The organism is Streptococcus sanguinis, from assembly GCF_003943655.1.
GTDB classification, from domain to species: Bacteria; Bacillota; Bacilli; order Lactobacillales; family Streptococcaceae; genus Streptococcus; species Streptococcus sanguinis_F.
Genome location: NZ_RJMM01000001.1, coordinates 1 through 57,671, shown reverse-complemented (window position 1 = coordinate 57,671; position 57,671 = coordinate 1). Strand labels below are relative to the sequence as shown.

The 57,671-nt window shown below is 43.2% G+C and carries 50 protein-coding genes, 1 tRNA gene and 4 pseudogenes (1 of these 55 running past the window's edge); 18 read left to right on the top strand and 37 right to left on the bottom strand.

The annotated features are described in order from the left end of the window. The 9 genes and pseudogenes from D8886_RS00295 to D8886_RS00255 all read right to left on the bottom strand — a co-directional run. Positions 1-221 carry the start of a glycerol dehydrogenase gene (locus D8886_RS00295; protein WP_125433861.1) on the bottom strand. It extends 874 nt beyond the left edge of the window, so the window shows 221 of its 1,095 coding nt (coding positions 1-221); its start codon is at positions 219-221; its stop codon lies beyond the left edge, outside the window. Between the two features lie 42 nt (positions 222-263). Continuing rightward, positions 264-932 (bottom strand): fructose-6-phosphate aldolase, encoded by a 669-nt coding sequence (locus D8886_RS00290; RefSeq protein WP_125433860.1) that lies wholly within the window; start codon positions 930-932, stop codon positions 264-266. Between the two features lie 14 nt (positions 933-946). Continuing rightward, positions 947-3,388, bottom strand: a complete 2,442-nt coding sequence (locus tag D8886_RS00285; protein ID WP_376739368.1) for a glycyl radical protein — start codon at positions 3,386-3,388, stop codon at positions 947-949. Between the two features lie 168 nt (positions 3,389-3,556). Next, the gene (locus D8886_RS00280) at positions 3,557-4,858 is read right to left on the bottom strand and encodes a PTS sugar transporter subunit IIC (RefSeq protein ID WP_125433858.1); all 1,302 of its coding nucleotides are present in this window, start codon (positions 4,856-4,858) and stop codon (positions 3,557-3,559) included. Positions 4,859-4,875: 17 nt separating this feature from the next. After that, positions 4,876-5,187: a PTS sugar transporter subunit IIB gene (locus D8886_RS00275; RefSeq protein ID WP_125433857.1), complete on the bottom strand. Its 312-nt coding sequence runs from the start codon at positions 5,185-5,187 to the stop codon at positions 4,876-4,878. Positions 5,188-5,207: 20 nt separating this feature from the next. Continuing rightward, positions 5,208-5,531 carry a PTS lactose/cellobiose transporter subunit IIA gene (locus D8886_RS00270; RefSeq protein ID WP_002896659.1) on the bottom strand — a complete coding sequence of 108 codons (324 nt, stop codon included), beginning with the start codon at positions 5,529-5,531 and terminating at the stop codon, positions 5,208-5,210. Between the two features lie 333 nt (positions 5,532-5,864). Continuing rightward, positions 5,865-6,355, bottom strand: a pseudogene (locus D8886_RS00265) (hypothetical protein). 101 nt (positions 6,356-6,456) lie between these two features. Continuing rightward, entirely contained in the window at positions 6,457-7,428 is a 972-nt protein-coding gene (locus tag D8886_RS00260) for a sugar-binding transcriptional regulator (protein WP_125433856.1), read from the bottom strand. Between the two features lie 16 nt (positions 7,429-7,444). Further along, positions 7,445-8,188: a DeoR/GlpR family DNA-binding transcription regulator gene (locus tag D8886_RS00255; RefSeq protein WP_124764426.1), complete on the bottom strand. Its 744-nt coding sequence runs from the start codon at positions 8,186-8,188 to the stop codon at positions 7,445-7,447. Between the two features lie 124 nt (positions 8,189-8,312). Here D8886_RS00255 and D8886_RS00250 point away from each other — a divergent pair, with 124 nt between their 5' ends. Next, a complete protein-coding gene (locus D8886_RS00250) occupies positions 8,313-9,089 on the top strand; it encodes a glycyl-radical enzyme activating protein (RefSeq protein ID WP_048772098.1) in 777 nt (258 codons plus the stop codon). Positions 9,090-9,159: 70 nt separating this feature from the next. Here the strand turns inward: D8886_RS00250 and D8886_RS00245 are convergent, their stop codons facing one another. Continuing rightward, complete coding sequence (locus D8886_RS00245; protein ID WP_048772095.1) at positions 9,160-10,029, bottom strand: glycosyltransferase family 2 protein; 870 nt, start codon at positions 10,027-10,029, stop codon at positions 9,160-9,162. 211 nt (positions 10,030-10,240) lie between these two features. Here D8886_RS00245 and D8886_RS00240 point away from each other — a divergent pair, with 211 nt between their 5' ends. After that, a complete protein-coding gene (locus D8886_RS00240) occupies positions 10,241-11,212 on the top strand; it encodes a nuclease-related domain-containing protein (protein ID WP_125433855.1) in 972 nt (323 codons plus the stop codon). A 50-nt stretch (positions 11,213-11,262) separates the two neighbouring features. Here the strand turns inward: D8886_RS00240 and D8886_RS00235 are convergent, their stop codons facing one another. The 6 genes from D8886_RS00235 to D8886_RS00210 all read right to left on the bottom strand — a co-directional run bounded on the left by D8886_RS00235 (position 11,263) and on the right by D8886_RS00210 (position 17,519). After that, positions 11,263-12,672, bottom strand: coding sequence for an LPXTG cell wall anchor domain-containing protein (locus D8886_RS00235; RefSeq protein ID WP_125433854.1), 1,410 nt, complete (start codon positions 12,670-12,672; stop codon positions 11,263-11,265). A 118-nt stretch (positions 12,673-12,790) separates the two neighbouring features. Continuing rightward, complete coding sequence (locus D8886_RS00230; RefSeq protein ID WP_125433853.1) at positions 12,791-13,720, bottom strand: aldo/keto reductase; 930 nt, start codon at positions 13,718-13,720, stop codon at positions 12,791-12,793. A 9-nt stretch (positions 13,721-13,729) separates the two neighbouring features. After that, positions 13,730-15,508, bottom strand: coding sequence for a glycoside hydrolase family 35 protein (locus D8886_RS00225; protein WP_125433852.1), 1,779 nt, complete (start codon positions 15,506-15,508; stop codon positions 13,730-13,732). After that, positions 15,509-16,870: a PTS sugar transporter subunit IIC gene (locus tag D8886_RS00220; RefSeq protein ID WP_049539575.1), complete on the bottom strand. Its 1,362-nt coding sequence runs from the start codon at positions 16,868-16,870 to the stop codon at positions 15,509-15,511. Between the two features lie 5 nt (positions 16,871-16,875). Beyond that, positions 16,876-17,193 (bottom strand): PTS sugar transporter subunit IIA, encoded by a 318-nt coding sequence (locus D8886_RS00215; protein ID WP_002898520.1) that lies wholly within the window; start codon positions 17,191-17,193, stop codon positions 16,876-16,878. A gap of 8 nt (positions 17,194-17,201) precedes the next feature. Next, positions 17,202-17,519, bottom strand: a complete 318-nt coding sequence (locus D8886_RS00210; protein WP_075202640.1) for a PTS sugar transporter subunit IIB — start codon at positions 17,517-17,519, stop codon at positions 17,202-17,204. A gap of 204 nt (positions 17,520-17,723) precedes the next feature. Between D8886_RS00210 and D8886_RS00205 the strand changes: the two genes are divergently transcribed. Further along, entirely contained in the window at positions 17,724-18,920 is a 1,197-nt protein-coding gene (locus tag D8886_RS00205) for an ROK family protein (protein ID WP_048772076.1), read from the top strand. An 86-nt stretch (positions 18,921-19,006) separates the two neighbouring features. Here the strand turns inward: D8886_RS00205 and D8886_RS00200 are convergent, their stop codons facing one another. Together D8886_RS00200 and D8886_RS00195 are read right to left on the bottom strand one after the other, a co-directional pair. After that, entirely contained in the window at positions 19,007-19,903 is an 897-nt protein-coding gene (locus D8886_RS00200; protein ID WP_002926934.1) for a DUF7916 family protein, read from the bottom strand. A 232-nt stretch (positions 19,904-20,135) separates the two neighbouring features. Then, a complete protein-coding gene (locus D8886_RS00195) occupies positions 20,136-22,028 on the bottom strand; it encodes a M13 family metallopeptidase (RefSeq protein WP_125433851.1) in 1,893 nt (630 codons plus the stop codon). Positions 22,029-22,177: 149 nt separating this feature from the next. Between D8886_RS00195 and D8886_RS00190 the strand changes: the two genes are divergently transcribed. The 4 genes from D8886_RS00190 (at position 22,178) to tpx (ending at position 25,339) form a co-directional block, all read left to right on the top strand. Continuing rightward, on the top strand, positions 22,178-22,897 hold the full coding sequence (locus tag D8886_RS00190; RefSeq protein ID WP_312023299.1) for a metal ABC transporter ATP-binding protein: 720 nt from the start codon (positions 22,178-22,180) through the stop codon (positions 22,895-22,897). Position 22,898: 1 nt separating this feature from the next. After that, positions 22,899-23,747 carry a metal ABC transporter permease gene (locus tag D8886_RS00185; protein WP_312023298.1) on the top strand — a complete coding sequence of 283 codons (849 nt, stop codon included), beginning with the start codon at positions 22,899-22,901 and terminating at the stop codon, positions 23,745-23,747. A 19-nt stretch (positions 23,748-23,766) separates the two neighbouring features. Beyond that, entirely contained in the window at positions 23,767-24,696 is a 930-nt protein-coding gene (gene ssaB / locus D8886_RS00180; protein ID WP_125433848.1) for a metal ABC transporter substrate-binding lipoprotein/adhesin SsaB, read from the top strand. A 151-nt stretch (positions 24,697-24,847) separates the two neighbouring features. Beyond that, a complete protein-coding gene (gene tpx / locus D8886_RS00175; protein WP_002896683.1) occupies positions 24,848-25,339 on the top strand; it encodes a thiol peroxidase in 492 nt (163 codons plus the stop codon). 20 nt (positions 25,340-25,359) lie between these two features. Here the strand turns inward: tpx and D8886_RS00170 are convergent, their stop codons facing one another. The 3 genes from D8886_RS00170 to D8886_RS00160 form a co-directional block, all read right to left on the bottom strand. Next, the gene (locus D8886_RS00170) at positions 25,360-26,460 is read right to left on the bottom strand and encodes a DUF3114 domain-containing protein (protein ID WP_125433847.1); all 1,101 of its coding nucleotides are present in this window, start codon (positions 26,458-26,460) and stop codon (positions 25,360-25,362) included. A 287-nt stretch (positions 26,461-26,747) separates the two neighbouring features. Beyond that, positions 26,748-28,988, bottom strand: coding sequence for an SEC10/PgrA surface exclusion domain-containing protein (locus D8886_RS00165; RefSeq protein WP_125433846.1), 2,241 nt, complete (start codon positions 28,986-28,988; stop codon positions 26,748-26,750). 278 nt (positions 28,989-29,266) lie between these two features. Next, entirely contained in the window at positions 29,267-32,149 is a 2,883-nt protein-coding gene (locus tag D8886_RS00160; protein WP_125433845.1) for a GBS Bsp-like repeat-containing protein, read from the bottom strand. A 228-nt stretch (positions 32,150-32,377) separates the two neighbouring features. On the opposite strand from D8886_RS00160, the gene D8886_RS00155 reads away from it, so the two are divergent. From D8886_RS00155 to D8886_RS00145, 3 genes are all read left to right on the top strand, one after another. Further along, positions 32,378-33,025 carry a metal-dependent transcriptional regulator gene (locus D8886_RS00155; protein WP_125433844.1) on the top strand — a complete coding sequence of 216 codons (648 nt, stop codon included), beginning with the start codon at positions 32,378-32,380 and terminating at the stop codon, positions 33,023-33,025. A gap of 104 nt (positions 33,026-33,129) precedes the next feature. Beyond that, positions 33,130-33,591, top strand: a complete 462-nt coding sequence (locus D8886_RS00150; RefSeq protein WP_125382131.1) for a MarR family winged helix-turn-helix transcriptional regulator — start codon at positions 33,130-33,132, stop codon at positions 33,589-33,591. Then, positions 33,584-34,009 carry an EVE domain-containing protein gene (locus D8886_RS00145; protein ID WP_125382133.1) on the top strand — a complete coding sequence of 142 codons (426 nt, stop codon included), beginning with the start codon at positions 33,584-33,586 and terminating at the stop codon, positions 34,007-34,009. The genes D8886_RS00150 and D8886_RS00145 overlap by 8 nt, the downstream gene beginning before the upstream one ends. 112 nt (positions 34,010-34,121) lie before the next feature. Here D8886_RS00145 and D8886_RS00140 read toward each other — a convergent pair whose 3' ends face one another. Further along, positions 34,122-34,736, bottom strand: coding sequence for a CPBP family intramembrane glutamic endopeptidase (locus D8886_RS00140; RefSeq protein ID WP_125433843.1), 615 nt, complete (start codon positions 34,734-34,736; stop codon positions 34,122-34,124). Between the two features lie 499 nt (positions 34,737-35,235). Between D8886_RS00140 and D8886_RS00130 the strand changes: the two genes are divergently transcribed. After that, complete coding sequence (locus D8886_RS00130; protein WP_125433842.1) at positions 35,236-36,033, top strand: DUF4037 domain-containing protein; 798 nt, start codon at positions 35,236-35,238, stop codon at positions 36,031-36,033. Between the two features lie 92 nt (positions 36,034-36,125). On the opposite strand, the gene dtd is transcribed toward D8886_RS00130, so the two are convergent. From dtd to D8886_RS00115, 4 genes are all read right to left on the bottom strand, one after another. Then, positions 36,126-36,569, bottom strand: a complete 444-nt coding sequence (dtd, locus tag D8886_RS00125) for a D-aminoacyl-tRNA deacylase (RefSeq protein WP_002911121.1) — start codon at positions 36,567-36,569, stop codon at positions 36,126-36,128. Between the two features lie 56 nt (positions 36,570-36,625). Then, a complete protein-coding gene (locus tag D8886_RS00120; RefSeq protein WP_002901641.1) occupies positions 36,626-38,845 on the bottom strand; it encodes a RelA/SpoT family protein in 2,220 nt (739 codons plus the stop codon). Positions 38,846-38,929: 84 nt separating this feature from the next. After that, on the bottom strand, positions 38,930-39,064 hold the full coding sequence (locus D8886_RS11745) for a hypothetical protein (RefSeq protein WP_002896703.1): 135 nt from the start codon (positions 39,062-39,064) through the stop codon (positions 38,930-38,932). 259 nt (positions 39,065-39,323) lie between these two features. Beyond that, positions 39,324-39,983 carry a hypothetical protein gene (locus D8886_RS00115; RefSeq protein WP_048772052.1) on the bottom strand — a complete coding sequence of 220 codons (660 nt, stop codon included), beginning with the start codon at positions 39,981-39,983 and terminating at the stop codon, positions 39,324-39,326. Positions 39,984-40,233: 250 nt separating this feature from the next. Between D8886_RS00115 and D8886_RS00110 the strand changes: the two genes are divergently transcribed. Then, complete coding sequence (locus tag D8886_RS00110) at positions 40,234-42,645, top strand: bifunctional 2',3'-cyclic-nucleotide 2'-phosphodiesterase/3'-nucleotidase (RefSeq protein WP_048772050.1); 2,412 nt, start codon at positions 40,234-40,236, stop codon at positions 42,643-42,645. 43 nt (positions 42,646-42,688) lie between these two features. On the opposite strand, the gene D8886_RS00105 is transcribed toward D8886_RS00110, so the two are convergent. The 5 genes from D8886_RS00105 to D8886_RS00085 form a co-directional block, all read right to left on the bottom strand. Then, a complete protein-coding gene (locus D8886_RS00105; protein ID WP_048772047.1) occupies positions 42,689-43,441 on the bottom strand; it encodes a 16S rRNA (uracil(1498)-N(3))-methyltransferase in 753 nt (250 codons plus the stop codon). Continuing rightward, positions 43,442-44,395 carry a 50S ribosomal protein L11 methyltransferase gene (gene prmA / locus D8886_RS00100; RefSeq protein WP_032912652.1) on the bottom strand — a complete coding sequence of 318 codons (954 nt, stop codon included), beginning with the start codon at positions 44,393-44,395 and terminating at the stop codon, positions 43,442-43,444. It lies immediately after the preceding gene. 144 nt (positions 44,396-44,539) lie between these two features. Continuing rightward, complete coding sequence (locus D8886_RS00095; RefSeq protein WP_125433841.1) at positions 44,540-45,010, bottom strand: GNAT family N-acetyltransferase; 471 nt, start codon at positions 45,008-45,010, stop codon at positions 44,540-44,542. Next, a complete protein-coding gene (locus D8886_RS00090; protein ID WP_125342632.1) occupies positions 45,007-45,459 on the bottom strand; it encodes an NUDIX hydrolase in 453 nt (150 codons plus the stop codon). The genes D8886_RS00095 and D8886_RS00090 overlap by 4 nt, the downstream gene beginning before the upstream one ends. Before the next feature lie 9 nt (positions 45,460-45,468). Further along, positions 45,469-45,939, bottom strand: coding sequence for a DUF3013 family protein (locus D8886_RS00085; protein ID WP_125342631.1), 471 nt, complete (start codon positions 45,937-45,939; stop codon positions 45,469-45,471). Between the two features lie 87 nt (positions 45,940-46,026). Here D8886_RS00085 and D8886_RS00080 point away from each other — a divergent pair, with 87 nt between their 5' ends. After that, the gene (locus D8886_RS00080; protein ID WP_125342630.1) at positions 46,027-47,295 is read left to right on the top strand and encodes a replication-associated recombination protein A; all 1,269 of its coding nucleotides are present in this window, start codon (positions 46,027-46,029) and stop codon (positions 47,293-47,295) included. 265 nt (positions 47,296-47,560) lie between these two features. Beyond that, a tRNA-Lys gene (locus D8886_RS00075) sits at positions 47,561-47,633 on the top strand. Between the two features lie 86 nt (positions 47,634-47,719). On the opposite strand, the gene D8886_RS00070 is transcribed toward D8886_RS00075, so the two are convergent. From D8886_RS00070 to D8886_RS11875, 4 genes are read right to left on the bottom strand one after another with little or no spacing between them, the layout of a single operon-like run. Continuing rightward, positions 47,720-48,859 (bottom strand): site-specific integrase, encoded by a 1,140-nt coding sequence (locus D8886_RS00070; protein WP_009659642.1) that lies wholly within the window; start codon positions 48,857-48,859, stop codon positions 47,720-47,722. Between the two features lies 1 nt (position 48,860). Continuing rightward, entirely contained in the window at positions 48,861-49,049 is a 189-nt protein-coding gene (locus D8886_RS00065) for a DUF3173 domain-containing protein (protein ID WP_000369785.1), read from the bottom strand. Between the two features lie 11 nt (positions 49,050-49,060). Continuing rightward, positions 49,061-50,038, bottom strand: coding sequence for a replication initiation protein (locus D8886_RS00060; protein WP_049547830.1), 978 nt, complete (start codon positions 50,036-50,038; stop codon positions 49,061-49,063). Positions 50,039-50,083: 45 nt separating this feature from the next. Then, positions 50,084-50,266: a hypothetical protein gene (locus D8886_RS11875; RefSeq protein ID WP_080558681.1), complete on the bottom strand. Its 183-nt coding sequence runs from the start codon at positions 50,264-50,266 to the stop codon at positions 50,084-50,086. A 207-nt stretch (positions 50,267-50,473) separates the two neighbouring features. On the opposite strand from D8886_RS11875, the gene D8886_RS00050 reads away from it, so the two are divergent. Further along, positions 50,474-50,986 carry a helix-turn-helix domain-containing protein gene (locus D8886_RS00050; protein WP_003013606.1) on the top strand — a complete coding sequence of 171 codons (513 nt, stop codon included), beginning with the start codon at positions 50,474-50,476 and terminating at the stop codon, positions 50,984-50,986. A gap of 221 nt (positions 50,987-51,207) precedes the next feature. Beyond that, positions 51,208-51,549: pseudogene (locus D8886_RS00045) on the top strand (DUF308 domain-containing protein); the annotation flags it as partial. Positions 51,550-51,994: 445 nt separating this feature from the next. On the opposite strand, the pseudogene D8886_RS00030 reads toward D8886_RS00045, so the two are convergent. Beyond that, positions 51,995-52,336 (bottom strand): annotated as a pseudogene (locus D8886_RS00030) (T6SS immunity protein Tdi1 domain-containing protein); the annotation flags it as partial. Between the two features lie 102 nt (positions 52,337-52,438). On the opposite strand from D8886_RS00030, the gene D8886_RS00025 reads away from it, so the two are divergent. Next, positions 52,439-53,281: an aldo/keto reductase gene (locus D8886_RS00025; RefSeq protein WP_125433839.1), complete on the top strand. Its 843-nt coding sequence runs from the start codon at positions 52,439-52,441 to the stop codon at positions 53,279-53,281. 163 nt (positions 53,282-53,444) lie between these two features. After that, a pseudogene (locus tag D8886_RS00020) lies at positions 53,445-54,590 on the top strand (low temperature requirement protein A). A gap of 856 nt (positions 54,591-55,446) precedes the next feature. Here the strand turns inward: D8886_RS00020 and D8886_RS00005 are convergent. Continuing rightward, entirely contained in the window at positions 55,447-57,303 is a 1,857-nt protein-coding gene (locus tag D8886_RS00005) for a Cna B-type domain-containing protein (protein WP_125433838.1), read from the bottom strand. Positions 57,304-57,671: the final 368 nt, after the last annotated feature.

Sequence of the window (57,671 nt, the reverse complement as noted above, 5' to 3'; positions counted from 1 at the left end):
CGATCAATTTCAGCGTCAGAAGCTTCTCCGTTAAAAGCGACATGCAGCACATGAAAACCATAACGAGTAAGGTAGTCATTGAACTTTTCCCCAACAATCTGGTAAACCACATCATCACAAAGCAAGACTGGATGGCTGCCTAACTGAAGAATCTGTTTTGCATTTTCAAACAGGGCATTTTCTCCCTGAATATAACGAGACGGGCTTGCAAAAATTCTCATAGAACACCTCTTTCTTTTTTATAGATAGAGCATTATATATGTTTAAATGTATTCCTGATTGTGAATTGCTGACCAGTCAGCAGCAAAGTCATCTACTGCCTTAGCGATAGACGGCATGGCAAAGGCTGCTGCAAAGACATCAGGTCCTGCTGTAATGGCTTGGGCCCCATCAGCAAAAGCACGATTGATTTGGCCAACATTCTTAAAGGACGCTGCCAATATTTTGCTGGCGGAATGTTCCCGCTCAATCGCTTGAGCCAGCTGGCTAATTACAGCATCTGAATCAATATTGAGATTTTCCATGCGGTTATAGTAAGGAGCAAGATAGTCAGCCCCCGCTTCAATAGCTAATAGACCTTGAAAGGTTGTATAAATGGCTGTCGCTGTAATCTTGTAGCCCTCTGCTTTGAGAGTTTTGATAGCTGCCAGCCCAGCCGGTGTAACCGGAACTTTAATGTAGACAGCATCGCCGCATTCTTTTCGAATTTCAGCAGCATCTTTCAAGATTCCCTCATAATCCTTGGCAACAACCTGCACATGGATAGATGGACCTTCTCCTATGATTTCCCGAACAGCGCGAATCCGTTCAAAGAAATCTATTTTCCCTTCTTTTTTTGCGATGGTCGGATTGGAAGTCACTCCCGCCAAGGGGAGAACTTCCGACCATTTTTTTATCTCCTCTAAATTTAAGGTATCAAGCATGAATTCCATAAATTGGACCTCTTTTACAATGTGTGCTCCGTACGTCCGATAATATCATCTTGTGTCGCCTTGGAAAGCACATTGAAGAAAGCAGAGTAGCCTGCAACGCGAACAATCAAATCGCGGTGTTTTTCAGGATGCTTCTGAGCATCAATCAAGGTTTCCCGAGAAACGACATTGTATTGGATATGATAGCCATGCAGACGGTTAAAGAATGTACGAAGCAAGGCAATAAGTTTCACTTTATCTTCTTCCTTAGACAGGGTCTGAGGATTGACTTTTTGATTGAGCAGAACGCCTCCTACGATTTCGTCTGTCGGCAATTTAGAAACAGATTTTAATACAGAGGTCGGGCCGTTCTTGTCCATATTGTGGGATGGAGAGCAGCCTTCAGCGAGCGGTGTTCCGGCATTGCGGCCATCTGGTGTCGCCAAAGTACCGCGACCTTGACCTACATTGGCTGAAATAGAAGATGTTCCAGAGTAGCGGATACCGCCAATTGGACCACGGCCATAACGGGTATTTGGATACTTAGCGATTTCATCCACATAAATATCATAAGCATCTGTCACTAGCTTATCTGCGTAATCATCATCATTACCATATTTCGGTGCATCATGAATCAGCATCTCTTGAATTTCTTTACCACGCTCACCTGCATAGTCTGTTTCAAGTGCATGCCAGAGTTCAGCCGGAGTCAGCCTGCCTTCTTCAAAGACCAGCTTTTTGATAGCCGCCAGTGAGTCTGATAGATTGGCAATACCGACTTGAAGACCGGAAATATAGTCATAGACTGCTCCGCCTTCTTTCAAATGCTTACCGCGTCCGATACAGTCATCTGTCAAAGCTGAGCAGAGAATATCCGGAACTTCTCTTTCAAGAGATAGGTCAATAGAATTTTCCACGATGACACTCATGCGGGTCAAATAGCGCAAGGTCTTGTCCCAAGCCGTTTGCAGCTCAGCAAAGCTCTTCATATCTTTAAAATGACCGAAGCTTGGTGCAAAGCGCTTGCCAGATGCTGGATCAATTCCATCGTTCATAGTAATCAGGAGTACCTTAGGGAAGTTCATGTAGCTCATGCCTGTACAACGGTAGCCCCATTTACCAGGCACAGCAGTTTCCACACAGCCGATAGCACTGTAATCGTATGCATCTTCTTCCAAAACGCCTTTGGCGATAAAGGACGGAATGATGATTTCATCATTATTGAAAGCCGGCATACCGAAACCAAGCTTCATGACTTCGATACACTCATTCATAAAGCGAGCATCTAAGCCTGCATGATAACGAACAGTCAGATTCGGCTGAGGAAGATGAGTTTGAGCTACAGATTTCAAGACAAGGTAGGAAAGTGGGTTGACTGCATCTCTCTTATCTCTCGTTTGGCCACCGATTGTCACATTTTGATAAAGGGGACTGCCCGCAGATGAGAATGTGTGGGCCTGACTGCGCACTTTATTAATGGTGATCGTCTTAATCCAGAGATTGGTTAAGCGTTCTACAATGCTAGCCTCTGTCTCACGTCCAGCTTCCAAATCTGCCTTGACATAAGGGTACATGTACTGGTCAAAGCGTCCATAAGAGAGTGAATGTCCGTTAGACTCAATCTGAAGGATACACTGGATAAACCAAACAGACTGAACAGCTTCAGCAAAGGTTGATGCTGGCTCGTACGGCACTTTAGAACAGATTCTAGCGATTTCTAAGAGCTCTTGACGGCGCTTAGGCTCTGCTTTTTCAGCCAGCTGATTTGCCAAGGCCACAAAACGCTCCGCATAAGCTTTCACAGCATCTACTACGATGAAAATGGAATCGTAGAAGTGGTATTTGTCAATACTAGCCGGATCGGTCAAATCCAAGGCTTCCTTAGCTGCACGCGCTTTTTCTTCAAAACCTTTCAGCCCATAGGCCAAGAGTTTTTGATAATTGACCGCCAAGTGGGCGTCCCCAGAGTTCATCTTTCCTTCCATGCCAAAGAAGCCAGTTTCCATATAAACCTGAACTTCCTCTGGAAGTAAAGCTCCAGCTCTCGCACGGAGGTTATTGTTTTCCCAGAAAGGAGCGATGCTGCGGAGCTGCTCTTTGGTTTCCTCTGTGATATAGAAGACGTCTCCATCCCGCTTCTCAAAAAGATCTAGTTCATTGAGTACAAACTCTAAAGTATACTCTGGGAAAATAGGCGCGTCTTTATTAGATGAAGCCTGATTACCGACAATCATCGTTTCATCTTCGATATAAAGCGTCATATTTTCCAAAATCTCTTTGAGCATGTAAGCACGCTTCAACACATTTGGTTTTTCCTTATGCTTATCATAAGCCTTGGTAGCTAGGACAGCACGCTCTGCATCAATATAGGGCTTTTTATTTAAAACATCTTCCCGATACTTATTCATCCGCTCTGTTAAGCTGCCAAAATAGTCTGTTTTTATTGTTGTTTTTTCTACTTCTTTTACTTGGATNATTTGGCTACGACCTTTCTTATGAAATTTAATTTATTTCTTTCGTAACTATTGTAACATGCAAAATTCTAGAATTCAATCATTTATAGGCGATTACAGAATTAAAGATTTTTTGCACATTTGTGCCATCTGAGCCAAGAAACTTTTGTGTTTTTATCCATCAAAGTCAGATTATTTTTCATTTTTCAATTCGTTATTGTAGGCAATCTTATCCTGAAACTTCACAAATGGGAAATAGACAAAGGCGGACATGGCTAAGATGACAATTTGAATGACTGCCCCTTGCCAGCCAGCGACCATAAAGCCAGAAATGATAGCCGGCGTACTCCAAGGCAAAGTCACACCTGCGAATGGTTGCATAAAGCCGACCGCAATCGCCATGTAGACAATCAAAGCGGCTAGAACCGGTACCAAAACAAAGGGCAGAAACATGACCGGATTCATCACAATCGGAAAACCAAAGACAACTGGCTCATTGACATTAAAGATTGCCGGGAAAGCAGCAACTTTCCCCAGAGCCTTATACTGTTTGGACTTGGCAGCAAAGAGCATGGCCACGACCACTCCGAAAGTAATACCGGAGCCCGACAAGATAAGAAAACTATCCAAAAATTGCTGGGTCACAATATGAGCGCCTTGACTAACAGACAACTTATCTGCAGCAAGCAGGGCCTTATTAGCATCCAGATTTGACAGCAGCAAAGCTGTTACGACACCATTGACAACAGACTGGCCGTGGACGCCAAACCACCATAAGAAAGAAATAAAGAAAGCAATACCGATAGCTCCATACAGAGAGCCCGTCAGACCTTGCAGAGGCACCTGAATAACATCGTAAATCATCTCAATAAAGGTACCGCCACCAGTCGCTATCTTGGCAATAATATAAACAAGCATTGACAGCAAGAAAATAACGAAAGCAGGAATCATGGCTTCAAACTGCTTGGCAATCGCTTGAGGAACCTGCTCTGGCATTTTGATGACAATATGCTTTTGAATGAAAATCGTATAGATACTGCCAACTGCCAGACCAATGAGAATGGCCCCAATGATTCCTTGACCGCCAAACCAGACCTTGGCAATCGCATCTGCAATCGCCTCACCCTTTTCTGGTATATAAGAGGATTTCAAAAGGATAAAGAAGGAAGAAAGAGACAGCACTCCTGCCGGCAGAGGCTCTACACCGCTGTTCTTGGCATAAGAATAGCCGATTGAAAAACAAGAAATCAGCCCCATAATGGCAAAGGTTCCTGAATAAACCTGCATAAACGGTTCTGTCCAGTCCGCCCCAAACACACCAGCAATGGCTTGATTTAGACCTTCAAATGGTAATTGCCCTACAATCAAGAATAGACTTCCCACAACTGTAAGAGGCAAAATTGCCAACATACCGTCTTTTAAGGCGATAATCCCGCGCATATTGACAAACTTCATAATCGGCGCAATGATTTTTTGAGTATCCACTTTAGACATAACGAAGCTCCTTGATTTTAATGTTTATCCAACAAACTCAAAGCGAGGTTTAACACTTTTTCGCCATCTAGCATACCGTAATCAGCCATCGGAATAACTGCAANCGGAGTATGGCAGCTGTCGCAAATAGCTGTAGATTTGTCCAGAGTATAAGCTACCTGCGGGCCCAATAAAGCGACATCCAGATCCGCTGCATAATCAGCCAACTTAGCCTGAGAGTAGGCTTCAATCTCAGCTTCCAGCCCTTTTTCAGCTGCAGCTATTTTCATATTGTTGACCAACATTCCTGTTGAAAAACCTGCCGCGCAAAACAAACCAATCTTAACCATCTTTTCATCCTCCTGATGATTTATTTTTCCCCTTGTAATTCTCTTCTCAAGTCGATGATTTCTTTGATGAGGTTAATCTCTGTAATGCTAGTCATCAAATGATCTTGAGAATGAACAAACAGTGCTGTAATCTCTGTTTTCGTTCCTCCAGCTTCCTGAGCTAGGAACTTGGTCTGCAAGTTATGGGCCTCTAACAGCGCCTTATCTGCAAGCTCAATCTGCTCATCGCATTCTGAAAACTTACCATCTTTAGCTAGTGATAAAGCTTGATAAATATGCTGCTTAGCATCACCAGCGTCTAAGATAAGACCCATGATAATTTGATCTGCTACAATCATTTCCATATGTTACAACCACTCCTATCTTTATGATTAACAAAAACTTGTTCTTTTGTTTGAAAGTAATTTGTTTTTTGTTTGTAACTAGAATGTATCACCTTTATCTCAGTCCGTCAATATATTATGGAACAAATTAGCTTATTTAATTTTTTTCGCACATTTGTGCAAACGAAAAGACTCCTCCACAAAAAACAACTCCTATACAGCTGTATTCATCTGCGAATCAAAGGCACTCTATTAGATACGAACGATAAGCAGATTCGACACAAAAAAAGAAGCAGCAGCTATTTGCTTCTACTTCCTCATATATGCTATTTTAAGAAACCGAAACTTATCTTTTTAAACGGATTTCTCAATTTCCTTTGCTATTTTACTTTTCCGCAATTTCCTCTGGAAGATGTATTTCAATAAAACAGCAGGATTCAGACTGTAGGATAATTGCAATTTAAAATAATTCACCCACTCGATGACAGCAAAAAACCAAATTGCTAAAGAGATTATGCCTGTGCAAAATTCACTGTAATTAACATAATTATCAGGGCTCCCACACCCAGCAAAATAAGGTCTAAGATCTTTAGTACCTTATAAATCTTGCCTGTATATCTTTCAGCAAATTCTGGATTGGAAATCCTTTTTATCAAAATCCACCAAAAAACAGAGCCCTGTATCAGAATAAAACTCAGTACAAACAAGGAGAAAGAAATAGAAATCAAAGCTCCAGTAGTAAAAATCCATTTTTTGAGCAGGAAAAAATTCATCCAAAATACTAGCACAGCGACTAGCTCTCCTGTGGCTAAATTAGTCAATTTTTGTTTCATCGGCTTTTTCAAATCAACAATCCACCTCCATACATAGCCGCTAATCCACTATTAAAAAATAGAATCCCTAAATTCCGTCTTGAAAATCTCTTGCACCTGAGATTCCACTGACATCAAGAAGTGAGGAAACTCCTATCTCCATCCAGTTCTAGCATTTTTAGAATCGTCGATTCATCTGTGACCAAGTGATTGACATAGCCAGCTCGCAACACCGCTAAGATAGCAGCAGACTTTTGACTGCCATAGGCAAAGGCTAGACTAAGCGGCACTTTTTTCAAATTTTCCAAAGAGATAGCAATCGTTCGATTTTGCAAATGCTGGTAGACCATCTCCCCTTTTTTATTAAAGAAGCGACAGCAGATTTCTCCGACAGCATCCTGACTCTCTAGAGCAAGAAAATCCTCTGAGGTCAGCATGTCCAGCCATTGACGATTGCTCGTGTCAACCTGCCCGCCAATACCAACCACAGCCACATCCAGCTCCTGCCAGCTGCTTTTTAGCTCTTCAAAATATTTAGAAGCTAAAATTCCATTTGTCAGCTGCTCATCTTCCTGAATAATCGTGGAATTTATAAAACGGCAGTCCCCATGGTATTTCCCAGCCATGCTATAGATGAGGGTGTTCACATGGTAGCGTGCATGGATATGACTGGGGCCACCCGCCAAAGGAAAGAAATGAACATTTGTCAAATGCTTGTTGCTGGAGTGCTCTACTAAAAGGCTCAAGCTCTTGCCCCAAGAAAATCCTACTTTATCATTGTCTTTAATCAGGCTGCGCAGCATACCTGCAGCAGCTTGAGCCAACCTCTCTTCCAGGTCTGCTGGAGATTCATCCACTAAATTACTGACAATTTCGATTCCCTTGAGCCCATATTTTTCTTTTACATAGTTTTCCAAATGGAACANGCGGGTATCAAAGTCTTCAATCTCAATCTTTACAATGCCCTCTTTTTTAGCTTCTGCCAGCATTCGGCTAATGGTGGTGCGATAAATCCCTGTCTCAGCCGCAATGTCAGACTGGCTTCTTTCTTCGATATAGTAGAGATAAGCAATTTTTGCCAATAGTTTTTTTCTTTCATTTTTCATCTTATCTCCTTCTCTGCTAGATCAGAGTCAGCTTGATATCGGCAGCTTTCAAGCGCTCAACAGCCTCTTTAGGAATCGCCTTGTCAGTCACCACTTGGGCAATCTGCTTGAAGCCAAATCTCTTAACTATTCCTTTTCTGGTAAACTTACTTGAGTCCGTCAAGACAATCATCCGGTCAGATGCTTCTGACATATACTGCACAACCTCACTCCGCATCAGATCCTTGCCTGTAAAGCCTAGATTTTCATCATAGCCATCTGTTCCGACAAAAGCATGTTCTACGTGGAAAAAGCGGATCATTTCCTTGAGAAGAGGCCCTACTGTCACTTGAGAATCTTTCTGAAATTCTCCGCCCAGTAAGATAATTTTACAAGAATCAGTTTGTTTTATATAATCCGCAATAAAATAAGAATTGGTAATAATCTTGACATTCTTCTTCGTCCGGCAGATTTCCTCAGCTAGCAAGGCACAGGTCGAACCTGATTCGATCATAATGGTTTCATTATCCTGAACGATTTTTGCTGCTTCCTGAGCAATTCGGCGCTTGGTATCATAATGAAAGGAAAGCCTGACATTCAGATCATCGCCGCTATTTAAAACAGCATAGCCATGCTCTCTGCGCAACAGACCTTTGGTTTCCAGCTTATCCAAATCTTTGCGAATCGTTACTTTGGACACTTTTAAGCGGTCAGACAAAGTATTGACATCGATTCGTTCAAATTCAGATACTAATTTAACAATTTCATCTAAACGTTCCATTCTATCACCTCTGCTATTATTGTAACAAAAGACGTCTTAAAAATAAAATAAAAATAACTTTCATTCGTAATTGTTTTTCTTTCTAAAATAAGTTATAATGATTATATCCAAAGGAGGCCTGAGTATGGAAACAACAAAAGGAATTATTTTCAACATCCAACATTTCAGTATTCATGATGGACCAGGGATTCGTACAACGGTTTTCCTCAAGGGCTGTCCTCTACGCTGCCCTTGGTGCTCTAATCCAGAATCACAGCAATTAAAACCCGAACCTATGCTGGATGCTACTATCAAAAAAAGCATCACTATAGGGGAGGAGAGAAGCGTCGAGGAGATTATCAACGAAGTCCTAAAGGACAGAGATTTTTATGAAGAGTCTGGTGGCGGCCTGACCTTATCTGGCGGAGAGATATTCGCCCAGTTTGAATTTGCCAAGGCCATTCTTAAAGCAGCTAAGGAAAAAGGGATTCATACTGCTATCGAAACAACTGCCTTTGTAGAACACGAAAAATTCGTGGATCTCATCCAGTACGTTGATTTTATCTATACAGACCTGAAACATTATAACTCTGTCAGCCACCGCAAGGTGACTGGAGTAAAAAACGAATTAATTGTTCAGAATATCCACTACGCCTTTACTCATCAAAAGACGATTGTTCTCCGCATTCCTGTCATTCCAGATTTTAACGACTCCTTAGAAGATGCAGAGCGGTTTGCGACTTTGTTTAATGAACTATCCATCAATCAAGTCCAGCTGTTGCCTTTCCATCAATTTGGCGAAAATAAATACAAATTACTTGGCCGAAAGTATGCCATGGAAGATGTCAAGGCCTTGCACCCTGAAGACTTATTTGAATACCAAGATGTCTTTTTGAAGCATGACATTAATTGTTATTTTTAGTCTTTAATTTTCAAACACTAAAAAACAAGCTACGCTTTCAGCCCTGCGGTTGAAAGGTGGCTTGTTTTGTTTATTCTCCAAACAGTTGGAGTTTGCTTTCAATTTCCTGATAGACCAGACTAGACTGCATACCGACGGCTGCAGCGCTATCGCGACAATACTGGAGCAGGAAAGTGTAGTATTTGTAGTAGAAGCTCAGGTCATAGCCCAGCTTCCCCAAAATGGCTAGCTGCTCCTCAAAACCTATAATCAAGTCTCGGAACCACTGCTCATTCCAAGTCATGGAGATGCTATTTGGCCGCAAGCGATAGTAATAGAGCGGTTCATTGAGGTAGATAATCTTCTCTGACTGAAGATAAAGCTTATAAGTTGTGAAGGCATCTTCAGCCACTCGGCCGAATGGATAGCGCACTGTATCAAAGAGCTTACGCTTATAGAGCTTGGCCCAGGCGCAGAGAAAAACACCGTCTAGCATGCGCCGTCTAGGGTACTCCTCAATTATCTCTTCTCGCGTATAGAGGGTTTCAAAATGCTCTGTCGAATAGTAGAGGAAGGCTGAATCCTCTGCACGGAAGCTACAGTGGTGACCAATGGCAATATCCGCATCGTACTCCTTGAGCTTTTCATAAAGGCGGGCAACATGTTGCTCAGGCAGCCAGTCATCCGAATCCACAAAAATCAAATAGTCTGCACTAGAGTGCTCAATCCCTGTGTTGCGGGCACCGGACAAGCCTTGATTTTCCTGATGAATAAGACGAATCCTCGCATCCTGGTCAGCCAGCTCTTGGCAAATCTGACCAGAAGCATCTGTTGAACCATCATTGACTAGAATAATTTCCAGATTTTGATAGGTCTGACGACAGACGCTGTTCACACATTCTGCTAAATACTGCTCAACATTGTAAACAGGGATGATAACACTGATTAATTCCTGAGACATGATAACTCCTATTCTTTTCCTGTCTTTTTATTATACATTATTTTTTAGGTTTGTGAGGCGTTTTTGGAAAATAAGTTTTTAAAGGATAGTTTCAGCTTTTTTAGACACATTTTAATATATTGTTCAATTGCTGTGTTTTTACACTTATAAAAATCTTCCGTCCTTTATTTTGTGCTATACTCGAATTAGGGATTTTAAGGGAGATTAGGAAATGTTTGGATTCTTTTTCGTTGCATTTGTGGCTGTCTTTGGCATCGTCTTTTTTATCAGTTATAAGCTACTTGAAGACAGGGAAGATAGGGACTCGGATTGGTCGTCCAGCCAAAGCCCAGAGCCTGACTATTTCCAGCAAACCCAGACTGCCTCTTGGGAACTCAAATATAACAAGGGAAAACAGGGAGAGTACCAGCTTGGTCAGGTCTTGAACCAGCTCTATGGCTATAAAAAGATCTTGTACAATCTCTATATCTTCAAAGAAGATAGCACTACCACTGAGATTGATGCCTTGCTGATTCATCCATCTGGAATTTACATTTTTGAGTCCAAAAACTACAAGGGCTGGATCTTCGGCTCAGAAAATCAGCAATACTGGACTCAGGTTCTTTCCGGAGGCCGCGGAAAATCTTACAAGCATTCTTTTTTCAATCCCATTATTCAAAATAAAGTCCATCTCAAATGGCTCAGCTACTATCTCAACCAATACACGCCAAATCTATATTCCTATATCGTCTTTGGCAATGACTGTCAGCTTAAGAAAATCCATCTAAACAGTGATAGGCATAAGGTTATTCAGACCTGGCAAGTGATAGGGGCAATTGACAGGCAGGCCTGCCAAAGTCAAGCCTACCTGTCGCCCGAGCAGATTGACGACCTCTATCGTATGCTGCTGCCCTTGACCAAGCGAAAGCAGGTCGTCAAAGAGCGCCATATTAACCACATTGCTCAGCAGAAACAGAGAATACAAGCAGAAAAAATCTGCCCTCGCTGCCAGCATGGATTGATGCTCCGTACAGCAGCCAAAGGTTCTAAGACCGGTCAGAAATTTTGGGGCTGCTCCAATTTCCCAAGATGCCGCTTTACTCAAAAATACCAGGAGCCAGTCTGCAGTCCTCACGCTACGCAAGCACCTAATTTTGGACAGCCTGTCGTGCAAAACCTAAATCAAACACAAAGCAACAGCTAGAATCTGCTGTTGCTTTTTTGTAGATTATTTTTCCCTCTAGCTTGCAAAACCTAAGATTTTTTCTTCAAGCCAAGGAAGCTAGCACTCAGCCCTAAGAGTCCGAACCCAAGCAGATTGGTCAATAGACTGCTTTGACTGCCGGTCTTAGGCAGTTGTTTGGAAGAAGCTTGCTCAAGAGTTGGCTGTTGAGACGCTGCTTGAGGGTCCGTCTGGCCGCTTGCTTTGTAGGTCAGATTTTCCACCTGGCTCCCCTTTGGTTCAGGTCTTGCAGGAGTTGGCTGCTGGGCTTGATTTTGGGGAGCCTGCTCCATATCGGCCAGCGGCACGATACTCTTCATAAACTCATCTTGTGAAATGGCCCTTTCTTCGACTGCATCTTGAATACCAGTGAGGCTGACAAAATAGTAACGAGCCCAATCCTTGGTCAGTCGCTGAATACCAGCCAGACCAGCTCCTGGATACCAGAGCGGCTTACTCACTTCTTCAGCAAATTTCCAGTCACCGCCAACTTGAATACCAAGCTTGGCATCTGGATCAGATTTTTCAGAAATACGAGCCTCTACGGAAACTAAAACAGCTCGAATGCTTTGAGGATTCGGAATATCACGGGCTTGATCAGAACCCCAGTGGGCAACCCTATCCTGCTTAGGTAAGACCTCAATAGCTGTTCCCCCGCCAGCCAAGGCTTCCTGCCGTGCATCTCCTACGTTGCTGGACATATTCCCCTTGAATTGAGAAACCCATTGAACCCCTTGAGGGTGATCTACAATTTTCTCCCAGACATTGGAGTCCTTCCGAAGAACGAAAGCCTGCATGTTACGAATATCCGCCCAAGCATTGCTGGCCTTATTGTCCGTCATTTCCATCACAACGCCCCAAGGATCAAATTCATTCATCCATTTGCCACGTTCCTTGTCAAAGACAGCCTGCGCTTCTTCGTCGGTCATCCCTTCGCCTTTATAAGCTAGGTAGTACCAATCAGCTGCGGGGTCATAAGTCGGACGACCGCCTAACACGACGGCTCCCCCATTAAATTGGCCAGGGCCGCCATTAGGACCGCGCTTTTGACGCTCCCCATTTTCTTCAACGACATTTTCCTCCGACCAAACCCAGACATCCCCTTGATTGGCTCCCATCTGAGCAATGGCGCGCTGCTTCTGCTCATCAGACATGACTTGGCTGGCAGGCAACTCGCTAGCAGCTGATTCGACCTGACTTGCAGGAGCTGCTTGGGGTTCAGCCACAGCTGGATTTTCAACCTCAGGACTTGCTTGAGCTGCTGAAGAAGTCGGCGTTTCAGCTACTGCGGCAGGGGCAGGCGCAACATCTTCTGCTTCGACTCTTGACACGCACGTCAAAGCTGCTAAAGACAAGAGGGAGGCACATAGCAGCAAGCCGCTTCCATACTTGGCAGCAGAAGCAGATTTTGCTAGGGCTTGCCAAGAAAACTTATTATTCATATCATTCTCCTTTCATAAGGTGCAGATTCGAGGTTAATCAATGAAGTATGCAGACTGATTCACTGCTCTTAGCCTTCATTGATTCTGAATAACAAATAATCTCCCTGCAAAAACAAGCTTAGGGCAGAGGATTCCCTGCGCTCTTGTATATCTTATACCAGTCAGCCCGAGAGAGCTCAATATCAAAAGCAGCCACCATTGAGCGAATTCTCTGCGGATTCATGGAGCCAACAATTGGCTGCATCTGAGCCGGATGACGCAAAATCCAGGCGAGAACTAAGGCTTCAAAGGAAACTTGATAGTTTGACGCAAAGGCATGCAGAGTTTCTGTAAGCTTAGCATATTTAGGATGCTCCATAAAAAGTCCCTGGTTCAAGTCAACCTGAAATGGTGACCAAGGCTGAATCGTGATATGATGCAATCGACAATAGTCCAGCACACTACCATCCCGGACGATTGCCAAAGGATTGAGCATATTGGCATTGAGCCCAGCATCCAGCATCGGAGTATGGGCAGGACCAAACTGCAGTTGGTTGGCAATCAAGGGCTGCTCCACACTTTTCTGCAGCAGCTCGATCTGATAAGGATTTTGATTGCTGACTCCGAAATGGCGGACCTTCCCAGCTTGGTGTAGCTGTGAGAAAGCCTCAGCCACCTCTTCCGGCTCCACAAGAGCATCTGGCCGGTGCAGGAGGAGCACATCCAGATAGTCTGTCTGCAAACGCGCCAAGCTGGCTTCAACCGAGCTGATGATATAATCCTTAGAAAAGTCAAAATGGTAGTTAGAGTGAACATCCCGCAGTCCGCACTTAGACTGGATGAGAACTCGGTCCCGGGGGATCTTAGCCGTACGAAGAGCCTGTGCAAACTTGGCTTCAGACTGGCCGCCAGCATAAACATCTGAGTGGTCAAAGAAATTAATTCCCACTTCTAACGCTGTTTCAAGAACGGAAACGACCTCTTTAGGATCGTGCTCTGCCAATCGCATGCAGCCCAAAACCAGCTGACTGGCTTCTTTCAGTTCATTCCCGACTGTCATATATTTCATCGCAACACCTCATTTCTTATAGACCGGATGATCAAGCAAGGTCAACTCTTCAATCTTGACATTTTCAGTTTCAAAGACGATAAATTCATTCTTCTCCTTAAGCAAGCCAGACGGCACATAGAGATAGTGAATCGGCCCTTCATTCCAGTAGCGGCCTAGGTTAAAGCCATTGACCGAAATACAACCCTTCCCATACTTAGAGCAGTCGATGAAGGTATCAGCAATATCATCCAACTTCGCTTCAAAGCGATAGAAGGTTGGTGTCTTGACTCTTTCCGGTGGAGCTGAGTAGCAGTCTAGCTTGGCCAGCATTTCCTGGTCAAACTTGAGCGCATAATGCTTCCAGCCCTTTCGGAACTGGTGGTTAATCATGATACCACCCTTGACCCCCTTAGATTGACTAGGTGCGCCTAGCTTGTAACCATAGTTGACCCGCCCCATATTTTCCACCAGCACATCAATCTGAATCCGCTCTGTATCAGCTGAGAAGAGCATCTCATCACCGATTTCTTCCCGATACTGGGTAGCCAGGTGCTCCTGATTGATATAGAAATGACAGCGGTCATGAGTCTCCAATGCCTTGAGCCTTTCCTCATGGTATTGATTTTTGATATCGGAACGGTAGAGGATATAGCCATGATTCTGCCCAATCTGCTCCATAGGCTGCGGATAATCCAGCAGAATTTCCTCAGTGATATCCGCTGCCACATCCAGCAGATTAGCTGTTCCAAGCAGCGGAAAACTGCCATAGGCTTTGGCCTGTCGGCTAATAGGCTCCATCTGCTCAAGCTCTGGAAAGACCTCGTGGGTCACCCGCTGAACAGCGTAGTATTTCTCGGTCGGCTGCCCCCACTCAGTAATAGGAGCATCAAAATCATAGGAGGTAATCTGCGGCAAATCCTTGGTCTTGCGGGCTGAACAGCCGCTGATAAAACCAAAATTGGTCCCACCTCTCAGTAGGAAAAGGTTCATGCTACCTAGCTGCAGCATTTCTTTGACATCCTTGGCCAAATCTTCTGCTTCCCGCCGAACGATTTCCTCACTCCAGCGGCTAAACCAGCCATCCCAGAACTCCGTACACATAAGCGGCCATTTCTTGCCGTAGCGCTCCATGAAAGCTCGCAGATTATCCGTGTTTTCCTTGGGCTGAGAGCCGAAATTCCCCGTCACAAAAATATCATCCTCAATCAAGGTCCCAGACTCCAAAGCCTCTATCCATGTCCCATCAGAGGTAAAGAGGGGAACCGTAACACCACGTACCTTCATCATCTGTGCAATGCTGCGCATGTAGGCCTTGTCCTCGGCATAAGAACCGTATTCATTTTCCACCTGCATCATGAGGATAGGTCCGCCCTGATCACTCTGATAGGGCAGAAGCTTGGGAAAGAGCCAGTCATAGAAATGACTGACCTTTTCCAGAAAAAGCGGATGATTGACCCGCAGGCGCATTGAAGGATATCTCAAGAGCCAAGCCGGCAGGCCGCCAAAGTCAAACTCTGCACAGATGTAAGGTGTCGGACGGACAATGAGATAAAGCCCCATCTCCTCAACCAACTTGAAGTATGCTTCAAAATCTAGCATGCCCTCTGCCTGAAATTGACCTTCCTGAGGCTCATGCAATGCCCAAGGAATATAAGTTTCTACCGTATTAAAGCCTAAAGCTTTAAGATTGTAAAGGGTATCTCGCCACTGGTCTGGATGAAGCCGGAAATACTGAATAGCTCCCGATAAAATCTTAAAAGGTTTGCCATCCAGGTAAAATTCTTCTTTAATTTCAAATTTTGCCATCTATCCAAGCTCCTCCTGTTTATCTGCCATCTTGACAAAGGGCAGATATATAGCGGTCGAAATAGCGATATTAACCAGCGAAAGAATAATAGCCCGCCAGTCGAAGGCTGTCGCAAAGAAACCGTAGAGAATTGGCGGCATTACCCAAGTAACGTTTTGAGTAACCGGCGCAACCAAGCCCATAGAGGTTGCAAAGTAGGCCACGGTCACCATCACCATCGGAGTCAGGACATAAGGAATAAACATAATTGGATTCAAAACGATTGGCAGACCGTACATGACCGGCTCACCGATGTTGAAGACCATTGGGAAAATCCCAAGTTTAGCCACTTCGCGATAGTGCTTGTTCCGAGATTGCCAGAGAATGGCAATGGCAACCCCAATCGCATCAAACCAGACAAAAGCACCAAAAGAATTATCCGTCCACATGTAAGGAATCGCTTGCCCAGCCTGATAAGCTTCTAGATTAGCCAGCATGGTCACACCAAAGAGACTGGCCATAACTGGCGCCAGCACATTACCGCCGTGCAGTCCGAAGAACCAGAAAATCTTATTGAGAAAGACAATGAGCAGCACAGCCCAGAAGCTTTGAGACAAGCTGAGAAGCGGCGCCTGAAGAATCTTGTAAATCCAGTCAATCAAGAGCTCGCCTGTCACCAGATTAAAGAGATAGGTCGCAATTCCCACGACATACATGGCAATCGCAGCCGGAATGATAGACAGGAAGGGCTTCATGATAGCTGGCGGAACAGAATCTGGAAGTTTGATAGTCCAGTTACGATTCATGACCTTACAAAAGATGATAACAGATACAAAACCAATCAGAATGGCAGTAAAGTAACCACGCGCACTGATTTGGTCACCTGGAATGACACTGTTAATCGTCACAGACAGGTTACTGCCGTCAAGTTTTAGCTCTGGAAGTTTTGAAATCGCCTTGCTCAGCCCTGGTGTTTTGCCAGCCAACTCAAAGGTTTTAGTAACTGATCCACCAATGGTAATGATATAGGAAGCAACAGCTACCAGACCGGCAGACACCTTATCAGTATTGTAAATCTTAGCGATATTGACCCCGAAGGTAAAGAGGAACAAGAGGGTAACGATAGGAATACTGCCCTTAAATACCAGCCAGTTAATATCAATCAGCCACTGGAAGGTAGAGGAAATCCAGGTCCAGCCGAACTGTCCTGGCAAGTCAGATAGAAAGGCATTGACCATGAGGGCGAAAGAGCCCGTCATAATCACAGGCATGGTTCCAATAAAGGAATCCCGCAGGGCAACCAGAAATTTTTGGTTGCCGATTTTATTGGCAATAGGCATGAGACGCGCTTGCCATTTATCAACCAAACTACTCATCTGCATTTCTCCTATTCATCAAATTTTTTATGCAAATCAACAATCTCCTTTGCCAAATCAACAAAGGCGATACTGGTCATGAGATGATCCTGCCCATGCACCATAAATAAACTAAGTTCTGTCTTTTCTCCTTGTGCCTCCTTGCTCAGCATTTCAGCCTGAGCGTGATGGGCTTGCAACAGGGCCTTCTGAGCCTGACTCAGTCTCTCCTGAGCTCGGTCAAAGTCCTGCTTTTTAGCTGCTGCAATGGCTTCGATAGCACAAGACTTGGCCTCTCCGCCATACATAATAAGGGTCATAGCGACCTCTAAGGAATCTTTATTCTCCATAAGAGTACCTACTTCATGAGCGACTCTGCCAGATCCAGGACCTTATCCCCCTTCATCATTCCATAGTCCGTCATAGGAATGACATCAACCGGAATGCCTTTTGAAGCTAGTTTATCCTGTAAATTCTCCAGTAGATAGCGGACCTGAGGCCCCAGCAACAGGACATCAACCTTTTTCTCGCTTAGATAGTCTTCAGCTTCTGACACTGGTACCGCAAATATCGTCGCAGCCAAGCCTCGCTCCTCTGCAGCTTTCTGCATTTTATTGACCATGAGACTGGTGCTCATCCCAGCCGCACAGACTAACATAATCTGTTTTGTTTCCATCGGCATCCTCCTTTATGAATCTGACCTAGCCTGAAACAACGCCCAGCATTTATTTTTAATATATAAACAAAAATCCAAAAACAGAATATTTTTCACTATGTTATTAATATTCTATAAATATTATAACTATTTTTCTGTACTATGTCAACGCTTACATTTGAGATTTCTAGCTTTTTTTGATAGTATAGCAGCAGAGGAAACAAGATGACACGAACTAGAAAACAAAACGAGCTAAGGGCAACTGTCCTGGATCAGCTCTATGCCAAACGACCGATTTCTCGGATTGACATTTCAAAAGAAACTCAGATTACACCAGCCACGACTGGCAGTATCATCAATGAACTGATCAAGGAAGGCTTGGTGCTGGAACTGGGCGAGCTCAATGATGAGAGCGTAGGCCGCAAGAAAACCCTGCTGGATATTGCACCTCATAGCCGCTACTATCTGGGTTTTGAGATTTCTGAAAAACAGCTGGCCATGGTCATCGCTGACAATACCGGTGAGATTGTAGAAAGCAATATTCGGACTTATCAGATCGAGGTGACAGGCGGGCCGTCTGACCAGGAAATCATCCGGCTGATTCAAGAGTTTCTGAAAAAGAACAGCAAATACTCCATCTCAGCAATTGCCCTCGGGCTGCCGGGGCATGTGAATCTCTCTGAGAGTGATTTTATCATTTCTAAAAATCCCCACTGGGGACAGATTAACCTGCAGACTATTCAAGAAGCCTTTGACCTTCCTGTCTACTTTGCCAATAAGTCCCACTGTTTGACAATGGCTGAACGCCTCTTTAGCTATCATCCTACAGACAGGAATTTTATCGTCTATCATGTCGCCAGAGGTATTCATTGCTCTTACATGTACAAGGGCAGCATTTACAGTCAGGAGAATTATCTTATCGGGGAGGTGGGGCATACCGTCATCAATCCTGAAGGCGAGCGCTGTCCTTGCGGCAAGCACGGCTGCCTGCAGGTTTATGCCAGCGAAAGCGCTCTGATTGATAAAGCAGCTATCCTGTATCAGGCTTCCCAGACCTCGCTCTTAAAGACCCTTGTAGAGGACGTCAATGACATTGATTTGACAAGTCTGATGACCGCCTATCGCTTAGGAGACTTGGGCAGCATTGAGTTGATTCATACTGCCTGCCGCTATCTGGCCATTTCCATTTCCAACCTCTGCCAGCTTATTGATAGCGAAAGGATTTATCTGGACGGCCAAATATTCTCCTATCCGGTTATTGCCGAACAGGTCCTGGCTCAGTTAGAGCAGGAAGTACCTCTCTTTCCAAAACAAAAACAAGCAGAGATTGTCATTATCCCCTACTCTAAATACAGCATCGCCCGCTCTGCAGTCAGCCTCTGTGTTTATCATGAATTTTTAGATAAAAAAGGAAACCTATAAAGGCCTAGACAAGAATCTCGGTCTTTTTTTACAAAAAAAGAGACAGACTTTCTAGGAGCTTCCCCCTAAAAGTCTGTCTCATTTTACTATCGATTAATCGAACGTGAAATCATGGAAATGGTGTGACGCTGTCCTCTGAGAGCCTTACTCATGGCAAAGATATTTTCAACCGGAGCCAGACAGCCGTAACCAGAATCCCCGATATGCTGGATATCTACACCGCAGATTTTGTTGCGGATAGCCATTTGCTTGACAATATCCTCATCAGCACTCTCCTGGCTGGTACCGATAGCACTCATAACCAGAGCCCCCTTTTGATGGGCCAGTCGGACAATCTGCTTCAAGTCCTGCTCGTCAAAGCCCGGCACACTGCCGACTGCCGGTGCTAGGACAATATCAACACCTGCTTCGATAAATTGAGCGATTGCTTCCAGGTCAGCTACCGGCTCATCCACACCTGAAGCATGCATTTTGCCCGCAATCAATAAACCGGAAAAATTCTCCTTGACCACTCGAATAGTGTCAATAATAGCCTGATTGGTAACACCAGTTCCCGGATTACCCGTCAGACAGATAAAGTCAACGCCCAACTCTTCTGCTCGCTGAATGGTCGCTAGACTAGCCTGACGCCCCTCATTAATGATCAGGCGTTCTCCTGCCATCTGGGCCTGACTATCCACCGGCTCCAGATTGATACCGATAGGACGACCCACCAAGCGATGAAGTTCCTCAACAAAATCTTCCTTGGCGTCCAGACCAGCTACAAAAGGCTGGAAGATATCAATCCCATTCAGCAAAATCAAGTCAGCACCAAAAGACCGAGCAATCTCTGCATTGGTCACATCACCGATATAAGATTCTTTGAAAGCTACGTTTTCAGATAGGATAACGCGGCCCTCACTGGCCTTGATGCTCTGTTTCAGCTCCGGCGCAGTCATACTTAAAATTTCTGAAGCATTTGAACTAATGAATCGTTTTACCATAAGAACATCTCTTTTCTTTATTATTCATTAATAAACACTTTGAAATCTATTCTATTTGGATATTTTGTTTATTTTTTGTTATCAACTACAGTATAGCACAAGCCTAGACAAATGTAAACGCTTTATCTTTTCTTTGATAAAATAGTCTGCTTTCACAAACAAAAGCAGACTATTGAGATGAACTCGATTATTTTTGATTTGAGCAAGATTCGATAAGCGTCTTACCTCGGCATCACCAAATGACTACCCGCTCTTCTGGACTTCGCCACATGCCATCTCCTTCTTGCACATCAAAGGTTGTAAAGAAATCGTCAAAGTTAGGCAGCTGCACATTGGTCCGAAGCTTGGCTGGCGCATGGACATCGACGCTTGCCAAGAGCTTCATATACTCTTCGCGTCCCTTCATTCGCCAGATGCGGGCAAAGTTGGTAAAGAATTCCTCTGCAGAGAAATCAGCTTCTTTCTTTGCTGCTTCTAGGGCTGCTGCAATCCCGCCCAAATCTGCCACGTTTTCTGAAACAGTCAGCTTGCCATTGACCTTAGCACCATAGGAATCCTGTCCTTCGAACTGGTCAATGACCTTTTGAGTCCGCTTGGTAAAGGCTTGGTAGTCGTGCTCTGTCCACCAGTTATTGAGGCTGCCATTTTCATCAAAGGACGCCCCATTGGTATCAAAAGCATGAGAAATCTCATGGGCAATGACCGCTCCGATACCACCGTAATTGGCTGATGAGGATTGGTGCAGATCATAGAAAGGCGCCTGCAGGATAGCCGCTGGAAAGACAATTAGGTTTTTCTGCGGATTATAGTAGGCATTGACCATGTGGGCTGGCATTCCCCATTCCTTGTAATCTACCGGTTGATTCCACTTGCTCCAGCTATAAGCAATATCAATCTGACTTAACTTCTGAGCATTTTCAAAGAGAGTCAGCTTTTCATCGACGACCTTGCGGGAATAGCGTTCAGGCAGCTCGTCAGGATAGCCAATATAAGGCTTGATGACATTGAGTTTGACAATAGCCTTATCCCGAGTTTCTGGTGTTAGCCAGTCATTCTGAGTCAAGCGATTCTTGTAAACTTCAATCATCGTCGCCACTTTCTGCTCCACATCAGCCTTAGCTTCTGGCGAGAACTTCTGACCAGCATACCAAAGACCGACAGCTTGATTGAAGGGACCTTGAGCCAGGTAAAAGGCTGCTTTTTTCTTGTCCTGAGCCTGAGGAGTCCCTGATAGAGCACGATGATAAGCTCCTGCCAAGACACGGATGCCATCCGTTAGATAAGGTGTCGTATTGCGGACCGCAGAGAGAATCAGCAGAGCATGGAGTTTATCCCAGTTAGCAGCTGTATAGATATCCTTAGCCGCCTGCCAAAAACGCTCTTCTGGCACAATGACTTGGTCGGGTTCTTGACCGATTAACTTGGTGAAAATATCTGCCAAAGGCAACTCTGGTACCAAGGCTTTGAAATCGTCCCACTTATAAGGATGATAGAGCTTAGCATACTCAGAGCTTTCTTCACTAGACAGAACATACTGAGCAAAAACAGCATCCAGCTCCAAGACCTTATCCAAAAGATCCTTGATTTCCTCTTCCGCAAAGCCAAATTTGGCCAGCAAATCTTCCTGAGCCTTGCGCCATTTTGCAAGCAGGTCAGCCTTCTGCGGATGGTCCTCAGCATAGTAGGTCGTGTCTGGCAAAATGGTTCCCGGTCCGTCTGCCCAGAGAACATTGATACGGGCATCCATAAAGTCAGGCGCCACACCAAAGGGGAAATAAGTTGGCTTACCAGCCAGCTCAAAATCAGCAATCTTAGAAGCATAGTCTTCAAAAGACGCTAGGTTGCGAATTTCATCAATGTAGGCACGCGCAGGCTCAATCCCAGCCGCTTCCCGCTTGTCATAATCCGCTGCCAAGCGATGGTAAGCAACAAAGTTCTGCAGAATGTCATCTTCTGGCACTCCATCGCCAGCCAACCATTTATCAGTCGTGGCGAGCATGAGATCTTCAATCTCATCTGCCAAATCCATGAAACCTCCCGTCACTGGCTTATCATCAGGAATGACCGCCGTCTTGGCCCACTCACCATTAATCGCATCATAGAAATCATCTTGTAGTCGTGTCATCTTCTTCTCGCTTTCATGCTTTTGATATAACCTTATCAAAATCTACTTGTTTTTTCAAACATTTCTTATATTAATTTTAGAGATTTATCGAAAATTAACTTGACTTAATTTTTATTTTAATGTATATTAATCTCATGGAGGTGTATGAGATGATTACGATTAAAGATTTGACTGTCAGCTATCAGGATACGCTGGCTCTTGAGCCCCTTTCATTAACCATTAAGGAGCCAACCATTACTGGGATTATCGGTCCTAACGGAGCCGGAAAATCCACCCTGCTCAAGGGCATGCTAGGGATTATTGACCACCAAGGCCAGACTCTGCTGGAGCAAAAGCCACTGCAGAACTCTCTCCAACGGGTTGCCTATGTGGAGCAAAAGATCAATATTGATTATCATTTTCCTATCAAAGTCAAAGAGTGTGTCTCTTTGGGGCTTTACCCTCAGCTCAAGCTTTTTCAGGGGCTAAAGAGTTCCCATTGGAACAAGGTGGCTGAGGCATTGAAAATTGTCGGTTTAGAGAACTTGGCAGAGCGTCAGATTAGCCAGCTGTCCGGCGGCCAATTCCAGCGAGTCTTGATTGCTCGCTGCTTGGTTCAAGAGGCGGATTGTATCTTTTTGGACGAGCCCTTCGTCGGGATTGACTCTGTCAGCGAAGAGATTATCATGTCTACGCTGCGCAGTCTCAAAGCCGCAGGCAAGATCATCCTGATTGTCCATCATGACCTGAGCAAGGTTGTTGATTATTTCGACCAAATTATCCTGCTCAATCGTAAGCTGATTGCCTTTGGTCCTACCGAGACTAGCTTTACCAAGGACAATATGAAAAAGACTTACGGCTCCCAGCTCTTTATGAATGGAGGTGCCTAGAATGATTTTAGAATTTTTCCAAGGGCTGCGGGACTTTCACTTCCTGCAAAATGCCCTCATCACAGCCATCGTCATTGGGATTGTTGCTGGGGCTGTCGGCTGCTTTATCATTCTGCGCGGCATGTCGCTCATGGGAGATGCGATCTCTCATGCGGTTCTGCCCGGTGTGGCCCTGTCCTACATTTTAGGGATTAATTTCTTTATCGGAGCCATCACCTTCGGACTTTTGGCCTCGATTATTATCACCTACATCAAGGGCAACTCCATTATCAAAAGCGATACGGCCATTGGGATTACCTTTTCTTCCTTCCTAGCTCTGGGTGTGATCCTGATCGGGGTTGCCAATAGCTCCACTGACCTCTTTCATATTCTCTTCGGGAATATCTTGGCTGTGCAGGATATTGATATGTGGATCAGTATCGGAGTCGGAATAGCTGTGCTCTTAATCATCATCCTCTTTTTCAAGCAGCTTTTGATTACTTCCTTTGACCCCCTGCTGGCTCAGGCCATGGGCATGCCAGTCAACTTCTATCACTATCTGCTGATGATTCTCTTGACCTTGGTCTCTGTGACAGCCATGCAGAGTGTGGGAACCATTCTGATTGTCGCTCTCTTGATTACGCCGGCAGCAACGGCCTACCTCTATGCCAACAGTCTGAAAACTATGATCCTGCTGTCCTCAGGACTGGGCGCTCTAGCTTCTGTGCTGGGCCTCTTTATCGGCTACAGCTTTAATGTCGCTGCAGGATCCAGCATTGTCCTGACCTCAGCTCTCATCTTTCTCATCTCTTTCTTTATCGCCCCTAAGCAACGCTATTTAAAACTTAAAAACCGACCTAAACTAAAATAAAATTTGATGGAGGAATCCCATGAAAAAATTAGGTTTTTTATCCCTGCTTTTGCTAGCAGTCTGCACTCTCTTTGCCTGCTCCGGTCAGAAGAAGGCGTCCAGTGACTCGTCCAAGCTCAAGGTTGTTGCAACCAACTCAATTATCGCTGATATTACCAAAAATATAGCTGGCGATAAGATTGACCTGCACAGCATTGTACCAGTCGGCAAAGATCCCCATGAATATGAGCCCCTGCCTGAAGATGTCAAAAAGACTTCTCAAGCGGATCTCATCTTCTACAACGGTATCAATCTGGAAACTGGCGGTAATGCTTGGTTTACCAAGTTGGTCAAAAATGCCAATAAGGAAGAAAACAAGGACTACTATGCTGTAAGCGATGGCGTTGACGTCATTTACCTTGAAGGTCAAAGTGAAAAGGGTAAGGAAGACCCTCATGCTTGGCTCAATTTGGAAAACGGTATCATCTATGCGCAAAATATTGCCAAGCGTTTGATCGAAAAAGACCCTGACAATAAGGCCACTTACGAGAAAAATCTCAAAGCTTATGTGGAAAAATTGACTGCTTTGGACAAGGAAGCCAAGGAGAAATTCAACAATATTCCAGAGGAAAAGAAAATGATTGTGACCAGTGAAGGCTGCTTCAAGTACTTCTCTAAGGCCTACAATGTGCCATCAGCCTACATCTGGGAAATCAACACCGAAGAAGAAGGAACTCCAGACCAAATCAAGAGCTTAGTTGAAAAACTACGCGAGACCAAAGTGCCATCTCTCTTTGTCGAATCAAGTGTGGACGACCGTCCGATGAAGACTGTTTCTAAAGACACAAACATCCCAATCCACGCTAAAATCTTCACTGACTCAATCGCTGATGAAGGGGAAGAGGGTGACAGCTACTACAGCATGATGAAATACAATCTGGATAAAATTTCTGAAGGATTGGCAAAATAACGATAAAAGGTTAGGAAGACAAAATCCTAACCTCTTTATTTATGGAGAACGAACTTCACATGGAGTCGATCTCAAATTTCCGGTCAAATTATTCGAAAAAAATCACTATTCGCTGTACAATGAAGCTATCAAACATGAATGGAGACTTCCTATGACAACTTTTCTCGGAAATCCTGTAACCTTTACTGGAAAACAACTGCAAGTCGGCGACACCGCCCACGATTTTAGCCTGACAGCTACTGATCTTTCAAAGAAAACTCTGGCTGACTTTGCTGGCAAAAAGAAAGTCCTGAGCATCATCCCATCTATCGATACTGGTGTCTGCTCGACTCAGACTCGCCGTTTCAACCAAGAGCTCTCTGACTTGGACAATACCGTTGTTATCACGGTTTCAGTTGATTTGCCTTTTGCTCAAGGCAAGTGGTGTGCTGCTGAAGGCATTGAGAATGCTGTCATGCTCTCTGACTACTTCGATCATTCTTTCGGTCGCGACTATGCTGTCCTTATCAATGAATGGCACCTTTTGGCTCGCGCAGTTCTAGTTTTGGACGAAAACAACACTGTGACCTACGCTGAGTATGTAGACAATATCAATACCGAGCCAGACTTTGAAGCAGCGATTGCTGCAGTTAAGAGTTTGTAAAAGATAAAAATACGGATTTGCTAGTCCGTATTTTTTTGTGCGAAAAACTTCTGCCAAAACTGACGGAAGCAAGCCCAGGAACGCAAGAGAAAGGATGGTCGATTCAGCAATTTCTTGAATTGAGCAATCTCTGCCTTTGCCTGTTTATAAGCACTCCGCCCCTTTCGAGCATAAGGGCTCTTAGCCGAACGATAGCCCAGCGGACCACGATTATTCTGAGGTGACTTGAACTTGCGGTCGCTATTTTCAATGGCAAGCCTGCGAAAGCGAGGATCCCAGACTGCAGGTGTTTTGACGTCATAGCGGGTATGAGAAGCCTGATTGACCGGACGATTGCGTTCACCGTAGTTAAAGCTGGCGCTATTCACAATACCATTTTGACTAGCACCCTCTGGATCGATAATATTGAGAAAGCGACCTCTCTGATCCAGAATAAACTCTGTATGAAAATCAATCAGGATTTTTATATTGGCCTGACTAACTTGACCATCCGGATAGATAGCTTGCTCTGACCTCTTATCAATATAGGCTTTATTATGCAAGCGAGAGGATTCCTTGAAACTGTAGGGAAGTCCGGGGTCGGCCTTGAAATAAGCTGCCAAGGCCTCCGCATCCGTCATCCCCACCTCTCTGAAATGGTCCCGAACCCACTGAGCCTGCTGACAAGAAATGACATAGCGAAACTGATGCAGCTGCCTTTTGAGCTTTTGATTACCATCCTTTTGGCTCAAATTATCTGCTGGAAAAGCCTGTCGTAAGGTGCTTGAAAAAATCTTCCAAAAGCGGTCATGAGGGGCAAGGTCAGGAGCAATTCGAGCTAGTAGAAGATTTGTCTCTCTCTTATCTCCGCTCAACTCCTCAGGCATATTAACAAGACTCATAGCCAGAACCAGCAGCTCCTGAGCTACTAACCTGCTGTTCTGAGCCGCCTCAGCCTGCCAGAGCTCTTGAAAGAAGGGACTGCCAAAAAGCTGAGCCTCCTGCAGGTAATCTCCTTCTTCTGACACTGTTTTTCCTTGCTCGTTATTTAACCCTGCAAAAACTCGTTCCAACGCTGACTGAGACCAACCGATTGATTGCAATTGCTGAAAAAGCTGCTCTTTTTCTTCTTTCGGATACATGACTCCCCTCCTTTCTTTTAGCTCTAGTAGTTCAAAACTGTAGAGGTTATAATAAAAAATCTAATCCACATAGAACAATTAGATTTTATCACAAACTCACATGATAGCAAAGAACAAAATATGAATCCTTGGACTATTAACAATAAAGATGTTCTTAACAAATCACTCAATAAATAAAGAGAAGACCAAACTGGTCCTCTCTCAGTATGAGTTTTATTGAAATGAATCGTCCAACTTTTCACCGATTGGACAATTCATCTAGAATTCTATTTTATCAATAAATGCTCTTAAGCTTTACGACGTTTTGCAAAAGCCAGTCCCAGCATAGATAGTAATCCTAGACCTGCAAGTGCCAGAGAAGATTCAGCAGAACCTGTTTTTGGAAGAGCTGCCGGAGCCTGATAGGTCTGAACTGGTTTCTTTCCGTGCTTCACTCCCGTTGTAGTGACTTTCAGAACCTTTCGCTCATTCTTAGAAACGAGGTTGGTTGGGTCGTCTGTCTCTAGGGCTGCAAGAGCTGCTTTCAAAGCTTCAAGTTTGGCATTTTCGACTCTATACGTTTCTTCCTTACTTGCCAAGTTTGCTTTAGCATCATTGAGAGCCGCTTCTGCTTCTTTTAGAAGAGCAGGGGCATTTTGCAAGCGAGAAACGTAGTCTTTAGCAGCTTGAACAGAGCGTTGAGCCTCTTCCAGAGCTGTAGCCGCAGCAGCTGCCTTTTCTTGAGCATTTGCTGTAGCTGCTTTCAATTCGGCAAGTTTGGCATTAGCTTCCTCAGCTTTTTTTTGCGCACTTGCTTGGGCTGCTTCTTTTTCTTTCAAGCTTGCTTGAGCCTTAGCTAAAACTGCAAGTTTAGCCTTGGTTTCTTCAGAAGCTGAGTTCTTGCTATTTTCGAGTTCAGTTTGGTAAGTACGTTCCGCCATGGCCAACTTGTCCTTAGCAGTTTTCACAACCTCACGCAGTAATGGTGCTGTTTCCTGCTTGTTCTGAGCATTTGTCAACGTACGTTGAGCAGCGTCCAATTTAGCTTGCGAAGCCGCTAAATCTTTACGAGCTGCATCAGCCTCTTGATTATTAGCATTTGGATTAATCAAGGCTGGTGTTATTTTGGAAGGGTCCTTAATATCGTTGTCGGTATTTGGAAAAAGAAGGAAGTTAATTCGGTTAATAATGCCATTGTTGCTAAAGTTAACAGCGACATATGCACCTTTTTTCTGACTTTCAAGATGCCCAACTACTTTTTGAGCATAGATAGTTCCTCTAGTTCTATATGCAATGTTATCTCCCAAATCAAATAATTGGAATTTAATATCATCATAAATTGCCTTTTTTAAGTAGTCAACAGAGACATTCTCTTGACTAGCAAGGATAGGATAAGGACCAAGTTCATTAGTACTTGCTACTCTATGTCCAAACTGATCAAGTCCAAATTTAGAAACTACATCTTTAGGGATAGCTACATGTAGAGTTATAGGTTCTTTTGATTGGTATTTATATTTTTCTTCACGAGCTGCTTGGCTTAGCGCTGCTGCATAATCCATACCATTTTGTGTTAATGTTACTGGTGCTGTTCCTGCTTGCTTACGGATTTGATTAATCAAATCTTGTGCATAGTAGTTGAGTTCCATCAGAACATCATTTGGAATAGCATTGATGTTAACCATTCGCTGCGCATCTTTTTGACTGCCAATGTAGTTGTTGCTAGATTTTAGGGTAGCTGCTTCTTTAACAAGGATTTCTTGTGCCTCAGGTGATAACTTTGCCGTACCGTTGATATTATTGCTTTTAATTGCATTGATGTAAGCTTGTGATAGGGTAAAGGTATTATGTACTTGGTCCTGGGACGAAAGTTTCGCTTCTTTTTCCTTGATTTCTGCTTGAGCTGCTTGAATATCTGCTTGGGCTTTATCAATCACTGCTTGGCGTTTCGCATCTTCTGCTTCAGCTGTCTTCAATTGATCTTCGTAAGAAGCTAAGTTATTTTTAGCCTTGTCAAGCTCCTCCTTTGCCTTCGTTACCTTTTCACTTACCAGTTTGCTGTCCACATCTTTTTGAGCTGCATTCACAGCATCCTGAGCAGCTTGAGTCTCGGTTTGTGCCTTAGCTGCTTGAGCTTGAGCATCCTGAGCTACAGTCACCTGTGAGTTTTCTGCTTTTTTAGCTGTATCAAGAGCTGCTTGGGCTTGCTTGGCTACGTTTTCTGCTGGAGCAACTTTCTTCTCAGCTTCTGTCACAGCTGCCTGAGCTTCCGCAATTTTTTGTGCACTTGTATCAGCATTATCTTTCTTAGCAGTTTCAACCTTAGTCTCAGCTGCTGTAACCTGTTCTTTGGCTTGGTCAACAGACGCTTTCGCTTGATTGACCTGCTCCGTTTGCTGTTTAAGAGCTTCTGGGCTTGCAGATAGAGCCTTATCTTGGTTTGCAGATGCATTTGCATCCACTGGAGTTGTATCTGCAGCTACAGTGTGAGCAATGCCAGTACTAGCAAGAACTGCTGCACCTAGAATGACATGTTTTTGGATTTTTTTCATGTTTTTCCTCCTGATATGTTAATAGTATAATAAGAAAAGCTTTGTTTGTCAAACTATTTACATGTTTTTTTGAGAACTTTTATCGCAATATGTCCAAAAATAGAATCACGTCTCAATCTCTTCTAAAAAAACTGTGTGTCTAGCCATCTATCCCATAATAAACTTGCCCCTTACTGACTTTGTCAATGATAAACTCTTGAACGAGTACAAGTATAGTAGTCATAGAATGCAGAAAACCGCCCGTCAAGCAACGAGCGGTCTTCTTATTCACGAATTTCTTATCCTTTGATGGCAATAAAGGGTGATCCTTCTGTATTATCCGTCGGATCGACACTCTTGACCCCAAAGAGATAGTCTACTGGATACCAGCCATTATTAGCTGCATTATAAGGGTCACGGACATAGGTTTTTCCATTGTCATAGCCTTTGAGAACCAGCTCATGAGTGACTGGATAATGGGCAAAGATGCTGGTACCAACGGCACCTAGGACATGATGCCCCTGCGAAAGCACTTCTTTGACCGCAGAAGCTGTAAACAGGGTCTCAGTCGTCAGATTCCAGTGCTGGGCAGCGCGAACAATACCCCGGCTGCTGGTGCCAAATCCATCTTTATTAAATTCATTGGTATGATTATATAGGTAATCCGCAACAGTTGTCGGAAGCACTTCTGTCCCAGTAATTCCAGAAATAACCATGGCTAGCGTTGTCGGCACGCATCCTGTCGCATCCATGCTGTAAGGACCATACTTCCTGCCACCCCAGCGACCATCACGCTGTGAGTAGTACGGAGTATTGTAAACCGCTTTTGATACCTGGGTCGTAGTAGCATCAACAGCGATGAGCTGACCATTGTCCTGCTTATAGTAAAGATGAATCTTGTACTCGCCGGTAGAAAGCTTATGGTCACTAGCTCGGACCGTGATCTTATAGGTGCCATTTGCCTGCTTTTGGGCCAAATACCACTTGACATCATCCTGATCCTTATCTGTGGACCAAGTTGGCAGATAGACTGCTTGAATTCCACCTGGATTGGAGACATTTGTCACAACTACATCAAAAGTTCCTGTTCGCGCATTATTGTTTTGGATATTGATTTTTCCAGTCGCACGGATGTTTTCAGGTGCTACAGAAACCATCAGCTTCTCGCCACCTGCACCTTGCATCTGGCCGTCCTCATTCAGATAGTAAAGATGAACCTTGTACTCACCCACTGAAAACTTATGATCCTGAGCTCGAACATGTTTTTTATAGGTGCCGTCAGATTGGCGCTCAGCGATATACCACTGCACATCGTCTTGGTCATCCTTGCTGGACCAAGTCGGTAGGTAGACCGCCTTCAGGCCATCCGGGGCAACAATATCAGAAACGACTATATCAAATTCACCTGTCTGCGGATTGTTGTTCTGAATGGTAATCTTACCTTGAGGCTGCGCGCGAGTAACCTCTGTCTTAGCCGAACCTGCACCCTGCAGCTGGCCTGCATCATTCACAAAATAGAGGTGAACATTGTACTCGCCCAAGGAGTTCTTATGATTGCGGTAGCTGACATGCTTGAAATAGGTCCCATCAGCTCGTCTTTCAGCGGTGTACCACTGCACGTCGTCTTGGTCGTTAGCGGTGGACCAGGTTGGAAGACTAACAGACTTCAGACCATCTGAAGCAACAATGTCGGACACAACAATATCAAATTCGCCTGTCTGCGGATTGTTGTTCTGAATGGTAATCTTGCCTTTTGGTTGCGCGCGGTCAACCACCGTCTTAGCTGAGCCTGCACCCTGCAGCTGGCCTGCATCATTCACAAAATAGAGGTGAACATTATACTCACCTAGAGAGTTCTTATGATTGCGGTAACTGACATGCTTGAAATAGGTCCCATCAGCGCGCCTTTCGGCTGTGTACCACTGCACATCATCTTGGTCATTGGCAGCTGACCAAGTCGGCAAGTAAACGGCCTTCAGACCATCTGGGGCTACAATATCTGACACGACTATATCAAATTCGCCTGTCTGCGGATTATTGTTCTGAATGGTGATTTTTCCCTGTGGCTGCGCGCGAGTAACTACCGTCTTAGCCGAACCCGCACCCTGCAGCTGGCCTGCATCATTCACGAAATAGAGATGAACATTATACTCCCCCAGAGAGTTCTTGTGGTTGCGGTAGCTGACGTGTTTGAAATAGGTCCCATCAGCGCGCCTTTCGGCTGTGTACCACTGCACATCATCTTGGTCATTGGCAGCTGACCAAGTCGGCAAGTAAACGGCCTTCAGACCATCTGGGGCTACAATATCTGACACGACTATATCAAATTCGCCTGTCTGCGGATTATTGTTCTGAATGGTGATCTTGCCCTGTGGCTGCGCGCGAGTAACTACCGTCTTAGCCGAACCCGCACCCTGCAGCTGGCCTGCATCATTCACGAAATAGAGGTGAACATTATACTCCCCCAGAGAGTTCTTATGATTGCGGTAGCTGACATGCTTAAAATAGGTTCCATCAGCGCGTCTTTCGGCTGTGTACCACTGCACATCATCTTGGTCGTTAGCAGCTGACCATGTCGGTAGATAAACAGACTTCAGACCATCTGGGGCGATAATATCGGACACGACAATATCAAATTCACCTGTCTGTGGATTGTTGTTCTGAATGGTAATCTTGCCTTGTGGCTTTTTGACTTCTGCTGCTGCCAAGGGGCGCTCTGTAGCAGAAACTGCTTGTGCTGGCTGATTAGAAGCATCACTTTTTTCTGAGTTCTCAGCCACAGCAGGTTGATTTTCTGTCGAAGCTACAGTATCACTTTTCGGCCGGGCACTTTCTACAGGATCTGAAGAAGTAGACTGAGCACTGGTATCGGAAGACGTAGGTATCTGACTAGCGTCAGGAGTAACAGCCTCCGGTGCTGGTGCAGCCTTATCCATACTTGACAGACTGGTTTCTGTTACAGTTGGAGTTGCAGCTGTGCTAGCTTGGTTCTCCACAGCCTGGCTGACAGCGACACTGTCAGCTGTCTGACTAGGTGCTAGCTGATCTGCCTGAACCGCTCCACTTCCAAGAAAGGCCAGACCAGTCGCAATCGCTACAGAGACTGCTCCCAGACTGCATTTGCGGATGCCAAAACGAGTAAACTTCTCTGCTCGAGACGCCATCATTCGTCTTTTTTTCATAATAGGATTCTCCTTTTGCAAAAAAGTAAAAAGCAAGCCAAATTTTCTGCAAACCAGCTAAAGAATTTTTACTTTTTATTTTTTAAATCGTACGCTTTGATTATATAATAATCGCAAAACGATTACAAGCGAATGAAGAAAATCTAAACATCAAAGAAAGGCTTAGACACTGTATTCTTACAGCGATTTTTGTTATACTAATGATAGAAAGTTCAGCGAGGATGCAAGATGACCCCAAATAAAGAAGACTATCTCAAGTGTATCTATGAGATTGGCAGCCGCCACAAAAAAATCACCAATAAAGAAATCGCCCAGCTCATGCAGGTTTCACCTCCGGCTGTGACGGAAATGATGAAAAAAATGCTGGCGGAAGAACTTCTGGTCAAGGATAAAAAAGCCGGCTACCTGCTGACTGATTTGGGGCTAAGGCTAGTTTCTGACCTCTATCGCAAGCACCGACTGATTGAAGTCTTTCTGGTCAACCATCTCGGCTACTCGACTGATGAAATCCATGAGGAAGCCGAAGTCCTAGAGCACACTGTTTCTGAGCGCTTCGTTGAGCGTCTGGATGCCATGCTCCAGTATCCCAAGACCTGTCCTCACGGGGGCACCATTCCAGCCAAGGGAGAGCTTCTGGACGAAGAAAACCAACTGACTCTGGAAGAGGCTTCTGCCCCTGGCGACTATATCATCAAACGCGTACACGATGACTTTGACTTGCTTAAATACTTGGAAAAATACAACCTGCAAATCGGCCAAACCGTCACCTTCATCCAATACGATTCTTTCGCTCAGGTCTATCTTCTCAAGACAGAAACTCAAGAAATCCAAATCAATCCTATGATTGCCCAGCAGATTTATGTGGAAAAACTATAAACAGAACCCAGTTCGGACTTTTTAGTCTAAACTGGGTTTTTATTGACAAAAATAAGATGTCGGAATATAATAAGTATACTTATAAAAATCTAGAGGGAAAGCTAATGGAAAAATCGCAGTTTAACTCCATCTACAAGGATGAATACAAAAAATCAACCGGTCTGCTCTTTATCCGCGCCTACCATAAGTGGCATGGGCTGATAAAAAACAAACTGAGAACGATTGATTTGACCCATCCCCAGTTTGTCGTTCTGACCACTCTTGCTGCACTCCTGTGTCAGCAAGAATGGGTTAGTCAGACCGATATTGCCCAATTTTCTGACATGGATGTTATGACCGTATCCCAAATCATCCGCCTCTTGGTCAAGAAAGGTTTGATCATGCGGGAAGTCCATCCCAAGGACAGCCGTGCCAACATCATACTCCTAACGGATACGGGGCTGCAAAAGGTTAACCAAGCCCTTCCTCTGGTAGAAGGTATTGATCAGGCGTTCTTTGGAAAATTAGGAAATAATACAGAAACATTAAACCAACTCTTAATCAAACTGGAGGCAGAAAATGACTAGATTTTGGATTGGTGTCGTATCAAAAGAACATGTACTAAGAGGTGTAGAAGGTGGATTTTGCCAAGTCTGCCATGGTAAGAAAGCACCGCTGAACCGAATGAAAAAGGGGGACTATCTTCTGTACTACAGCCCCAAGTATCAGCTGAATAGTCAGGAAAAACTGCAGGCCTTTACAGCAGTTGGCAAGATTCTAGATGACACAGCTTACCAAGTAAAGATGTTTGAAGGCTTCGTCCCATTTCGGCGAGATGTCAGCTACTACCAGCCTGTCAAAGACTGCCCCATTGACCAAGTCCGACAACATCCTCAGTGGCGCCAATATGCTTCTCAGATAAGATATGGACATTTCGAAGTTTCGAAAGACTTCTTCCTTTATGTTTTTGAGCAAATGAAATTAGACAGCACTGCAAATCAGTAAAAGCAGCTTCGTTTGACTTACACCTAAACCTTGCTCACCTGTCATTAAATCTAAAGTTCCGATTCTCAAGGAAAATCGGAACTTTTTGATTTTAAGTGAAATTATCGATTTATTAAATCAGCATAAAAGCTGATAAACTACCCGTAATCACATTTACTAAAGCATGTATGATCCAGCTGGCTAAAATGGAGCCATCAGATTTCTTTTCATTGACAAAGCCCATATAGGCCGCGATACCACCCGTACACAAAATGATGAGCAGGGTTTGCTGCCAAGAGAGCACTGTTATAAACATCAAGCCATGGAGCAGACCAAAAAGAGCAGCTTGTATGGTGTTGGCCACTACAAAGGATAAGCGGCTAGCCAATCTCTTTAAAAGAAAACCTCTGAATAACAGTTCTTCCGACAGAGAAGTTTGAAAAATACCATAAATCAGAACAGCTGGCAAGGCTTGGAAGCCGAGGCCTGAGAAATTCGAAGTCGCTGTATCTAGATTTTTTACAGCAGGATATACTAGCAAAAACGAAAGAAGCAAGAAAGATAGCGAACCCAACAAAATCCACAGCCAGATCTTTCGGCTGCCAGCATCTTTTAGTGGTTTTAAGCCAAGCCATTCTAAAAATGGACTTTTTCTTCTAGCACTTATCAACCACCAAACAAAAGGAAGAGAAGCAAACAAAGCAATTTGAATCAGAGCATTCAGCATCTGTTGAACTAGATTTTCCATGATAAGAGACTCCTTTCTTTTCTTTAATATGATTATACAAGACAAACTTCAAGAATTTATAAAGTAATTCTAAAATATTTCTAAAGAATGAAAGAAATCATAAACATAAACAATCAAGGATTATCGCCACTTCCACTTGTTTGCTATGCTCATCATTTTTGGACTAAATGATGCTCAAAAACTCTTTAAAGATCTATCTCAAAAATCTAAGAAAAGTTGCAGATAAAAATAAGGCGTTGAGTTTAAAAAATAGAAAACTGACAATGCATTAAAGAAAGAAAAAAGTCCTAAAATTTTATCACACAAAGTCAAATTTTCAGCCTATCTATCCTAGATGATTTTCTTTTTAGTCAAATACTCCCAGCTCCTGCTTATCCACTTCATCCCCCTCGGAGTCTCAATTTTTCAAGCTCAGTACCATGCCAAAAGCTGTTTTTCCCTTCTTGCCAACACGCTTACATTTTGCTAAAATGATGTCAAAAATCAGTAAGGAAAAATTATGCCACAAGAACTTTTTAAAGAATTTGCCCAGCTAGATCAAGTGGAAGCTATTGTTCTCGGTGGCTCTCGTACTGGACAGCATTTTGACAAAGACTCAGACTATGATGTTTATATCTACTTGACAGGTTCCATTGCTCCCACGACTCGACGCGATATCCTCAGCAAGTACTGCTCCTACATGGAAATTGGCAATCAGTTTTGGGAACTAGAGGATGACTGTGTGTTAAAGAACAAGATCGAAATTGAGCTCATTTACCGTACACTGGATAGCTTTGATAAAGATCTGCAGACTGTCGTCCTAGATCACCAAGCTCAGAATGCCTATACTACCTGTATGTGGCACAATCTGCTTCACAGCAAAATCATCTACGACCGAAATGGTCGCTACGAGACACTTCAGAACAAGTACAGACTACCTTATCCAGCTGAGCTGAAAAAGAATATTATTAAGAAGCAGCTCCTCTTACTCGATCAAGCCATGCCAGCTTTCTCCAAACAAATAGAAAAAGCGCTCAAGCGTCAGGACTTGCTCAGCATCAATCACCGCAGCAGTGAATTTTTTGCTTCCTATTTTGACTTGCTCTTCGCTCTAAACGAACAGACGCACCCTGGAGAAAAGAGAATGCTGGAGTTTGCAAAAACAAACTGCTCGCTATTGCCTCAGCATTTCGAAGAAAATATACAGACCTATTTTCAAAAACTCTACACTGAGCCCGCTGAAGCCATAAAGCTTATCAATCAGCTAGTGACGACCATCAAAGAAGTCATTCCTCAAGAAATTATTGGCGATTTTTAGTAATGTTGTCGGAAACTATCTATTCATTGCTACAGAAGCAAAAAAATTAGGAGTTTGAACACTAGTGTTCAAACTCCTTTTCATGCTTTTTATCAGCGATTCTTTGTATCCAAGATAATAGTCACTGGACCATCATTGATTAGTTCTACCTGCATGTCTGCCCCAAAAATCCCCGTCCGAGTTGCCACCTCCTGCTGCAAGGCAAGATTAAAGGCATCATAAAAATTGCTAGCCATCTCTGGCGGAGCAGCCTTGACAAAGGCTGGCCGATTACCTTTTTTGGTATCTGCATGCAGAGTGAACTGGGAAATCGACAAAATCTCTCCGCCAATGTCCTTGATAGACAGGTTCATTTTACCCTCAGCATCGGAAAAAATCCGCATATTGACAATCTTCCTGACTGCATAATCCATATCCTCCTGACTATCGTCAGGCCCTACGCCTACTAGGAGCAGGAGACCTTGTCCAATACTGCTGCGCAGCTGCTGGTCAATGCTGACCTGAGCACGCTTCACGCGCTGAATCACTATTTTCATATCTTTTCCTTTGATTTAACGGTAACTTACAGCTCGATAATGATTTCCGAAAAGAATCAGCCATTAGTCCGCTTGACCGAGTAGACCTCCGGCACGCTCTTGATCTTATCCACCACCGTCGTCAGCATGGACAGATTAGCAATACCAAAAGAAACGTGGATATTAGCAAATTTCATATCCTTGGTTGGCTGAGCATTGACTGTTGAGATATTTTTGGTGGTATTGGACAGAACCTGCAACACATCGTTGAGGAGGCCAGAGCGGTTGAGACCGTATATATCAATGTGAGCCGTGTACTCTTTGGTCGTGTTGTTGTCTTCCCATTCCACATCAATCAGTCGCTGCTCGTAATTTTCCTGAGCCTTGAGATTCATGCAGTCCTGCCGGTGAATGGCTACACCGCGTCCTTTGGTAATATAGCCAACAATATCATCACCCGGTACAGGGTTACAGCATTTGGCAATCCGGATGAGGAGACCAGACGCCCCCTGAATAACCACACCACCTTCGTGCTTAACCTTGAGGGTGTCTTTTTTGTTTTCGACCTTGACCTCGCCGCCCTTAACCAATTCCTCCGCTTCTGCTCTGGCCTTGGCCCGTTCTTCCTCACGGCGCTCTTTTTCTGTCAAACGGTTGAAAATACTAATGGCACCAATCTCACCGAAGCCAATCGCTGCAAAAAGCGCCTCTTCAGTCTTATAGCTGGTCTTCTGCAGCACTTCTTCCATGTGCTTCTTGTCCATGTACTTATTAGCTACATAGCCATGCTCCTGAAATTGAGCCTGCAAGAGCTCTCGGCCTTTGGAAATAGACAGCTCCTTGTCTTGATTCTTAAAGAACTGACGGATTTTATTTCTGGCCTTGCTGGTCTTGACAATATTGAGCCAGTCGCGGCTCGGTCCGAAGGAGTTAGCATTGGTGATGATTTCCACCTGATCCCCTGTCCTGAGCTTGGTTGTCAGGGGCACCATGCGGCCATTGACCTTGGCTCCTGTGGCTTTCTCACCGACCTTGGTATGGATCTCATAGGCAAAGTCAATGGGACCCGAGTCCTTAGGCAGAGAACGCACCGCTCCATCTGGTGTGAAAACGTAAATTTCCTCAGCCAGATAGCTCTCCTTAACTGAGTCAACGAAATCCTTAGCATTGTTAGACTGGTCTTGCAGCTCCATCAACTCCTTGATCCAGTTCATCCCGATGGCTGATTCTTTGCTGTCTACCTGTCCCTTGACACCTTTCTTGTAAGCCCAGTGAGCCGCAACCCCATACTCAGCGACCTCATGCATTTCCTTAGTCCGAATCTGAAACTCAATCGGACCTTTGGGTCCATAAACGGTCGTATGAATAGACTGGTAACCATTGGCCTTGCGGTTGGCAATATAATCCTTGAACCGCCCCGGCATCGGCCGCCAAAGCTCATGAATGTAGCCCAGCATAGCATAAACATCACTTTGAGTATCCAAGATACAGCGAATGGCGATTAAATCATAAATCTCATCAAAACGCTTCTTCTTGTCCTGCATCTTGCGATAGATCGAGTAGATATGCTTGGGCCGGCCATAAATCTTACCGTGCAGATTGCGCTCGCCAGCATAGGTCTCAATCTTCTGAACCACCTCTTCTACCAGAGCTTCACGCTCCCGACGCTTCTCCTTCATCATGTGGGAAATTTTGTAAAATTCCACTTCATTGAGATAACGGAAAGACAAATCTTCCAGCTCCCACTTGACACTGGAAATCCCCAGGCGATGAGCCAAGGGTGCGTAAATTTCCATTGTTTCTCGAGAAATCCGCTCCTGCTTATCCTTGCGCAGATGCTTGAGCGTCCGCATATTGTGGAGACGGTCTGCCAGTTTGACCAAAATAACCCGGATATCCTCCGACATGGCCATCAGCATCTTACGGTGATTTTCTGCCAGCTGCTCCTCGTGGGATTTGTACTTGACCTTACCCAGCTTGGTAACCCCATCTACGATCACGCGCACATCAGTTCCAAACTCTCTTTCCAAATCATCCAGCGTCGCACGGGTATCCTCGACCACATCATGTAGAAAGCCGCAAGCAACCGTTACCGCGTCCAGCTTGAGCTTGGCCAAAATCCCTGCCACCTGAATAGGATGCACGATATAAGGCTCACCTGACCTGCGAAACTGCCCACTGTGACAGTCAATCGCATAGATCAAAGCTTTCTGTATAAAGGCCACATCCTCCGCAGCCAGATATTTTCTCGTAAGGGCCAATACCTGATCGCCCGTCAAATTCACTTCTTTTGGCATCTCGTCTCTCCAATTCCTGCCTACTATTTTATCACTTTTAACCCGATATGAAAACCTAGAAGACGGTTCATATAAAAACCCGCCTTAAACGGGCGGGTTGTGGTGAAGAAAGTGATGAACTTCTTCCTTGATAAATTGACAATAAGCGTAGACAAGGTAGCAAGTAGATGCCACACCCAAAAGGGCGACAAACAACTCAAATAAGGCAGACATAGTCATGGCGAACCTCCTCTCCTTATCAGGCAAAATGCAGATACGCTTCCCAGCTTAGGCAGTCTGATTTTTTCCGTTTTATTTTCCTTTCTGACTTACCCAAGTGAGCTCATCACTATTATACCAAAATACGAAAGCGGATACAAGGCGGTGAGGCAGTTGCTCCTAATAATGATTTTATCAAAATAGATAACATGCTAAATTTGAAGTATCAAAAGTAGAAATACCAATGTTAGCAAATTTTTTCCACCATCTTAATCTCCTTTTAATTTGACACGGTTTCTCTAAATGAATAAGTATTATCATATTTGACAGTTACTGAATAATAGTAATAATCGTCGTTTCGGTTTGAGCTTCCAAAACCTAAAGTTGCCTGTTCTCTTTCGTTTTTGTGAAAATACTGATTGATAGTTTGATTTTGAATCGAATAATCAATATCAAACGCCCCATTGTTGCCATTATAACTTTTGGATTTCATAGATAAAGAAGATAGAAAAGACTGATTAATTGTTAACTTTTGAAATAAGAATCCATCAAAAGGCCATAATTCTTTCGCTTTCTCCTCATCAGAAAAGACAAAATTGCTGTCTATATAATCAACTCTTATTGTTTCTTCTGGCTTTTGAGTGACATCATCAGAAGCCCGTGTCTTGGTTAGCACTCCAGAAATTGTGTGATTGCTACTATCCCCTTGTAAAGTTATTTCGATAAGATAAGTCCCACGTTTGATATACACTTGCTCTACTTTAAACCCATCCGGAAATTGCTTAAACAAATCAAATAGATTTTCAGTGGGATAGACGCTCCCCACTTCAGCTACCTTATTCTCAATCCAATCTCGGCTGCTCCTCTTTTCTCCACATCCTATTAATCCTATCATCACTCCCCCTAAAAGTAATATTTTGAGAAAAATCCGCTTTTTCATGATATTCTCCTTGTTTATTATACTTAATAAAGTACTTATTTCAGTCACTGTATAGTGTACCATAATTTTTTAAAACTCTATTTTATTCTACCTCCATCTGATTATTCACTTATCCTCTGATGNCTTCATTCAGCATTTTCAAACCAATATTAGAAAGTATGAAAGCTCTAAACTGGAAATTTCTTCTTGATGAGAGCGTTTTAATATAGTATAATATAAGTCCGAAATTCATTTTAACAAAGGAGATATTATGTCCAAATCATCCCTTCAAAAAACGGTTGCGCTTTTGAGCGCAGCTGCACTTGCGGCAACTGTAAATGCTGTTCAGGCTGATGAGAATACTCCAGCAGTCACTGCTAATCCTGCTCCAGTAGAAAGCAGCGCAGCGGAAACAAAACCAACGACTGCTGCAAGTCCTACTGAAGCTACTGCGACAAAAGAGAGCACGGATCCTAGCTCTGCTATTTCCCCAGAAAATGCCAGTGGAAATACTGATGCTCTGATGGCTATGGCTCGAAATGTAGGGGCTACTGAGGATACTAAGCCCGTGGAGGGACAGACTGTCGATGTTCGTATCTTGGCAACGACCGACCTCCATACCAACTTGGTCAACTACGACTACTATCAGGACAAGCCGGTGGAGACCTTGGGACTGGCTAAGACTGCCGTGCTGATCGAGAAGGCCAAGAAAGAAAATCCAAACGTCCTTTTGGTAGACAATGGCGATACCATCCAAGGAACGCCGCTGGGAACCTATAAGGCCATTGTGGATCCTGTGGAGAAAGGCGAGCAGCACCCTATGTACGCTGCTCTGCAAGCTCTGGGCTTTGAAGCTGGTACGCTAGGAAACCATGAGTTCAACTACGGTCTGGACTATCTGAACCGTGTGATTGAGACAGCAGGCATGCCTCTTGTCAATGCCAATGTGCTGGATCCAGCGACTGGTAAATTCATCTATCAGCCTTACAAAATCATCGAAAAGACCTTTACAGATACACAAGGTCGCTTGACGACTGTCAAGATTGGTGTGACCGGGATTGTACCGCCGCAGATTCTCAACTGGGATAAGGCAAACCTAGAAGGAAAAGTGGTCGTTCGCGATTCTGTTGAGGCTATTCGAGATATTATTCCTGAGATGCGCAAGGCCGGTGCAGACATCACTTTGGTGCTTTCTCACTCTGGTATCGGAGATGACAAGTATGAAAAAGGCGAGGAAAATGAAGGCTATCAAATCGCCAGCCTGCCAGGTGTGGATGCTGTTGTAACGGGCCACTCTCACGCAGAATTTCCAAGCGGAAATGGAACTGGATTCTACGAAAAATACCCTGGCGTAGACGGTGTCAACGGTAAAATCAACGGCACTCCAGTAACCATGGCTGGAAAATACGGCGACCATCTGGGCGTCATTGACCTCAAGCTGAACTATACCGACGGCAAATGGAAAGTCACTGACAGCAAAGGCTCTATCCGCAAGGTAGATACCAAGTCTAATGTAGCAGATCAGCGCGTCGTTGATATTGCTAAAGAATCCCACCAAGGAACTATCAACTATGTCCGCCAGCAAGTCGGCACCACGACTGCACCAATCACTAGTTACTTCGCTCTGGTCAAAGACGATCCATCCGTGCAAATCGTCAACAATGCTCAGCTTTGGTATGCTAAGCAAGAGCTGGCTGGCACGCCTGAAGCCAATCTTCCTATCCTATCTGCAGCAGCTCCTTTCAAGGCAGGAACTCGTGGGGATGCAACGGCCTACACAGACATTCCAGCTGGTCCTATTGCCATCAAGAACGTAGCAGACCTCTATCTCTATGATAATGTCACAGCTATCCTCAAGGTCAACGGTGCCCAGCTCAAAGAATGGTTGGAAATGTCAGCTGGCCAGTTCAATACCATTGACCCAAACAATAGCCAACCGCAAAATCTCGTCAATACTGACTACCGGACTTATAACTTTGATGTTATCGACGGTGTTACCTATGAGTTTGACATTACCCAGCCGAACAAATACGACCGCGAAGGCAAACTGGCCAATCCAAATGCCAGTCGGGTCCGCAACCTGAAATACCAAGGCAAGGAGATTGACCCAAATCAGGAATTTATCGTCGTGACCAACAACTACCGGTCTAACGGTAACTTCCCTGGTGTTCGAGAAGCCAGCCTCAATCGTCTCCTCAATCTGGAAAACCGCCAAGCTATCATCAACTATATCTTGGCTGTCAAAAATATCAATCCAAGTGCAGATCAGAACTGGCATTTCGCTGACACCATCAAGGGACTGGACCTGCGCTTCCTAACAGCTGATAAGGCCAAGAACTTGATTGGTACTGACGGAGACATCGTCTATCTAGCAGCTTCTGCCCAAGAAGGATTTGGCGAATACAAATTCGTCTACGTCGCACCGAAAACTGAACCGGTTCCTATTGAGCAACCAAGCTCTCCGACTACCGCAGTTGAAGCAGCCAATCTGCAGCATAGCAGAGTAGACTTCCCTGTCTTGACTGCTGTTGACCCTAGCACAAACAAGCAAGCATCCCACAGACAGGCAGGAACAGAAAGCCTCCCAGCAACCGGAGAAAAGACATCCTCGCTCGGACTCTTGGGACTTGTCATGACCGGACTTGCAGGAATCTTCGCCTTCAAAAAACGTGAAAGACAATAATGATAAAAAAATCAGCAGCCAAAATAGCTGCTGATTTTGCTTTTTAAAGACTGTCATTGCTCAATTCCAGCAAAACACTGACTGCGGTCAAGGCATAAAGCGGAGCGGTTTCAGCTCGCAGGATACGTGGACCTAGACCAGCGGAGACAGCCCCTGCTTGGCGAAAGGCTGCTATTTCATCTGGCGAGAGACCGCCCTCCGGTCCGAAGATAAAGAGCACTTTTGCGCCGGCTGCCAAGCCCGACAGAGCTCGGACTAGAACTGTAGATTCTCCTTCTTTGGCCGATTCTTCATAGGCCACGATGATGCGGTCAAAGTCTGTCAAGGCTGCCAGAAAGTCTGCCTTTTTATCAAAGAACCGAATCTCAGGAATCAGATTGCGCTTGCTCTGCTCTGCTGCTCCCTGAGCAATTTTCTCTAGCTTTTCACTCTTTTTAGCTAGCTTTTTGCCATCCCACTTGGCCACCGACCAGTCCGCTGGGAAAGCCCAGATAGCACTGGCTCCTAGCTCCGTTACCTTCTGGGTGATAAACTCTAACTTATCCCCCTTGGGAAAACCTGAAGCAATGATCACTTGAACCGGCAGCTCGGTATTGTCTGCTAGCTCTTCCAAGATTTCCAAACTCTGCTGACTGGGGTCTAGCACCCGAGCCAGTCGTTTCACGCCATCATCAAAGACCAGTGTGACTTGGTCGCCCTCTTTGAGCCGCATGACTGAAAACATATGTTTGGCCGTGTCCTTATCCGTAACCACCAGAGGGGACTGAGGATTTCCTTTTATAAAATACTGCTGCATCTAACCACCTATCACGCCTGAAATGTCCTGCGTTTTCTTAAAGACACAGGCATTCCATTCGCCCTGAATCATATGCGTTTCCAAGAAAAATCCTGCCGTTTCTGCTGACTCGCGCACCATTTCCCACTTCTCAGAAATAATCCCACTCATAATCAGATAACCCTCATCCTTGACCAGATGGTAGGCATCCTCTGTCAGATGGATGAGAATATCGGCCAAGATGTTGGCAACAATGACATCCGCCTCGATTTCTACGCCTCGGAGAAGATCACCCGGTGCCACATGGATGTTCTCCATACCTGGATTGAGCTCGATATTTTCCTGCGCCACGCGCACTGCTACCTCATCTAAATCATAGGCGTAGATGTCCTTGGCCCCCAAGAGTGAGCTAGCAATAGAGAGAACTCCGCTGCCTGTACCCACATCCAACACCGTTTCTCCGCCTCGCAAGACCTGCTCCAGCGCAAAGAGGCTCATCTTGGTCGTCGGATGAGTGCCTGTACCAAAGGCCATACCGGGGTCCAGCTTGATAATCTTCTCACCAGCTGTTCCCTCATAGTCCGTCCAGGACGGCACAATAGTCAAGTCATGGGTGATCCGAGCCGGCTCAAAGTACTTCTTCCAGTTATCCGCCCAGTCTTCCTCAGCCAGTTCCTGCCGAGTCAGCTGAATATCTCCCGTCTCCAATCCGAAACCATCCAGCTCAGCCAGTCGCTCATTGGCCTGGGCCGCAACAGCCTCTATATCCACAGAATCCGGATAGTAGCCAGTAATCTTGATTCGCTCGCTCTGCTCAACTTCTGGAAAAAGCTCACCATAGTGGTCAACCTGCCCCAGATAATCTGCGCTGTCATCGATAGCCACACCCTGACTGCCCAGTTCAATCAGAATATTCGAGGCCGCCTCCTCCGCCTCACACTTCACTTCAATCGTTAATTCCTGCCAAGTATCCATCATTAAAATACCAAGCCCGTAAAACACAAAGCCAAAATAGGAAATTCTCTGACGACGCTTGCGTATAAGAGAACTTTATCTTTTTTGACACAGTGTTTAGGGCGGGTTCAGTTTAGAAATTTAACTGAACAATCCTTTCTTTGTTTATTTCATTGTCTTCGTCATGTAAACCATATCCATGCCTTCTTTTTCGGGCTCAATATGGGTCTGATGATAGCCGTTTTTCTCATAAAAAGCGACCATGCCTTTATCTTGGAAAACCGTACACAAATCCCATTGCGTAATGGTGGAGAATGCCTCCTCAATCAGACCGAGCCCCTCAGAACCATATCCTTTGTTCTGATACTGTGGCAAAATCGCTACTGTTCCAATCCAGCCTGCTGTCTGTTCGTCATTTGTATTCAATCGAATAAAGCCCAGAATCTTCTCGCCGTCTTTGACAAAATAATAAAAACTATTGGGCCGCTCAACCAGTTTCCAGCGAATCCGCTCACGCTCCTCCAGATAGGGGTCGTATTGATCCTGATATTTCTCATAAACGGCCTTAAAACTCGCTTGCTGAATAGCAATAATGGTCTCTAAATCCTCAGCTCCTGCCCGCTCAATATAAATCATGATCGCACCTCCAAATAATCGCTCAACCTGCTCTGCAGCTGCGGAATAACCTTGTCATCAGATAAAAACTGGCTCACATCCATCATCTGATAAGCCTGTCCCTCATCGCCAAAGGCAATACTGGCAAAATCTTCCTGAGTGATAGTTCCCACCATAAAAATAGAGGTTTCGTCTGGATCAAGCATTCCTTGATATTCCTTAATCCAGACAATATCCGCTTCTTCAAGCTTCAAACCAAGCTCTTCAAAAACCTCTCGTTGAACACATTCAAAAGGCGTTTCCTCGGCCTCGCGGCCACCGCCCGGCAGCTCCCACATATTGGGCCAAGGAATGGTTGAAATATCGTCTCGCAAGATAGTCAGCAGCTTGTCATCACTGATCAAGGCAATCTTACAGCCAGAAAACTCCATCTGTTTGTGCAGTAAATCTAATTCTTCTGCATTTTCCATAAGCGCCTCCTAGTACCTCGGATAAGGATAAAAGTCCGTCTCTGCCAAATCCGCTCTGCCATTTTCAAAAGCCTCAGCATTCCAAGCTATCTCAAACTCCGCTGCCTCTGGATCTGCTAAGAAGTCCATGAGGGCATCTAGGCCAGACTCAGCCGTTTGGGTTAGGAAATCCGCGAAATAAGCCAGAAACTCCCGTGACAGGCCCTTCTTAGGTTCATAGGGCAGGGCAGCCAGATAGTCCTCTGCCTCAAAACTAGACTTGACCGGATTGTAGAAAAGCACGGCTTCCTCAAAGTAAATATCCTCAGCCGAGGCATTGCCCTCAGCATCAACCGTCTCAATCCCACCTGGATTTTGCACCTCAAGGAGAAAAGCCACTTCCACCGCGTGATTCTTCTTGTCCCAGTTTATCTCATAGTCAAAAGGAAAGCTCTTTCCCATTTCCTCGTCCAATATCTCCAAAAAACCGTACTTAGCCATGATTTCCTCTTTTCATTGTGATAAAATATTACTATCTACAATAGTAACACAAAAAGCCAAGAAAAACACTTGCAGAAAGGAAATCTTATGCCAGAAAACCTCGCCCTGCGCATGCGGCCGACCTACATTGATCAGATCATCGGCCAGCAGCATCTGGTCGGCCCCGGGAAAATCATCCGTCGCATGGTTGAAGCCAACCGCCTGTCCTCGATGATCCTCTACGGACCACCCGGCATCGGCAAGACCTCTATCGCCTCGGCTATTGCCGGCACAACCAAGTTCGCCTTTCGGACCTTTAACGCCACCGTAGATAGCAAGAAACGCCTGCAAGAGATCGCTGAAGAAGCGAAATTTTCCGGCGGACTGGTGCTCCTGCTGGATGAGATTCACCGCTTGGACAAGACCAAGCAAGACTTCCTGCTGCCGCTATTAGAAAGCGGTCTGGTCATCATGATTGGAGCGACGACAGAAAATCCTTTCTTTTCTGTCACCCCTGCCATCCGAAGCCGGGTTCAGATATTTGAGCTTGAGCCCCTCAGCAACGAAGACATCCGGACAGCCATTCAGCTAGCCTTGACGGATAAGGAGCGAGGATTTGATTTCCCAGTGGAGCTAGACGATGATGCTCTGGATTTCATTGCTATCTCTACCAACGGAGACCTGCGCTCTGCCTATAATTCACTGGATTTAGCCGTACTCTCTACAACAGAAGATGACAAGGGCATCCGCCATATTACACTTGATGTCATGGAAAACAGCCTGCAAAAGAGCTATATCACCATGGATAAGGACGGGGACGGTCATTACGATGTCCTCTCTGCCCTACAGAAGTCCATCCGTGGCTCCGATGTCAATGCCAGTCTCCACTACGCAGCTCGGCTCGTTGAGGCAGGAGACTTGCCTAACCTAGCTCGACGTTTGACCGTTATCGCTTACGAGGATATTGGGCTGGCAAATCCTGACGCTCAAGTTCATACCGTTACAGCTCTAGAAGCTGCCCAGCGGATCGGTTTTCCTGAAGCACGCATCCTTATTGCCAATATTGTTATCGATCTGGCTCTATCGCCCAAGTCCAACTCAGCCTATCTAGCCATGGACAAGGCCCTAGCCGACCTACGGAAGAATGGAAACCTGCCCATTCCCCGCCACTTACGAGACGGCCACTATGCCGGCAGCAAGGAACTGGGCAACGCACAGGACTATCTCTACCCTCACTCCTATCCCGGCAATTGGGTCAAGCAGGACTATCTGCCTGATAAAATCAAAGACGCCAATTATTTCACTCCTAATGAGAATGGCAAATACGAGCGAGCCCTTGGAATGACCAAGGATAAGATTGATGACTTAAAAAAATGATGACATCGTTTGCAAAAAATCACATTTTTCTCTTGAATTTTTCAAAATTTATGGTATTATAATTATAGAAACGCTGTGGTGTACGACTTCACACTTAAGTGTTGACCGACTATTTTTTGTATTATTAGGGAAACAAAAGACTTCTAACAGCATGCAAGCCGTGTCACGCGGAAGCAGCTTCAGTTAGAGCGAGTTGCCCACCTGCTTAATTGCGCGGGTTCAATACAAATCGTGAAGGTCCGGCACCAATACAGCTTTTTCTATTGCCTCCTTAGCTCAGCTGGCAGAGCAGCGGACTCTTAATCCGTGGGTCGCAGGTTCGATCCCTGCAGGGGGCATCTAAATTAACAGGAAGAAGCCTTGATTTACAAGGCTTTTTTGCTTGTCTATAACTGATTTGCCCCATCGTTTGCCCCACATTTTTTTATGAGCAATCTTTCCAAACATCTCTTATTTGATTAAATTCCTCAAAAATTTTCTCTTCTAAAGTGTGTCCATATACTTCTACTAACATTGAAATATCTCTATGCCCTAGAATTTTTGCAATAACTCCAAGGTCAAAACCTTTGTGCCAGAGGTAGCTTCCATANGTATGACGTGCTCCTTTTGTCGTGATAATTGGATAAATATCTAATTCATTTAAAAGAACACTCAAAGCTTTATTGACACTTGCAATATCTGGTACCAAGTGAATATATCCATAATGCTGAAAAATCATTTTATACCTATTCTTGATTCCTAGCTCTTTATTAGCCTTCTCTTGTTCAATTTTTAGAAATTGTAATATCTTAATACATTCTTCGTCTATCGGTACCATCCGAATGGACGTTTTGTTTTTTGGAGGGACAAATTTATGAGAAAGGGTATTAAACCTCCTATATGTTTTTAGCAGTCCTCTGTCAAAGTCAACTTCATTCCAAGTTAACGCTATTAACTCTCCAAATCTCATGCCTGTTTTTAATAGAAAATAGACGATATAAGGAACAATTGAACGTTGGTAATCAAATTTTCTCTTTACTGCTAAAAGTAAATCCAGATAGTCCTTTTCGGTATGTAAATATTTCTCTTCCGTCATCTGTTGTTCTTTGGATGAAAATAACTCGACATGTTGTGTAAAATCATCTATTAGAACTTTGTCGGCAATTGCCATTTGGATGCTCTGATGAATCCCAGTATTCAATCTACCAAGAAAATTTCTACCAACTGTTTGCCCATACTTATTCATTATTCTTTGGTATTCACTCGCACGAATTTGAGTGACTTTTTTATTTCCAAATAATCTTTCAATTGTGTTTTTACGGAGAAGATATTTTTTCTTTGTCTCTTCCGACCTACTACTCGGTAGAATTTTTAATTCAAGCCATTCTTGATATAGATCTACAAGAGAAATATCTCTAGAAATTCTTTTTCCTAAACGAAGTTCTTGCAGAATCGGTTCAGCTTCTGACTCTGCAAGTTTTTTTGTTTTAAAACCGCTATTATGAACAACAGTTTTTCCTTCGTTACGAATTTCATAGGTCCATAAGTTACTATCTCCTCGCTTTCGGTAACGAACACTTGCCATATTACGCCACCTCTGTTCCTAGAATCTCATTTACAACACTTTTGGGAACAACCATCAAACGTTTGCGATTATAAAATGTATAGCCTCGTGATACAAGTAATTCTCTTGCCTGATGAATGATATCATTCGCTGTATGAGGGCGATAGCCCATTTCAATTAATTCTTTGTTACTAATTAAATTATTGTCCATAGTTATCCTCCTTATTTATTTCCTAAATTCAGAAACTCACCTACAAGTAGTTGTAATTCTGTATTTAATTTAGGGAGATTCTGTATTAATACTTCTTTTAATTCTTCCGCAAATTGGTTCGTTTCTTCTCTCAATAGTTTGCGGACTCTTGTTTTTTTCTTTTTGATGCTGTCTGATTTTAAATTTGGAAAAGCCAATGATAACAGTTCAGGATTGTTGAGAAAGATAATTGTAAATGCTCTTTGCTCCACTCGAATATGTTCTAGCTTATAAAATCCGAAATTATCAAGTCGATTCATAACATCTTGGACCATCTCCTCACCAATCGCTTTGGTTCTGAGTTGGAACTCTAGTCTCCACCAAAACGGATTTACATCCAAATCTAGCTTCTCTTCGCGCTTGTGAGCAATGATTTCTTTATTCTTATCATATAACCTAACTTGTACATTACTACCGCTAGAACCCCAATATTTCGTCTCTAATTCACCCCCTCTACCATAGAAGGCCTTATGGGTAACACCACCTTTAATATGTTGCAAATTAACGATTTCAGGCCTGTTGAAAATGTCAAATGCCAAATCAAAACGAGACAAGCGTACCGTCAATGAATTCAATCTAGCAAAGTACATTAATTGCCTCCATACTTTCATTCCGCCAAATTCTTTTAAAGTATTAGGATTAAAATCAATTCGAATCAATTGCTCATTTCCATAAGTGGATAATTGGAAAAATATAATATTGATTGAATCATACTCATTAAAATCTTTAGCTAAAGTAAATACATCATCTCGTACGTTATCATGTATTTCAAATGAATCAACTCTTGTACTTATTGCCTGTTTCAGATTTTTGAAAATTCGTCTTAGGGAACCAATGTCTGTATCCCAGATAACCGTTAATCTATCAATACTGACATCTATCCGCTGTACTAATTCTCCTACATCACATCGTTCTTGAGTACTTCTTAAATCTTGTATAGAAACCAACAAAATTGTCCCCCCTTCTTTTAGATTTTTTAGGTCTCGGAAACACCGTCAAATCAACGTTTGTTCGTTCCGTCGTTCTTTGGACGTTGTCCTAAGTGTCCCTTTTTGCTGGCTGTTAGAATAGCCAGCTTTTGCTTGGCTAGAAATTGTCTGGACGGCAGTCTGCAGGACTTCNCCTGACTTTCCGTCAGGCTCGTCCCTTGTCCTTGTCCACACAATTTCTAGCTCCAAGGCTTCGAATAGTCATAAGTCATAGTCTCATCCTCAACTTCCTCCTCACTCACTGTCCCTAAACTTATGAACTATTTTTTATCATTTATAACTTATTTCTAAGTTATAAATATATTTTATAAAAAATATTTGGGCAAGTCAACTAAAAACTTGATTTGTAAGTTTATAGGTGATAAAATAAGTTAAAAATAAAAATAGGAGTTTCCCATGACCTTTATTATTCAAAATTTTGGACCCAATTTGGCACGATTGCGCATAGAAAAAGGAGTAAGCCAAACTCAACTAGCTGAAGATTTAGGAATCGGTAAACAGTCCATCTCTGATTACGAAAAACAAAAAAGCTATCCTACCTTTGCAAATTTGGATAAGATAGCGGAATATTTTAATGCAACTCCAACCCAACTATTTGGAACTAGTAAAGAGATTGAGTTAGAAAAGAGTGTTCTTGAATCTAATGAATACTCTGATAAAGTAAGTGAGATTTTAAAAGCTGTCAAATACATCGAAGATTTTCTAGAAACTGATGGACAGTACTTAGAGGATTTACTTTACTTAACAAGAGGCAACCAACTATACACAGAAGATGGAGATGAGTTGTATATTGATCCAACTTCTCAGAAAAGAACACTTCATAACCAATATGAACCTGGTTTTATTGAAGCAAGGGATAAATCTCCACTAGAACTCTTAATTGAAAATAAGGAATTGTTTGATAAATAGAAAAAGCGAGGATAACCTCGCTTCAGATTGAAGTTAAAATCTTTAGAAGACACTTTTATAAGGACTTTGTCTTCAATCTGTGAAAAGGAGTGAAAACTCCTTTTCTTTTTGTAAGTCAGACTGAACTTCCAAATTATCCATTTAGTTTATTGACATTTCCTAAAAAAGGGTGTAGAATACTTTTAATAAAAAACTATACTATATAATAGGAGTGTATTGAAATGAAATTTTCTAATCGTTTACTGCTATTCCTTGCAGGAGTTGTTTTTGTCCTTTTAGGACTTTTCCTATTTACAAACCCAGTAGCTAATCTTGTTGCTTACAGCTGGTGGATTTCATTTGGTTTACTGGTTTCTTCTATAGCAGCTATTTTAGGCTATTTCTCTGCACCAAAAGAGCTTCGCTCACCTGTTTATCTTTTCCAAGGATTTGTTAGTCTTCTCTTAGCTCTTTACCTCGTTGCTTATGGCTTTGTGACCCTGCCGGTCGTCATTCCGACCATTGTAGGAATTTGGTTAATTGTAGAAGCCATTATTGCTTTCTTTAAAGGCATTCGTCTAGGATTCAATCACCGACCACGAAAATGTTTAGCTTACAGAACTGCTAGTGAAGCTCTAGAGGATGAGTTCGAGTAAATGTTGCACTTATTCTTGCAATTTATCATTTACTTGATGCACGAACTCGATATTTTTTTCGTTAATTTGTTTTTGCCCCACTTTTGCCCCATTTTTAAATCCTGACATTGAAAATACCTAAAAGTATTTCCCTAAAATCAGCTATATTTCAACATTTTTGTTTATTTTCAATATGAAAAGTTCTTACAAATCCATGTAGGGGGCATCTAAACAACAGGAAAAAGCCTTGATTTATAAGGCTTTTTTGCTTGTCATTTTGTTTTTTGTACCAAAAAGTTTATATTCACAAAATAAGCGACTCTCATCAAAGACTCGCTATTTATCTAACACCTCGATTTAATAGAAAAAAACACCTCACGGTGATTACTTATTATCAATCGTCCATTACTCCGCCTGTAAGTTGGTACATGAGATAAATGTGCTCCAAGGTTTTTAGCTTATCCATATGTTCCACATCTTTAAAGGCACCTAATGCTAGTAAAGGAACAAAACCGAAACATTGGTTATAAGACAAGGGACCATCTTTTAACACAGCCTGTCTATATAAATCCAGTTCAAAGTTATCAGTCACATATGAGTTATCTAAATACTGAAGAAAATATTTCAAGCTCTTGATAATAATGTCGCAGTTTTGAAGATTGTATTTTACAATACCAACAAATTCATTCTCTTCCCAAGTAATAATATCTCCAAAAGCTGTTACGAACAGCGGAAAAAGAAGTAAGGAACTATTCATAATAATAGCCGTAGCAAATCTTTGCATTTTTGTCTTATCTTTTTTAAGATAGTACTATTAAAAAAAGATAAGGTGAAAATCATGGAAACATATACACTTGCAAATGGGGTTACTATTCCTAAAATTGGTTTTGGAACTTGGCAAATTGCTGAAGGCGAAGAAGCCTATAACAGCGTTAGCTTCGCACTTAAGGCTGGTTACACACATATTGATACCGCACAAATTTACGGTAACGAGGTTTCTGTAGGTAAGGCGATTGCTGATAGTAATTTGGCACGTGAGGATATTTTCCTAACTACCAAACTTTGGAATGATAAGCACGATTACGAGTTTGCTAAGACTTCTATCGATGAGTCTCTCGAAAGACTTGGTGTGGATTATTTGGATCTTTTGCTTATCCATTGGCCTAATCCAAAGGCACTTCGTGAGAATGATGCTTGGAAGGCTGGCAATGCGGGTGCATGGAAGGCTATGGAAGAAGCCTACAAAGAAGGTAAGGTGCGTGCTATCGGTGTGTCTAACTTTATGCAACATCACCTAGAAGCTCTTTTTGAAACAGCTAAAATTGTTCCACATGTCAATCAAATCCTCTTGGCTCCAGGTTGTGACCAAGAAGACTTAGTTGACTATTGCCAAGAGCGCGATATCCTTCTTGAAGCCTATAGTCCACTAGGTACAGGTGGTATTTTTGGAAATGAAGATGTTGAAGCAGTGGCTGAACGTAACGGTAAATCTGTGGCACAAGTTGCTCTGCGTTGGAGCCTTCAAAAAGGTTTCTTGCCACTACCTAAGTCTGTGACACCTAAAAATATAAAAGCTAACTTGGATATCTTCGGCTTCGACTTATCAGAGGAAGATATGGCGGTCTTGGATAAGATTCAAGGCATCAAAACTCAGGATGATCCTGACAAAGTTAATTTTTAATAGGATTTTAATCAACTCGTCAGGGTTGCTTTTTCAAGTAAATGACAAAAGAAGTCAAGATTTTGACAATTCGCGTCACATGAAGTTATTTAAGCATCTCCTTTTCTCTCATTACCATTTTCTGTTATAATAAATTGTACTTCTAGAATAGAAAGGACTTAAGATGACAACTCTTATTAAACATAAACGTGTAGAATTTTCAGAACTTTTTTATGACCTAGTTTTTGTTTTTGCAATTTCAAAAGTAACTGCTTTAATTCACCATCTTCATAACGGTATTTTGACTTGGAATTCTTTGCTTGATTTTTTCATGTCTGTCTTGCTTCTCACTGATTCATGGATGATTCAAACCGTTTATACCAATCGCTATGGAAAGAACTCTTTATTTAACATGGTAATCATGTTTATCAAAATGGGACTTTTACTCTTTATATCCAATTTGATTAAAGATGATTGGCAACAATATTTTCATTATGTCTGTTGGGCTATTGGTACATTAACCCTTACCTTATTTTTTCAATATTTGGTTGAGTTTTTTTAAAAATCAACCGATAATGTTCATAGGGAAAGTATCAAAGGTTTTCTATGGATAACAGGTCTACGAAGTTTAGAAATCTATCTAGCAGCTCTTCTTCCTATTTACATTGGAGTCTATATCCTTTATGCTAGTATTCTGCTAACATTTATTACGCCAATTACCTCGATTAGTAAAGATGATCATTTCCAGATAGTTCTCCCCCATTTAATCGAGCGCATCTCCCTTCTTGTCATTATTACGTTTGGAGAGATGATTATGGAGCTAGCTAACTTCTTTACAATCGAGAATTTCTCGATTTATTCGGTTCTTTATTTCATTATTATGATTTCTCTGTTCTTGTTTTATTTTGGTCAATTCGACCATGCTATTGATGAAAAATCTAATCAAAAGGGGCTATTTCTAATTTACAGTCACTATCCTATTTTCATTGGGCTTATGATGATGACTGTATCGATGAGTTTTCTTCTGAATCCTGAAGCTAATCGTCTCTTTGCAACCAGCTTCTTTTATATCGGAATTGGCCTCTTCCAAGCTGCTGTCCTAGCAAATGGGCCCTATAACAAACACTATCTTCGCTATTCGAAAAGTTACTACTGTGTCCAAGCTACACTCTATCTGGCTGCCTTGATTCTCTCTTTAATCTTTGCTTCTAATCCTATAATAGTAGTAAGTATTACAACCATTTTAGCTCTAGCTATAGCTATTCATTTTATTTATTTTTATGTGACACAGAATAAAAAATATTCCAAATCTAACTGGGGGTTCTTTTAATGAGTTTATAACATAAAAAAGCTTTGGGAACCAAGGCTTTATATGATATCAATCACCGACCACGAAAATGTTTAGCTTACNGAACTGCTAGTGAAGCTCTAGAGGATGAGTTCGAGTAAATGTTGCACTTATTCTTGCAATTTATCATTTACTTGATGCACGAACTCGATATTTTTTTCGTTAATTTGTTTTTGCCCCACTTTTGCCCCATTTTTAAATCCTGACATTGAAAATACCTAAAAGTATTTCCCTAAAATCAGCTATATTTCAATATTTTTAATTACTCTCAATATGAAAATCCTTTCCAAATCCATGCAGGGGGCATAGAAAGATAGAAGAAAAAGCCTTGATAACCAAGGCTTTTTTCGTTTGGCTGATTCTTGTCACCCAAAATTCCAGTTAGGATTTCCACACAAAAAAAATCCCCTTCCTTTAGGAACAAAAAGGAGGGGGCATTGCACAGCAAAAACCACGAGAGAAGACCGAAGCAAAATATGTTTGACGAAAACCTGATAAAGATGGTTACACACCGAGCATATTCCTAAGGACGTCTTATAATTTTTTTGATTTAGGAATTAAGAAAGATTATATATCAAGTTTAGATATGCCTCACGCTTGCATATCCAAGCGGCCTTCCCCGTAGTTCTGAGCAACTAATTTGTTCTAGGAAACATCTTAGTTGCTTTTTATTTTAAAACAACTATATTACGGAACATCACAGTCTTGATTAACAAAAGGATACAAGATAGTGACTGATTGTAAAAAACATTCTTATTTCTGCTTTCTAAAAAGCGACCACTGCTAATCCGGGTTTGGAGTAAAAAATCTCTGCCCCTTAAGGGAACAGAGATGAAATTTATTTCTTCTTCGCACGGAAGACAATGAAGCCTACCAAGCCTACTAGAGCTACTCCAGCAGCAATCATGATCCAGCTAGCATTCTCACCCGCTTTAGGGAGAACTTTCTTGGTTCCAACATTAGAGGCATTTCCTCCGCCAGTACCATCGTCTGATTCGATGATCACAACAGTACTCCCTGTAGTGCTGCTTGAGCTAGAAGTCGTACTACTGCTGCTTGAGCTACTTGAACTGCTTGAACTAGAGCTGCTCTTAGAGCTATTGTCCGAGCTAGGTTTCGGCGGTTGCGGAACTCCTGGAACTGGTGTATTGGTAATGTTCATACCATCAACAGTAGCTGTATAACCATAAACACGGTCTTCAGTAACTGAGTAGACAATATCTTTTCCATCTTCACCAGTCGCTGGCAAGTCAGTGAACTCATACTTCCACTCACCCTTATCATTCGGACCAACTTCTTTATGATCGACTTCAGCGCCATTTGCATAGAGACGAACGGTAATCTTGTCTGGACGTTTGCCATCTTTATCGTTGTCATCATTCCAAGTCTTGGTACCTGAAGCGGTAACCAATGCCTTACGGTTGGTAAAGTCTTTGTAAATAATACCAGAACCATAATTTTTGAGCTGAGCCGCATTGACCTGAATCTCTTCATCTGACAGTTGGTAACCTTCTGGTGCCTTGGTTTCCTTAATCAGATAATGCTCCTTAATCAAGTTGCTGAAAGAAGCAATCCCGTTAGCATCACTGGTTGCTTTTTGAACAATTGTCACACCATCTTCATCGTACAATGTGAATTCAGCACCTGCTAAGGCTTTACCAGCTTCATCTTTCTTAGTCACCTGCACACCATAGACATCCCCATGTGCATAGCCGTTCGCACGTTGGTAGCGGACAGCAACTGATGATTTTTGCTCTTCAATATTATCTGCTCGCATAATTGCTTCGTTCGGGAAGACTGTTCCATCAGCCGGAACTGTAGGGAAGTTAACACGATAGCGAACATAGAAGCCTTCATTGGCACCGATATGCCCCATGTTAATGGTAAAGGAACGCTTGTCAGCAGCAAGATTAATCGTATAATTTGCTGTCACATCCTCGCGTTGCTGACTTAGTCGATAAGAGTTATCAGCTGGGTCAACAACCCATGAACCTTTAAGAATTTGGAAGCTGTTAAGATCAATTTCTCCGGTATTAAAGCCCAGAGTATCTGAAATAACAACATTATCCAGTTCTTGATTTTGTTGGTTTATATTCAGGCTGTAAGTAATACTCTTGATATTATCCGCATTATTCCAGCCGTATTTTATGAAAGTATAAGGAGTTGCTTGGCCAGGAAGACCTTTGTAGTCAATTTTCCCATATTCAACAATCTTCTTGCCAACGATAAGTTTCAGAGGAATAGAGCCTTTATCTCTGGCTACTGTATGATCAACGCGAGCCAAGAGATGAACTTTCCCTTCAATATGAGAGCGAGTCAGGACATAGTCTGTATAAGTCAGTGTAAGCTGCTTAGAGCTTGCATCAACAACAGCTGTCGCTACGAGATTTCCGTCATCATCTTTGACTTCAAAATCAGCTCCCTCCAAGGCAAACTCAGCAGGAAGTCCAATGGTAGTAGTATCTCCTGGCTGAACCTTGCCATAATTGAAGGCAAAATTTGCGTCAATTTGAAATTTTTCCCAAGGGGAAAGGCCGTCAGTCAGTTCTTCACCTTTCTGATTGTAGACATTGATTGATGTGATAACATCATCTACCGTGTTGGCTCTGGCAGATTGACTGCTAGAAAACAGGCTAAAGAGAAGTACAAAGGCTACTGAGAAAAAGCGCGCAATAGTATGAGATATTTTTTTCATAAATAATCCCTCCATTTTTCCTTTTTTCCTTTTTACTGAACATGTACAAAACATTAAGATTTCTTTACATTTCCAATTTACTACATATATTAGACTAGCATACGATTGACCATAAGTCAACTAATTACCTTAACCGGTTCCGGTTTGGTACACAGGTTGTAAACCATTTTATTTCTCCAAAAACCTTGTCATATAAGAATTGAAAACCATTTCCTCCGTCATCTTCTTGTATTTTCTTGAAACAAAAATGTAATATTTAGTTGCATAAAAAATGAACAAATATGAATTATATGACCATAAATATTCATATATATAAATTTGTTTTTAAAAAACAAGCATAATTATTAATGTTTGCTACATAACTAGTC

Bases quoted from the DNA above. Each gene is read 5' to 3' on its own strand.
- D8886_RS00110 (WP_048772050.1), top strand. From the start codon at position 40,234: ATGTCCAAATCATCCCTTCAAAAAACGGTTGCGCTTTTGAGCGCAGCT.
- D8886_RS00160 (WP_125433845.1), bottom strand. From the start codon at position 32,149: ATGAAAAAAAGACGAATGATGGCGTCTCGAGCAGAGAAGTTTACTCGT.
- D8886_RS00210 (WP_075202640.1), bottom strand. From the start codon at position 17,519: ATGGAAACAAAACAGATTATGTTAGTCTGTGCGGCTGGGATGAGCACC.
- D8886_RS00085 (WP_125342631.1), bottom strand. From the start codon at position 45,939: ATGGCTAAGTACGGTTTTTTGGAGATATTGGACGAGGAAATGGGAAAG.
- D8886_RS00205 (WP_048772076.1), top strand. From the start codon at position 17,724: ATGACACGAACTAGAAAACAAAACGAGCTAAGGGCAACTGTCCTGGAT.
- D8886_RS00270 (WP_002896659.1), bottom strand. From the start codon at position 5,531: ATGGAAATGATTGTAGCAGATCAAATTATCATGGGTCTTATCTTAGAC.
- D8886_RS00095 (WP_125433841.1), bottom strand. From the start codon at position 45,010: ATGATTTATATTGAGCGGGCAGGAGCTGAGGATTTAGAGACCATTATT.
- D8886_RS00120 (WP_002901641.1), bottom strand. From the start codon at position 38,845: ATGCCAAAAGAAGTGAATTTGACGGGCGATCAGGTATTGGCCCTTACG.
- D8886_RS00090 (WP_125342632.1), bottom strand. From the start codon at position 45,459: ATGGAAAATGCAGAAGAATTAGATTTACTGCACAAACAGATGGAGTTT.
- D8886_RS00025 (WP_125433839.1), top strand. From the start codon at position 52,439: ATGGAAACATATACACTTGCAAATGGGGTTACTATTCCTAAAATTGGT.
- D8886_RS00200 (WP_002926934.1), bottom strand. From the start codon at position 19,903: ATGGTAAAACGATTCATTAGTTCAAATGCTTCAGAAATTTTAAGTATG.
- D8886_RS00215 (WP_002898520.1), bottom strand. From the start codon at position 17,193: ATGGAGAATAAAGATTCCTTAGAGGTCGCTATGACCCTTATTATGTAT.
- D8886_RS00185 (WP_312023298.1), top strand. From the start codon at position 22,899: ATGATTTTAGAATTTTTCCAAGGGCTGCGGGACTTTCACTTCCTGCAA.
- D8886_RS00080 (WP_125342630.1), top strand. From the start codon at position 46,027: ATGCCAGAAAACCTCGCCCTGCGCATGCGGCCGACCTACATTGATCAG.
- D8886_RS00225 (WP_125433852.1), bottom strand. From the start codon at position 15,508: ATGGCAAAATTTGAAATTAAAGAAGAATTTTACCTGGATGGCAAACCT.
- ssaB (WP_125433848.1), top strand. From the start codon at position 23,767: ATGAAAAAATTAGGTTTTTTATCCCTGCTTTTGCTAGCAGTCTGCACT.
- D8886_RS00115 (WP_048772052.1), bottom strand. From the start codon at position 39,983: ATGAAAAAGCGGATTTTTCTCAAAATATTACTTTTAGGGGGAGTGATG.
- D8886_RS00190 (WP_312023299.1), top strand. From the start codon at position 22,178: ATGATTACGATTAAAGATTTGACTGTCAGCTATCAGGATACGCTGGCT.
- D8886_RS00250 (WP_048772098.1), top strand. From the start codon at position 8,313: ATGGAAACAACAAAAGGAATTATTTTCAACATCCAACATTTCAGTATT.
- D8886_RS00245 (WP_048772095.1), bottom strand. From the start codon at position 10,029: ATGTCTCAGGAATTAATCAGTGTTATCATCCCTGTTTACAATGTTGAG.
- D8886_RS00165 (WP_125433846.1), bottom strand. From the start codon at position 28,988: ATGAAAAAAATCCAAAAACATGTCATTCTAGGTGCAGCAGTTCTTGCT.
- D8886_RS00290 (WP_125433860.1), bottom strand. From the start codon at position 932: ATGGAATTCATGCTTGATACCTTAAATTTAGAGGAGATAAAAAAATGG.
- D8886_RS00140 (WP_125433843.1), bottom strand. From the start codon at position 34,736: ATGGAAAATCTAGTTCAACAGATGCTGAATGCTCTGATTCAAATTGCT.
- D8886_RS00170 (WP_125433847.1), bottom strand. From the start codon at position 26,460: ATGTATCCGAAAGAAGAAAAAGAGCAGCTTTTTCAGCAATTGCAATCA.
- D8886_RS00065 (WP_000369785.1), bottom strand. From the start codon at position 49,049: ATGGACAATAATTTAATTAGTAACAAAGAATTAATTGAAATGGGCTAT.
- D8886_RS00005 (WP_125433838.1), bottom strand. From the start codon at position 57,303: ATGAAAAAAATATCTCATACTATTGCGCGCTTTTTCTCAGTAGCCTTT.
- D8886_RS00050 (WP_003013606.1), top strand. From the start codon at position 50,474: ATGACCTTTATTATTCAAAATTTTGGACCCAATTTGGCACGATTGCGC.
- D8886_RS00240 (WP_125433855.1), top strand. From the start codon at position 10,241: ATGTTTGGATTCTTTTTCGTTGCATTTGTGGCTGTCTTTGGCATCGTC.
- D8886_RS00230 (WP_125433853.1), bottom strand. From the start codon at position 13,720: ATGAAATATATGACAGTCGGGAATGAACTGAAAGAAGCCAGTCAGCTG.
- tpx (WP_002896683.1), top strand. From the start codon at position 24,848: ATGACAACTTTTCTCGGAAATCCTGTAACCTTTACTGGAAAACAACTG.
- dtd (WP_002911121.1), bottom strand. From the start codon at position 36,569: ATGAAAATAGTGATTCAGCGCGTGAAGCGTGCTCAGGTCAGCATTGAC.
- D8886_RS00280 (WP_125433858.1), bottom strand. From the start codon at position 4,858: ATGTCTAAAGTGGATACTCAAAAAATCATTGCGCCGATTATGAAGTTT.
- D8886_RS00235 (WP_125433854.1), bottom strand. From the start codon at position 12,672: ATGAATAATAAGTTTTCTTGGCAAGCCCTAGCAAAATCTGCTTCTGCT.
- D8886_RS00130 (WP_125433842.1), top strand. From the start codon at position 35,236: ATGCCACAAGAACTTTTTAAAGAATTTGCCCAGCTAGATCAAGTGGAA.
- D8886_RS00195 (WP_125433851.1), bottom strand. From the start codon at position 22,028: ATGACACGACTACAAGATGATTTCTATGATGCGATTAATGGTGAGTGG.
- D8886_RS00105 (WP_048772047.1), bottom strand. From the start codon at position 43,441: ATGCAGCAGTATTTTATAAAAGGAAATCCTCAGTCCCCTCTGGTGGTT.
- D8886_RS00145 (WP_125382133.1), top strand. From the start codon at position 33,584: ATGACTAGATTTTGGATTGGTGTCGTATCAAAAGAACATGTACTAAGA.
- D8886_RS00150 (WP_125382131.1), top strand. From the start codon at position 33,130: ATGGAAAAATCGCAGTTTAACTCCATCTACAAGGATGAATACAAAAAA.
- D8886_RS11745 (WP_002896703.1), bottom strand. From the start codon at position 39,064: ATGACTATGTCTGCCTTATTTGAGTTGTTTGTCGCCCTTTTGGGTGTG.
- D8886_RS00255 (WP_124764426.1), bottom strand. From the start codon at position 8,188: ATGGAACGTTTAGATGAAATTGTTAAATTAGTATCTGAATTTGAACGA.
- D8886_RS00220 (WP_049539575.1), bottom strand. From the start codon at position 16,870: ATGCAGATGAGTAGTTTGGTTGATAAATGGCAAGCGCGTCTCATGCCT.
- D8886_RS00155 (WP_125433844.1), top strand. From the start codon at position 32,378: ATGACCCCAAATAAAGAAGACTATCTCAAGTGTATCTATGAGATTGGC.
- prmA (WP_032912652.1), bottom strand. From the start codon at position 44,395: ATGGATACTTGGCAGGAATTAACGATTGAAGTGAAGTGTGAGGCGGAG.